At 61.8% G+C, this 57,198-nt stretch carries 48 protein-coding genes, 2 tRNA genes and 2 pseudogenes (1 of these 52 cut by a window edge); 31 read left to right on the forward strand and 21 right to left on the reverse strand.

Features of this window, described 5'->3' with window-relative positions:
* The 5 genes from clpX to ACUN0E_RS30245 form a co-directional block, all read left to right on the forward strand.
* Positions 1-690 carry the 3' portion of an ATP-dependent Clp protease ATP-binding subunit ClpX gene (gene clpX, locus ACUN0E_RS30225; RefSeq protein WP_408223043.1) on the forward strand. 582 nt of this gene lie to the left of the window's left edge, so only the last 690 of its 1,272 coding nucleotides appear in the window; its start codon lies off the left edge, out of view; it ends in the stop codon at positions 688-690.
* Positions 691-892: 202 nt separating this feature from the next.
* Positions 893-3,316 (forward strand): endopeptidase La, encoded by a 2,424-nt coding sequence (lon, locus tag ACUN0E_RS30230; protein ID WP_408223045.1) that lies wholly within the window; start codon positions 893-895, stop codon positions 3,314-3,316.
* Between the two features lie 337 nt (positions 3,317-3,653).
* Entirely contained in the window at positions 3,654-3,926 is a 273-nt protein-coding gene (locus ACUN0E_RS30235; protein WP_245254352.1) for an HU family DNA-binding protein, read from the forward strand.
* A gap of 132 nt (positions 3,927-4,058) precedes the next feature.
* Positions 4,059-4,134 (forward strand) — tRNA-Val (locus ACUN0E_RS30240).
* 193 nt (positions 4,135-4,327) lie between these two features.
* Positions 4,328-4,552, forward strand: a complete 225-nt coding sequence (locus ACUN0E_RS30245; RefSeq protein WP_445568886.1) for an Arm DNA-binding domain-containing protein — start codon at positions 4,328-4,330, stop codon at positions 4,550-4,552.
* 58 nt (positions 4,553-4,610) lie between these two features.
* Here ACUN0E_RS30245 and ACUN0E_RS30250 read toward each other — a convergent pair whose 3' ends face one another.
* From ACUN0E_RS30250 to ACUN0E_RS30265, 4 genes are all read right to left on the reverse strand, one after another.
* Positions 4,611-5,816: a hypothetical protein gene (locus tag ACUN0E_RS30250; protein WP_445568887.1), complete on the reverse strand. Its 1,206-nt coding sequence runs from the start codon at positions 5,814-5,816 to the stop codon at positions 4,611-4,613.
* Positions 5,817-5,839: 23 nt separating this feature from the next.
* Positions 5,840-7,969 carry an alpha-galactosidase gene (locus ACUN0E_RS30255; RefSeq protein WP_445568888.1) on the reverse strand — a complete coding sequence of 710 codons (2,130 nt, stop codon included), beginning with the start codon at positions 7,967-7,969 and terminating at the stop codon, positions 5,840-5,842.
* Positions 7,966-8,412 carry a glycoside hydrolase N-terminal domain-containing protein gene (locus ACUN0E_RS30260; RefSeq protein WP_445568889.1) on the reverse strand — a complete coding sequence of 149 codons (447 nt, stop codon included), beginning with the start codon at positions 8,410-8,412 and terminating at the stop codon, positions 7,966-7,968. The genes ACUN0E_RS30255 and ACUN0E_RS30260 overlap by 4 nt, the downstream gene beginning before the upstream one ends.
* A 537-nt stretch (positions 8,413-8,949) precedes the next feature.
* Positions 8,950-10,494, reverse strand: a complete 1,545-nt coding sequence (locus tag ACUN0E_RS30265; RefSeq protein ID WP_445568890.1) for an MFS transporter — start codon at positions 10,492-10,494, stop codon at positions 8,950-8,952.
* A gap of 39 nt (positions 10,495-10,533) precedes the next feature.
* On the opposite strand from ACUN0E_RS30265, the gene ACUN0E_RS30270 reads away from it, so the two are divergent.
* The 4 genes from ACUN0E_RS30270 (at position 10,534) to ACUN0E_RS30285 (ending at position 14,855) form a co-directional block, all read left to right on the forward strand.
* Positions 10,534-11,199, forward strand: coding sequence for a glutathione S-transferase family protein (locus ACUN0E_RS30270; protein WP_408509920.1), 666 nt, complete (start codon positions 10,534-10,536; stop codon positions 11,197-11,199).
* Between the two features lie 263 nt (positions 11,200-11,462).
* Positions 11,463-11,783, forward strand: coding sequence for a DUF1330 domain-containing protein (locus ACUN0E_RS30275; RefSeq protein WP_445568891.1), 321 nt, complete (start codon positions 11,463-11,465; stop codon positions 11,781-11,783).
* Between the two features lie 970 nt (positions 11,784-12,753).
* Positions 12,754-12,830 (forward strand) — tRNA-Asp (locus tag ACUN0E_RS30280).
* Between the two features lie 87 nt (positions 12,831-12,917).
* Positions 12,918-14,855, forward strand: coding sequence for a SurA N-terminal domain-containing protein (locus ACUN0E_RS30285; RefSeq protein ID WP_408509067.1), 1,938 nt, complete (start codon positions 12,918-12,920; stop codon positions 14,853-14,855).
* Between the two features lie 135 nt (positions 14,856-14,990).
* Here ACUN0E_RS30285 and ACUN0E_RS30290 read toward each other — a convergent pair whose 3' ends face one another.
* A complete protein-coding gene (locus ACUN0E_RS30290; protein WP_408223050.1) occupies positions 14,991-15,332 on the reverse strand; it encodes a hypothetical protein in 342 nt (113 codons plus the stop codon).
* A gap of 118 nt (positions 15,333-15,450) precedes the next feature.
* Positions 15,451-16,155: an arylesterase gene (locus ACUN0E_RS30295; RefSeq protein ID WP_445568892.1), complete on the reverse strand. Its 705-nt coding sequence runs from the start codon at positions 16,153-16,155 to the stop codon at positions 15,451-15,453.
* Between ACUN0E_RS30295 and ACUN0E_RS30300 the strand changes: the two are divergent.
* Positions 16,154-16,839: pseudogene (locus ACUN0E_RS30300) on the forward strand (ABC transporter ATP-binding protein). The gene ACUN0E_RS30295 and the pseudogene ACUN0E_RS30300 overlap by 2 nt on opposite strands.
* A gap of 167 nt (positions 16,840-17,006) precedes the next feature.
* Here the strand turns inward: ACUN0E_RS30300 and pgi are convergent.
* Together pgi and ACUN0E_RS30310 are read right to left on the reverse strand one after the other, a co-directional pair.
* Complete coding sequence (pgi, locus tag ACUN0E_RS30305) at positions 17,007-18,629, reverse strand: glucose-6-phosphate isomerase (protein ID WP_445568893.1); 1,623 nt, start codon at positions 18,627-18,629, stop codon at positions 17,007-17,009.
* 359 nt (positions 18,630-18,988) lie between these two features.
* On the reverse strand, positions 18,989-20,614 hold the full coding sequence (locus ACUN0E_RS30310) for an NAD(P)H-hydrate dehydratase (RefSeq protein WP_445568894.1): 1,626 nt from the start codon (positions 20,612-20,614) through the stop codon (positions 18,989-18,991).
* 39 nt (positions 20,615-20,653) lie between these two features.
* Here ACUN0E_RS30310 and ACUN0E_RS30315 point away from each other — a divergent pair, with 39 nt between their 5' ends.
* Complete coding sequence (locus ACUN0E_RS30315; RefSeq protein ID WP_445568895.1) at positions 20,654-20,815, forward strand: hypothetical protein; 162 nt, start codon at positions 20,654-20,656, stop codon at positions 20,813-20,815.
* A gap of 80 nt (positions 20,816-20,895) precedes the next feature.
* On the opposite strand, the gene ACUN0E_RS30320 is transcribed toward ACUN0E_RS30315, so the two are convergent.
* Entirely contained in the window at positions 20,896-22,194 is a 1,299-nt protein-coding gene (locus ACUN0E_RS30320; protein ID WP_445568896.1) for an FAD-dependent oxidoreductase, read from the reverse strand.
* A 340-nt stretch (positions 22,195-22,534) separates the two neighbouring features.
* Between ACUN0E_RS30320 and purL the strand changes: the two genes are divergently transcribed.
* The 3 genes from purL (at position 22,535) to ACUN0E_RS30335 (ending at position 28,518) form a co-directional block, all read left to right on the forward strand.
* On the forward strand, positions 22,535-26,629 hold the full coding sequence (gene purL, locus ACUN0E_RS30325; protein WP_445568897.1) for a phosphoribosylformylglycinamidine synthase: 4,095 nt from the start codon (positions 22,535-22,537) through the stop codon (positions 26,627-26,629).
* 319 nt (positions 26,630-26,948) lie between these two features.
* On the forward strand, positions 26,949-27,236 hold the full coding sequence (locus ACUN0E_RS30330) for a helix-turn-helix domain-containing protein (RefSeq protein ID WP_408223062.1): 288 nt from the start codon (positions 26,949-26,951) through the stop codon (positions 27,234-27,236).
* Positions 27,226-28,518, forward strand: coding sequence for a HipA domain-containing protein (locus ACUN0E_RS30335; protein WP_445568898.1), 1,293 nt, complete (start codon positions 27,226-27,228; stop codon positions 28,516-28,518). Before ACUN0E_RS30330 ends, ACUN0E_RS30335 begins: the two co-directional genes overlap by 11 nt.
* A gap of 101 nt (positions 28,519-28,619) precedes the next feature.
* Here the strand turns inward: ACUN0E_RS30335 and ACUN0E_RS30340 are convergent, their stop codons facing one another.
* The 5 genes from ACUN0E_RS30340 to ACUN0E_RS30360 all read right to left on the reverse strand — a co-directional run bounded on the left by ACUN0E_RS30340 (position 28,620) and on the right by ACUN0E_RS30360 (position 32,574).
* The gene (locus ACUN0E_RS30340; protein ID WP_408223064.1) at positions 28,620-29,399 is read right to left on the reverse strand and encodes a peptidylprolyl isomerase; all 780 of its coding nucleotides are present in this window, start codon (positions 29,397-29,399) and stop codon (positions 28,620-28,622) included.
* A gap of 11 nt (positions 29,400-29,410) precedes the next feature.
* Positions 29,411-29,725: a BolA family protein gene (locus ACUN0E_RS30345; RefSeq protein ID WP_064270191.1), complete on the reverse strand. Its 315-nt coding sequence runs from the start codon at positions 29,723-29,725 to the stop codon at positions 29,411-29,413.
* Between the two features lies 1 nt (position 29,726).
* Entirely contained in the window at positions 29,727-30,257 is a 531-nt protein-coding gene (locus tag ACUN0E_RS30350) for a septation protein A (protein WP_408335504.1), read from the reverse strand.
* A gap of 246 nt (positions 30,258-30,503) precedes the next feature.
* Positions 30,504-30,926, reverse strand: coding sequence for a peptide-methionine (R)-S-oxide reductase MsrB (msrB, locus tag ACUN0E_RS30355; protein ID WP_445568899.1), 423 nt, complete (start codon positions 30,924-30,926; stop codon positions 30,504-30,506).
* A 91-nt stretch (positions 30,927-31,017) separates the two neighbouring features.
* Complete coding sequence (locus ACUN0E_RS30360; protein WP_445568900.1) at positions 31,018-32,574, reverse strand: protein adenylyltransferase SelO; 1,557 nt, start codon at positions 32,572-32,574, stop codon at positions 31,018-31,020.
* 232 nt (positions 32,575-32,806) lie between these two features.
* Here ACUN0E_RS30360 and ACUN0E_RS30365 point away from each other — a divergent pair, with 232 nt between their 5' ends.
* The 3 genes from ACUN0E_RS30365 to ACUN0E_RS30375 all read left to right on the forward strand — a co-directional run bounded on the left by ACUN0E_RS30365 (position 32,807) and on the right by ACUN0E_RS30375 (position 38,085).
* A complete protein-coding gene (locus ACUN0E_RS30365; protein ID WP_445568901.1) occupies positions 32,807-34,483 on the forward strand; it encodes a 3-(methylthio)propionyl-CoA ligase in 1,677 nt (558 codons plus the stop codon).
* A 154-nt stretch (positions 34,484-34,637) separates the two neighbouring features.
* A complete protein-coding gene (locus ACUN0E_RS30370) occupies positions 34,638-36,752 on the forward strand; it encodes a 3-hydroxyacyl-CoA dehydrogenase NAD-binding domain-containing protein (protein ID WP_445568902.1) in 2,115 nt (704 codons plus the stop codon).
* Between the two features lie 154 nt (positions 36,753-36,906).
* Positions 36,907-38,085 (forward strand): acetyl-CoA C-acyltransferase, encoded by a 1,179-nt coding sequence (locus ACUN0E_RS30375; RefSeq protein ID WP_408223075.1) that lies wholly within the window; start codon positions 36,907-36,909, stop codon positions 38,083-38,085.
* A 31-nt stretch (positions 38,086-38,116) separates the two neighbouring features.
* On the opposite strand, the gene ACUN0E_RS30380 is transcribed toward ACUN0E_RS30375, so the two are convergent.
* Together ACUN0E_RS30380 and ACUN0E_RS30385 are read right to left on the reverse strand one after the other, a co-directional pair.
* On the reverse strand, positions 38,117-38,620 hold the full coding sequence (locus tag ACUN0E_RS30380; RefSeq protein WP_445568903.1) for an LEA type 2 family protein: 504 nt from the start codon (positions 38,618-38,620) through the stop codon (positions 38,117-38,119).
* A gap of 70 nt (positions 38,621-38,690) precedes the next feature.
* A complete protein-coding gene (locus tag ACUN0E_RS30385) occupies positions 38,691-39,068 on the reverse strand; it encodes a hypothetical protein (protein ID WP_445568904.1) in 378 nt (125 codons plus the stop codon).
* Between the two features lie 178 nt (positions 39,069-39,246).
* On the opposite strand from ACUN0E_RS30385, the gene ACUN0E_RS30390 reads away from it, so the two are divergent.
* From ACUN0E_RS30390 to ACUN0E_RS30410, 5 genes are all read left to right on the forward strand, one after another.
* Positions 39,247-40,779 (forward strand): aminotransferase-like domain-containing protein, encoded by a 1,533-nt coding sequence (locus ACUN0E_RS30390; protein WP_445568905.1) that lies wholly within the window; start codon positions 39,247-39,249, stop codon positions 40,777-40,779.
* A 131-nt stretch (positions 40,780-40,910) separates the two neighbouring features.
* On the forward strand, positions 40,911-41,396 hold the full coding sequence (locus ACUN0E_RS30395) for a PaaI family thioesterase (RefSeq protein WP_408223082.1): 486 nt from the start codon (positions 40,911-40,913) through the stop codon (positions 41,394-41,396).
* A gap of 126 nt (positions 41,397-41,522) precedes the next feature.
* Positions 41,523-42,521 carry an NADP-dependent oxidoreductase gene (locus ACUN0E_RS30400; RefSeq protein WP_445568906.1) on the forward strand — a complete coding sequence of 333 codons (999 nt, stop codon included), beginning with the start codon at positions 41,523-41,525 and terminating at the stop codon, positions 42,519-42,521.
* 116 nt (positions 42,522-42,637) lie between these two features.
* Positions 42,638-43,528: an SDR family oxidoreductase gene (locus ACUN0E_RS30405; protein ID WP_445568907.1), complete on the forward strand. Its 891-nt coding sequence runs from the start codon at positions 42,638-42,640 to the stop codon at positions 43,526-43,528.
* 187 nt (positions 43,529-43,715) lie between these two features.
* Entirely contained in the window at positions 43,716-44,675 is a 960-nt protein-coding gene (locus tag ACUN0E_RS30410; protein ID WP_445568908.1) for an alpha/beta hydrolase, read from the forward strand.
* 32 nt (positions 44,676-44,707) lie between these two features.
* Here ACUN0E_RS30410 and ACUN0E_RS30415 read toward each other — a convergent pair whose 3' ends face one another.
* The 4 genes from ACUN0E_RS30415 to ygfZ all read right to left on the reverse strand — a co-directional run bounded on the left by ACUN0E_RS30415 (position 44,708) and on the right by ygfZ (position 47,395).
* Positions 44,708-45,541 (reverse strand): NRDE family protein, encoded by an 834-nt coding sequence (locus ACUN0E_RS30415; protein WP_408484392.1) that lies wholly within the window; start codon positions 45,539-45,541, stop codon positions 44,708-44,710.
* A 24-nt stretch (positions 45,542-45,565) separates the two neighbouring features.
* A complete protein-coding gene (locus ACUN0E_RS30420) occupies positions 45,566-45,991 on the reverse strand; it encodes a PIN domain-containing protein (RefSeq protein ID WP_445568909.1) in 426 nt (141 codons plus the stop codon).
* Entirely contained in the window at positions 45,984-46,211 is a 228-nt protein-coding gene (locus tag ACUN0E_RS30425; RefSeq protein WP_408335480.1) for an AbrB/MazE/SpoVT family DNA-binding domain-containing protein, read from the reverse strand. The genes ACUN0E_RS30420 and ACUN0E_RS30425 overlap by 8 nt, the downstream gene beginning before the upstream one ends.
* An 86-nt stretch (positions 46,212-46,297) precedes the next feature.
* Positions 46,298-47,395 (reverse strand): CAF17-like 4Fe-4S cluster assembly/insertion protein YgfZ, encoded by a 1,098-nt coding sequence (gene ygfZ, locus ACUN0E_RS30430; protein WP_445568910.1) that lies wholly within the window; start codon positions 47,393-47,395, stop codon positions 46,298-46,300.
* Positions 47,396-47,473: 78 nt separating this feature from the next.
* Between ygfZ and mltG the strand changes: the two genes are divergently transcribed.
* The 8 genes from mltG to ACUN0E_RS30470 all read left to right on the forward strand — a co-directional run bounded on the left by mltG (position 47,474) and on the right by ACUN0E_RS30470 (position 54,796).
* A complete protein-coding gene (mltG, locus tag ACUN0E_RS30435) occupies positions 47,474-48,484 on the forward strand; it encodes an endolytic transglycosylase MltG (protein WP_408484395.1) in 1,011 nt (336 codons plus the stop codon).
* Positions 48,484-49,104, forward strand: coding sequence for a dTMP kinase (gene tmk, locus ACUN0E_RS30440; RefSeq protein WP_325046713.1), 621 nt, complete (start codon positions 48,484-48,486; stop codon positions 49,102-49,104). Before mltG ends, tmk begins: the two co-directional genes overlap by 1 nt.
* A 94-nt stretch (positions 49,105-49,198) precedes the next feature.
* Positions 49,199-50,233, forward strand: a complete 1,035-nt coding sequence (locus ACUN0E_RS30445) for a DNA polymerase III subunit delta' (RefSeq protein ID WP_445568911.1) — start codon at positions 49,199-49,201, stop codon at positions 50,231-50,233.
* Positions 50,234-50,329: 96 nt separating this feature from the next.
* Positions 50,330-50,848 (forward strand): GNAT family N-acetyltransferase, encoded by a 519-nt coding sequence (locus ACUN0E_RS30450; protein ID WP_445568912.1) that lies wholly within the window; start codon positions 50,330-50,332, stop codon positions 50,846-50,848.
* Positions 50,849-50,966: 118 nt separating this feature from the next.
* Positions 50,967-51,758: a TatD family hydrolase gene (locus ACUN0E_RS30455; protein ID WP_445568913.1), complete on the forward strand. Its 792-nt coding sequence runs from the start codon at positions 50,967-50,969 to the stop codon at positions 51,756-51,758.
* Positions 51,759-51,810: 52 nt separating this feature from the next.
* On the forward strand, positions 51,811-52,551 hold the full coding sequence (locus tag ACUN0E_RS30460) for an ankyrin repeat domain-containing protein (protein ID WP_445568914.1): 741 nt from the start codon (positions 51,811-51,813) through the stop codon (positions 52,549-52,551).
* A 217-nt stretch (positions 52,552-52,768) separates the two neighbouring features.
* A complete protein-coding gene (locus ACUN0E_RS30465) occupies positions 52,769-53,125 on the forward strand; it encodes a Rap1a/Tai family immunity protein (RefSeq protein ID WP_408217047.1) in 357 nt (118 codons plus the stop codon).
* Between the two features lie 447 nt (positions 53,126-53,572).
* Positions 53,573-54,796: a mechanosensitive ion channel family protein gene (locus ACUN0E_RS30470; RefSeq protein WP_445568915.1), complete on the forward strand. Its 1,224-nt coding sequence runs from the start codon at positions 53,573-53,575 to the stop codon at positions 54,794-54,796.
* 6 nt (positions 54,797-54,802) lie between these two features.
* Here the strand turns inward: ACUN0E_RS30470 and ACUN0E_RS30475 are convergent.
* Positions 54,803-55,608 (reverse strand): annotated as a pseudogene (locus tag ACUN0E_RS30475) (IS5 family transposase).
* A 138-nt stretch (positions 55,609-55,746) separates the two neighbouring features.
* On the opposite strand from ACUN0E_RS30475, the gene otsA reads away from it, so the two are divergent.
* On the forward strand, positions 55,747-57,159 hold the full coding sequence (otsA, locus tag ACUN0E_RS30480) for an alpha,alpha-trehalose-phosphate synthase (UDP-forming) (protein WP_408223106.1): 1,413 nt from the start codon (positions 55,747-55,749) through the stop codon (positions 57,157-57,159).
* Positions 57,160-57,198: the final 39 nt, after the last annotated feature.

Here is a 57,198-nt window from a genome sequence, read left to right on the forward strand (position 1 = left end):
TCCGACAACCCGTCAATCACCCGCGATGTGTCGGGCGAAGGCGTGCAACAGGCCTTGCTGAAGCTGGTTGAAGGCACGATGGCGTCGGTGCCGCCGCAGGGTGGCCGGAAGCATCCGAATCAGGACTTCATCCAAGTCGACACCACCAACATCCTGTTCATTTGCGGCGGCGCGTTCGACGGCCTCGAGAAGGTCATCGTCGACCGTACCGAGAAGACCGGTATTGGTTTCGGCGCAAGCGTGAAGAGCAAGCAGGACCGCGACGCCGGCGAAGTGCTGCGCGAAGTGGAGCCGGAAGATCTGATCAAGTTCGGCCTGATTCCCGAGTTGATCGGCCGTCTGCCGGTGGTAGCTACGCTCGGCAAGCTCGACGAAACTGCGCTGATGACGATCCTCGTCGAGCCGAAGAATGCACTGGTGAAGCAGTACCACAAGCTGTTCAATATGGAACGCGTCGAGCTCGAAATTCGCCCGGCTGCGTTGCAGGCTGTTGCACGTAAGGCGATCCGTCGCAAGACGGGCGCTCGCGGTCTGCGCTCCATCCTGGAACAGGCGTTGCTTGATGTGATGTACGACCTGCCGCAAATGAAAGGCGTTAGCAAGGTCATCATTGACGACAATGTAATTGACGGTGACGGTAAACCGCTACTGATCTACGAAGACACGCCTAAAGTGGCGGGTTCGAACTGATCGGCTTTCGGGTTCTGTAAAAAAAGCCGTTCATGGCAACGTGAACGGCTTTTTTCGTTTATCGTGTGGTCAGAACGGTTGTTTTCACTATGGAGTCACTGAACCTTCGGAGTCACTGAACTTTTCCCACACGCGGAGGCTTGCAATCTTTTCTGCTGGCCTCACCTATCGAACGAACTGATTCCACTCATGGGGAAATGAAATGTCAGGAACCCAACTCCTTCCGCCGGAACGCATTACGCTCCCGCTGCTCCCGCTGCGTGACGTAGTCGTCTTCCCGCACATGGTGATTCCGCTCTTCGTAGGCCGCCCGAAGTCGATCAAGGCTCTCGAAGCAGCGATGGAAGGCGGCAAGCACATCATGCTCGTCGCCCAGAAAACGGCTGCGAAAGATGAGCCGACCGAAAAGGACATGTACGAAGTAGGGTGTATCGCCAACATCCTGCAAATGCTGAAGCTGCCCGATGGCACCGTTAAGGTGCTCGTCGAGGGCTTGCAGCGCGCGAAAACGCTTTCCATCGAAGAACAGGAAACGCAGTTCTCGTGCGAAGTCATGCCGCTCGAACCCGACCACGCCGACAGCGCTGAAACTGAAGCGTTGCGCCGCGCGATCGTGTCGCAGTTCGACCAGTATGTGAAGCTGAACAAGAAGATCCCGCCGGAGATCCTGACGTCGCTGTCGGGTATCGACGAGGCTGGCCGTCTGGCCGATACGATCGCGGCGCACCTGCCGCTCAAGCTCGACCAGAAGCAGCACATCCTCGAAATGTTCCCGGTCATCGAGCGCCTTGAGCATCTGCTCGCGCAGCTCGAAGCGGAGATCGACATCCTGCAGGTCGAAAAGCGCATCCGTGGGCGCGTGAAGCGCCAGATGGAGAAGAGCCAGCGCGAGTACTACCTGAACGAACAGGTCAAGGCGATCCAGAAGGAACTGGGCGAAGGCGAAGAAGGTGCGGATCTCGAGGAACTCGAGAAGCGCATCACGGCCGCCCGTATGCCCAAGGAAGCGAAGAAGAAGGCCGACGGCGAGCTGAAGAAGCTCAAGCTGATGTCGCCGATGTCGGCTGAAGCGACGGTCGTGCGCAACTACATCGATACGCTGATCGGCTTGCCGTGGCGCAAGAAGAGCAAGGTCAACAACGACCTCTCGAATGCTGAGCGCGTGCTTGACGAGGACCACTTCGGTCTCGAGAAAGTGAAGGAACGCATTCTCGAGTATCTCGCGGTCCAGCAACGTGTCGACAAGGTGAAAGCGCCGATTCTGTGCCTCGTTGGGCCTCCGGGTGTCGGTAAGACGTCGCTGGGTCAGTCGATCGCTCGCGCAACGAACCGCAAGTTCGTGCGTATGGCGCTCGGCGGCGTGCGCGACGAAGCCGAGATTCGCGGTCACCGTCGTACGTACATCGGTTCGATGCCCGGCAAGATTCTGCAAAGCCTGACCAAGGTCGGCGTGCGCAATCCGCTCTTCCTGCTCGACGAAGTCGACAAGATGGGTCAGGATTTCCGCGGCGATCCGTCGTCGGCTCTGCTGGAAGTGCTCGATCCGGAGCAGAACCATACGTTCGCCGATCACTACGTGGAAGTCGACTTCGATCTGTCGGATGTGATGTTCGTGGCGACGTCGAACTCGTTGAACATTCCGCCGCCGTTGCTCGACCGGATGGAAGTGATTCGTCTGTCGGGTTACACGGAAGATGAGAAGGTCAGCATCGCGCAACGTTATCTTTTGCCCAAGCAGAAGAAGAACAACGGCCTCAAGGAAGGCGAGGTCGATGTGACGGAATCCGCGATCCGCGACATCATTCGTTACTACTCGCGTGAGTCGGGTGTGCGTTCGCTCGAACGTGAGATTTCGAAGATCTGCCGCAAGGTCGTGAAGATGCTTCTGCTGAAGAAGGCGGAAGGCGCGGTGAAGGTCGACGCTAGCAATATCGACACGTTCCTTGGCGTGCGCAAGTACGACTTCGGTCTGGCTGCGAAGGAAAATCAGGTTGGCCAGGTCACGGGTCTTGCGTGGACGGAAGTCGGCGGCGATCTGCTGACGATCGAAGCCGCGGTGATGCCCGGTAAGGGCAATGTGATCCGCACGGGTTCGCTCGGCGACGTGATGAAGGAATCCGTCGAAGCAGCGCGCTCGGTGGTCCGCTCGCGTTCGCGCCGTCTGGGTATCAAGGACGAAGCGTTCGAGAAGCAGGACATTCACATCCACGTACCGGAAGGCGCGACGCCGAAGGACGGTCCTTCGGCTGGCATTGCGATGACGACCGCGCTGGTGTCGGTGTTGACCAGCATTCCGGTGCGCGCCAATGTCGCGATGACGGGCGAAATCACCTTGCGTGGCGAAGTTCTGCCGATCGGTGGCTTGAAGGAGAAATTGCTGGCGGCGCACCGCGGTGGCATCAAGCTGGTGCTGATTCCGGAAGATAACGTCAAGGATTTGACGGAGATTCCGGACAATGTGAAGAACGCGATCGAGATCGTGCCGGTCCGTTGGATCGACAAGGTGCTCGAACTGGCGCTCGAACGCGTGCCTGCGGCATTGCCGGAAGAAGAGCCGAAGCCTGCTACGCCTGTCGCAGCAGAGCCGGCGAAAGACTCCGGTGCGACGGAAGTGGTGAAGCACTAAGTCGGGGCGAAGGCTGTTCGCTGTACAGAAACCCGCGGTCTCGGCCGCGGGTTTTTTATTGCCTGCGAGATACCGGAAGGCACATGCGGAGCGCACGCAATCCCATTTTTTGAACAAACGGCGTTCTCTGCTGCCAATTGGTTGTGCGCGCATTGATTTACAGCAAGATTTCGTTATAAGACGTGTCCTCCGGAATCGCTCTCATAGGCTCAACCCCGCTTGACACAAGGGTTTCGGCCAATTCTAATGAGTCGGCTCGGCGTTGCCCGCCAAGCCGCGTGATGCCAGATGCTATAGAGCACCGTCACGATTGCCATAAACATTCTCGGGGGTTGGAATGAATAAAACGGAATTGATCGATCATATTGCGCAGCAAGCCGATATTTCGAAGGCCGCGGCAGGCCGTGCACTGGAGGCGGTGATCGGTGGGGTCAAAGGGACGTTGAAGAAGGGCGGTTCAGTTACTTTGGTGGGTTTCGGTACGTTTGCCGTCGGCAAGCGTACGGCACGTACTGGCCGCAATCCACGCACCGGCGCGGCCATCAAAATCAAGGCTGCGAAGGTCCCCAAATTTAGGCCTGGCAAAGCTCTGAAGGATGCGCTAAACTAATGGGCTTGCTGCTTGAGGAATGGCGGATTCGTTAGAAAGAAGTGCGGCGAATTTTGCGTGAGTTGATAAGTGAGTTGATCCACAAGTTGATAAATCAGGCAGCAAAAGCAGAAGCACACTGAATCGCGAAACGGGTGCTTAGCTCAGTTGGTAGAGCGGCGCCCTTACAAGGCGTAGGTCGGGAGTTCGAGCCTCTCAGCACCCACCATTTCCGTTTCGTGAGGACGTCCAGAATCGCCCATAGATGTCCGGAGCAATCCGCTGAAACCCGCATGGCTACTGGCTCTGCGGGTTTTTTATTGCTTGTCCCAATCCAAAGACATCCAACGAAGTCCAGCGAAAGCTGGACTTTTATCGTTGTATTTTGACTCCTGTGCTCTCCACTGCTCAGGTATACAACGATGGCGCGCTCTCCACTCCACCAACTCACACGGCTCGGGATCGTCAACGCAAAAGCAGCTGTCAAGCCTTACACGTTGTCGGACGGCGGCCGCCTTTACATTCTGATCAAACCGGACGGGGCGAAGCTTTGGCGATGGAATTACGATTTCGCCGGCAAGACCAAAACGATGGCTCTTGGCGGCCTTTTCGAATTCGGAAATACGCTTACTATCCCCAACCGCTAGTCAGTCTGTCACCCTAGCTCGGCGCCGCAGCGCCGAGTGATGCAGAGTGATCCGTTCGTTAATTCGGCAGGCGCCTCGGAAGATCCATGATGCGCGGCCCACAGAATCGGGATTGCCCGAGGCACGATGCAAGCGCCTGCTCGCCGAACCATTTCTGCGTGTCCAGGTTGTAGTGCACGCTGCCGTCTCCACCGCCTAACGTGCCGCCCTGGAAAATACCGAAGCCGGGTGGCTGTCCATTCCAGTCCGGCGACTGGGACGCATCGGTGAAACTGAAGATACGAGGATTCGCGTCGACTAAGCCGCCGAACACTTTCTGCATCGACGCAAGCGCGGCGGGATTATAAGGCGCGACCGCGTTGGTGACGTTGTCGTAAGCAGTCGACAACGGCTTCACGATCAGCACCGGGAAGGTCGAACCCACCGCCGCAAAGAAACTGCTGAAGAGGTAAGCGTAATTCTGCGGCGCGCGATGAATCGTCGTTGCGTTGCCGGCCGAATTCAGCGGTGCAGCTTCTGCCTCCCACTGGTTCCACTCCAGGCCGAGGATACGCGGCTTCTTGCCGGTCGCCAGAATCTGCTGCAGTCCCAGATACATCATGCGGCGCGCGAACGGCGCAAGCGCATACGTCGGCGTCTTGCTTGCATCGAGCATGGGTTGCCAGAGATTAACGCCATGCACCGTCCAGCCGCAGCAGCCGCTGAACGCATCGTCTGCGACGTCCACGCCCTGGCTGCCCCAGCCGATATGAATGATGTACAGATCAGGCAGCGGCTCGCCTGCATTGATCGCCGACTGCCACGCATACGCGGCGAAATCGGCGGCATTTCCACTGCCGCCGTAGTAGCCGAGATTCATGTCGGACGACGTGCTGTCCGACCAGTTTACCCACGACACGTGATCGATCGCGGATATCGGTTGGGTAAATGGCACACCCGGCCCATCGGCGTTACCAGCGATGTTGCCCCAGCCGTCGTTGCGGATGCCCCATACATTGGGTGCCGGCATCCCGCCGGTGCCAGCGCCGGCACCCGAGGCTCCCGACAACGTCAGATCCGCGGGCAGGCCGTTAAGACCAGCACTGTTGCTCTGCCCCATCACGAACAGGACCGCCACTTCGTCGTGCCGGAAGCGCGCTCCTTTGTTCCACGACTCCGCCGCTACGGCATTCGGTTGGGCCGTCGTGTCGGCGGCAACGCACACCTGCACCGCACTCGCAGCCAAGACGAACGGCAGCGCAATCCGCATCAGGAAGTTCTTCATGCCTGTCTCCAAGGATCGCCGGTTCACTGTTTGACCGGCTGGCTGACTGGCTGGCCCAGGCCGTCGATGTCGGGACCGTAGTTGCCGGAAATCACAGAGAACTTGACGGTGTTGGCCGCACCGGCTTTCAGCGGGACCGTAACCTGAGCACTCGACAGGATCGGAAAATCCCAGGTGCCTTCACCAGGAAACTGCACGGGAACCGGCGGGCCATTGTTGACGCTCACACTCATTGCACGAGGCGAACCGCCACCGTCGTCTGCGCTGATATACACCACGGGGACCGCATACTCGCCATCGGCAGGCGCCACGATTCCGTTGAACTGGAGGCTCGAATCCGAGTTCACAAAATTGCCGACCTTTGAGTGGCCGCTGCATATGTTGCATGCCTGGACTGCCGCATCCTGAATGATGTTGGTGGAACTTTCCGCTTCATAGGCGACGGGCGGCAATGCAGGTTGCGGAGCGGCGATCAGCGTCACCCTGTCGATCGACGGAGCGCGGTGCCCCTTGTCCGGAAGAGCGAAACTCAGCGTGTTGCTTCCCGGCACGAACGGCATGTACAGCGTGACGGTGCCCCGGGCCTGTCCGGTCGTAACGGGCAACTGGATCGTCGTGAGTACGCTGCCGTTGAGAGTCAACGGCACCTTCAGCGAAGACGTTCCTTCGTTCCGGTACGTCACGTCAATGTACCCGCCCGTGTTTGCATTCACCGTATAGCGTGCTACGCCGTCTCCATGTCCGACCGGTTTGGCCGGGTGGATTTTCGATGCATCGTCCACGCCGGCGATGGTCAGCATGACGGAGCCGCCAGCCGGAACAGCGGACACCGTGTACCCGGACGAGTGCGAACCAAGATCCTTGTGCGCCCAGATATCCCGCACGCTGGCCGAAGCAGCGGGGTCCAGCCCGAGATCCTTCCAGTTCACCGTGATCGACGCGGCAGACCCGGTCGTGTTGAGCAGCACTACCGCACGACGACCTTGACCGGCGAGCAGCTTGGCCCACACGCCCAGACCGCTCTGCGGCACCGCTACCCGGATCGCCTGAAGGCCACGCGGGTCCTGATCGACGGCGAGCACCTCCGGATTGGTCAGCGTCGCCATCGTTGCCGGACTGACCGGCGTGGTGAGATCGAGACCCAGGATAAGCGGAGCACCGGAAATGGCCCACAGGCTCATGTGCGTCTGATCCTGCGCGGCGGTCAGACCGAACCCGGCAAGCATCATGTCCGCATCGTTATAGACACCCGTATGTTGGGCTTCCGGAAACAGATTGCCGTAGAAATTCTGGTTCACGATTCTGGAAAAATCAGGTGTGCTTTGATGACCTGGCGTGCCGGTGTCATAGGTGATGTCCTCGGTCGTTCTCCACAGGTCCGCGACTTGCCCCCAGTCATACGATCTGCCTGTCTTGTCGGTGTGAAAACTGTTCGGATTGATGCTGTAGACGATCTGCCGATTCACGCCGGCACCCGCACTATTCAGCGCATCGCGCATCTTCTGGAACCCGGCCACCTGATCGTCGACGGTGCCATCCGGCGAGCACCAGTCGTACTTCACGTAGTCGACGCCCCATGCCGCGAATGTATTGGCATCCTGAACTTCGTGCCCAAGACTGCCCATTGGGTTGGTGTGTCCAGGGTACAGATTGTTACGCTGAGCACAGGTTTCGGCTGCGGGCACTTCATACATGCCGAACTTCAGACCTCTGGCGTGAACGTAGTCGGCCAGCGCTTTGATGCCGCTGGGAAACTTCACGGAGTCGGCGACCAGGTTGCCTTGCGCATCGCGAGATGGTGCGAACCAGCAGTCATCGACGTTGATATAGCTGTAGCCCGCTTTCATTAACGGACCATCTTTCTTCAGGCCGTCGGAGATAACGTCCGCGGCCGTTTTCACCAGATCCTCGGTGATGTTGCAGCCGTACGCATTCCACGAGGCCCAACCCATAGGCGGTAGCGCAATCGACCCTCGGGCCTGAGTTTGCGATGACGCGCCTTGTGCGGAAACGTTTGCTGAGTTGGCCGCGACCTGCGCGACGCTCGCGGCGTTGGAGGACCCTTGCTGGTCGCCTCCGCAGCCGGACAAAACGAAAACCATCATGATGCTCGCGAAAAATAGATACACCTGTGTGCGACCCAGGATCTTCATGATTTTCCTTTGCTGAGAAATGAAACTGGGACTTCCGGGTAGATGCCCATCCCTGCCGTCGTGCAGGCCAGATCGACACCGTTCTTGCTGCCCGACCACAACGTGATTTCGTTCAGATAGAGCGCCTTACGTTTGACCGCGCCGCCGGCCATCGCGCCGAGTCGCCCGTTCCCGACCGGCAGGCCTTGAAACTGGATGCTGGACTCGACGGCAAGCGAGTCGTATCGAAACAGCAGTGTCTGATCGGCGGAAACGCGCGCGGAATTCGCCTGCGTCGAGGCGTTGGCTGAATCGCAAGCATCAGAGGGAACTGAAAAGGGATTGCCGGTGGTGCCGGGCGAGGAAAGAGCTGCAGCGCCGGCACGTACTGCAACCGGGAGGATGGCAGTAGCACTGCCTGACTTCAGCAGCTTGCGACGCTTTTGACTGATGGAGATTTTCATCGTGTCTCCTGCTGGAAATTTATGCTTAATCCACTAATGAATATTTAGTTCAAATATGCACGCGCAGGGATTGGTCAGACATTAGGTTTTTCCCCTGGTACCGTGTTTCAAATGGTGGGATGAAGATGCGGGCGAATTGATGTTGCTGGGGGTGTATACGGATCGGCATTTGCAATATTTAGGAACCCGTATTTTTTATGAAATACGAGACCGCGTGCGGGGAAAGCGGTCGTTTCAGTGGGTGACGATACGTTCCTACGCAGCCCAGTCCCTGCCAGTTCCAACACACATCCCTGGTTCCCTTAAGCGAACGAACTACTGCTGCGCCGGCCTACGTTTGGACGGCTGTTAGCCCCGATCCGTCAGAAATGAGACTGCGTTATCGGTATAGCCGGTTGCCGCGCGCGTAGCCCGCGCATTGATATGCGCGTACAAGCCCCTCCTGGACTGCCGTTCGGCCAGAGCGGCCGTTCAATCTATGAGTATTGTGATTGGCTGATACGCGCGACGTCCCTCGACTTCCTGTTGCGTTGCGATCTACGTAATTTGTCCCGATTCGGGCGCTGTGGGTGCCTTGAATGCATCGGGATATTCGTGACGAAACCAGTCTTTCACCTGATCGTGATTGAGTGCAAAGAATTCGCGCGATCGCGGTATCAGGACGAAACCGAAAGCGAGCAGACAGGTGGCGAGACCGAAGCATGTATAGACTTTGCCCACCGCCCAATGCGTGAGCGCCACGCCTGCGATCATCGGTCCAAGCATGCCCGCAATCTGCGTGGTCATCATGCTGGCAGCGAGAATGCGCACGCGGAAATTCTGCGGGATAGCCAATGAACGATGAGTCGCACCAACCAGTCCCATCGATGCATTGGCGAAACCCACACATGCAAGCGCCAATACGAGAACGATGGGTGAATAAGCCCAGCCCGAAGCAGCAAGTGCTAACCCTTCACACATAGCGGCCCCTACGCGGACATTGAACCGGCCGAACCGGCTGACTAGTGCGTCAGAACCACGAAAGCTGCCGAGTAGCAAACCGATTGATAAGGCCGCTTCGCAACCACCTAGCCAGAGGCCCGACAGTCCGAGTGATTGAACTTTGAGCGGGATCAGCATGCCGACGGCAGGGCCCTGGAATATCCAGACGAGGAAGTTGACAAGTGTCCAGCCGCGTTCCAACGGGACGATCCATTTAGCATGCAGTCCGGCGCGCAGGTCCTCCCACCAGCGGGCTAAACCGCGATGGCGTTCGCGATGCTGAGACTGGGATGGAAGCTGCCACGTCACGTAGGCAGCGACGCCAAGCAGAATGCCGTTCATCCAGAATGTTGCAGCGATACCGCCCAGGGCCAGTGTCGCGCCAGCTAATGCTGGACCTAAGGCACGGCCAGCCGCTTGCGTCGATTTACGAAGACGAAGCGCTTCGGCCAAACGATTCGCCGGAACAAGTTCAGCCGAAATGGTGGCGCTGGCCGGATCGATGAAAGCTTTCGCTATAACGGTGACCACGCCTAGGCAGATGATGAGCGTAAGTCGGTAGTCGGACAGCGAGGCGAGCGTAGCGAGGGTAAAAGCGACGGTCATCAAGGCGCAGACACCCCATGCAATCTGCGGTCTCTTTGCGTATCGATCCCCAAGTGGCGAAAGCAGCGGCATTGCAAAAATCGTGGTGATGGCAATGCTTACGCTGTAGATCGCAAGGTCATGCGCGCCGCCCTGATGAACGATCCACCAAGGGAGCGTGATATAGCCAACCATGCCTGCCAGGACCGTCAGAAGATCGCTGAAAAGCAGACTGGCAAGAGCGGGGGCGATTGCGTTCAGGCGCGATTTGATTCCCCGAGACACCGCTTTCTCCCCTGTTGAGTTCGATGATGCTACCTCAACATTTTTCCCGTAGCTTAGGTGAACATGGCCAGACGCCGGTGTTTCACTAGTGGGATGATGAACGGTCGATCTTTTTGCCTGGATGATTTCATTCGGGACACAGATTTGCCCAATCTTTGAAAAAAAGTAGTTCAGGGATGTCGATTTAGCGCTATCTCCAACGTCTAGTAGGTGAGCGACGGGATTGCGCATCCTGCACTCAACGAGACATCCAGCAAAGGAGAAATCACCATGGCCCTTCCACTGACTCCCGTTATCACCGTCTTTGAACGGTCGCCCGATCGCGGCAAAGGACTGGCGCGTGACATGCGTGTTCGCTGGGCGCTTGAAGAAGTGGGCCAACCTTACGAGGTTCGTCTTGTTTCGTTCGGTGCAATGAAGGAGCCCGCGCATCGAGCGCTTCATCCTTTTGGGCAGATTCCGACCTATGAAGAAGGCGCTCTTGCCCTGTTCGAGTCGGGGGCGATCGTGTTCCACATCGCAGAGCACCATGCAGTCCTGCTACCTGAGGATGCGAATGCCCGGGCACGCGCGATCACATGGATGTTTGCCGCACTCAACACGGTTGAGCCGCCGATCCTCGATCTCCAAACCACCAGGTTCCTGGAGGGCGACAAGAGCTGGTACGAGCAGCGCCTGCCTATCGTCGAGGATCGCATTCGTGACCGGCTGGGCGAGCTTTCCTATCGCCTCGGCAACGCCGACTGGCTCGACGGTGCGTTCAGCGCGGGCGACCTGATGATGGTGGCGGTGCTACTCAGGTTGAAAGCATCGGGTCTGCTGGACGAATATCCGAACCTCGCCGCCTATGTCGCCCGCGGCGAAGCGCGGCCCGCCTACAAGCGTGCTTTCGAGGCGCAATTGGCGGTTTTCACTGGCAAGCCACCCACCGGCTGATGAAGGTCCGCTCTGGGCTCAACGCCGTCATTGAGCTTCGCCATGGCCTGCGCGGATACTTCGCGTTTATTGCGCCGTGGACACGCATTTCCACCGCACTTCGATCCCTGCGAAGTTGAACGTCGGCTAGTGACGAAGGTGCTTCGAGTGCAGTGCTGCAGGTTCTTTTACCTCACAGGTAATCGACGTGCGTTGCGCCCGCGGCGAACATAGGTAGCATCGAAGCTGTCGATCCGAACACACCTATGCTACGGAGCGCTACCATGACTGCATACGCTATTGCCCACCTGAATAATGTCGATCTGTGCGCCGATGTCGTCGAATACCTCGAGCGCATCGACGACACACTTGAGCCATTTGGCGGCCGTTTCGTTGTGCACGGCGCTCGGCCCGAGGTGCGCGAAGGCGAGTGGCACGGCGATCTGATTATGGTTGCGTTTCCCGATCTCGCCGCCGCGCGTGCCTGGTACGGATCGGACGCGTATCAACGAATCCTGCCGTTACGCCTGCAGCATGCAAGCGGGTCGGTGATCCTGATTGACGGCGTGGACGAGCACCACAAAGCGACTGACATCCTGGCCTGAACACGCGGTGCTTGCAGCCGTGGTCACCTATCGACGCCGGGTTAATGCAAAAGCGGCCACACGTTGCGGGTGACAATTGCCTCACAGCGAACGTCCGCTTCGGCCGACCACCCGCCGGCCGACTCAGTTAGGCGAGTGGCGGGCGTACCTTCAAAGTCGTCGTTGCGGGCAGGGAAGCTCGAACGGTGGTTCAGGGTTGATGGTGTTGAAAAAGGGCGTCGCTTGACGGTATCGATGACGGCGTCAACCTCCCAGTCTTCTTGAGACGCGTGGCTTTCATGATCGGTTAAGGCGGGCGGTGTTCATCTTCCAACGCGGTCCACCTAAGGCCGTCGACTGGCGGGAAAGAATGCCGGTATCGCTGACGGTATAGGCGGGCGCAAGTGGTTCCGAGCGAGGCTCAGCGTTGGTTTGCGGCAGGTGATTGTCAATCGAGTGGGTATCGTTGGTCAGGATATCCCTGAACTCGATGGTCGGCGGCGTATGGAGGCCAATACGCGCTATTGGCTCATCGCGACCGACCTGTTGCGGCGATTGGGCTGCCACGGGTAGCTAGCTGACTGATTGTCTCGGGTGACTTTGGACGCAAGTCACGTGGCCCGGTCTCAATGCACCGCTTCCCAGGGCTGGCAGTCGGACATCGGCAAAAGCCGGTACTCTACATAAGTTGTGACTAGAGGGCATGTCGACATCCGTTGCAGAGGGCGCGGATCCGGACCTATCGCTTCGATGGGGTGCGGGTAACATAAGAGGTGCGATGCCGTCGAGTTAGCTGGCGCAGCCAAATTTCCGTTGCCAAGCCGCGACATTTGCGGCAGACTCTCGGATCGTTGTATTTTTCGTTGTATCCGCTGGATCGAATTGCGTAGGCGCCTTACCCCATAAGGCTTTGCTGGGTGTTTTCGAACCCCTCAGCACCACCAGCTTCAGATTCGGTCAAGTGTTTCAGTGCAGCTCAGTTGAAGTATAAGGAGTGGTAGTTCAGTCGGTTAGAATACCGGCCTGTCACGCCGGGGGTCGCGGGTTCGAGTCCCGTCCACTCCGCCAGTATCCTCGAAAGGCGAACTCCGGTTCGCCTTTTTTATTGCCCGCTGTTGTAAGATCGGGCGTTCTGTTTTTGGCACTCGTTCACGCATGCTCGATTTTTTCCGCAATCACAAACGCCTGATGATGTTCATGCTCATCCTCGTCATTGTGCCGGGGTTGGGTTTTGTGGGTATTCAAGGCTTCCGCGGCTTCTTTGACGAAAGCGCAAACGTCGCCAGCGTCAACGGTCACAAGATTACTCGCGCAGAGTATGACGACGCGATGCGTCAGCAGCTCGACCGCGCCCGTCAAATGCTCGGCGCGCAGTTCGATATGAAGTCGTTCGATACGCCGGCGCGCCGTACTGAAATGCTCGACGGTCTGATCGAGCAGCGCGTGCTGGCCGACGAAACGCAGCGCCTGCATCTGACCGCATCTGACGACGCCGTGCGTCGCGTGCTGCTGAACGATCCGGTGATTTCGTCGCTGAAGAATCCTGACGGCTCGATCGACGTCGACCGTTACAAGCAGTTGCTCGCCATGCAGGGCATGACGCCCGATCAATACGACGAACGCGTGCGCTACAGCCTCGCCACGCAGCAGTTGCCTGCCAGCATTCAAGGCAGCGCCTTCACGTCGAAGACCCTCGCACAGCATCTCACCGAGCTCGCCGAGCAGCAGCGCGAAGTGCAGGGCATGGCGTTCCACCCGCGTGACTATGCGGCGAAGGTACAACCGACGGATGCGCAACTGCAGGCGTATTACGATGCGCACCGCAGCGACTTCGCCACGCCGGCCACGGCAACGATCCAGTACCTTGTGATGTCGCCGGCAACGCTGTCCGCTGCTGTGCAGCCGAGCGACGCCGACCTGAAGAAGTACTACGACGACAACATCGCGCATTACCGCACGGATGGCCAGGTACGCGCGAGCCACATCCTGATCGCCGCGCCGAAAGATGCCAGCGCGGCTGACAAGGCCAAGGCGAAGCAGAAGGCCGACGAGGTGCTTGCACAAGTCAAGGCGCATCCGGATCAGTTCGCGCAGATCGCACAGCAGAATTCGCAGGATCCGGGTTCGGCGTCGAAGGGCGGCGACCTGGGTTACTTTGGTCGCGGCATGATCGCGGGTGGTCAGGCGTTTGACGACGCTGTGTTCGCTCTCAAGAAAGACGAAGTCAGCGGCATCGTGCAGACCGACTTCGGCTATCACATCGTCAAGGTCACGGACGTGAAGCCGGCAGTCACCAAGCCGTTCGACGAAGTGAAAGATCAGATCGCCAAAGACCTGAAGACGCAGTTGGCGAGCAAGGCATTCAGCGACGACTCGGAAGGCTTCACGTCGATCGTCTATGAGAAGGCGAAGAGCCTGCAGCCCGCAGCCGACAAGTACAAGCTGCAACTGCAAACGGCCACGATAACGCCGCAGCCGGATCCGAAGCTGCCGCCTGACAGCCCGCTGAACAACGCGAAGTTCCTGGCTGCTGTGTTCGCAAACGATGCGGTCACCGCGCGCAATAACACGCAAGCGATCGACGTCGGCAGCAACACGCTGATTGCAGCGCGCGTGACCGATTACAAGGCCGCGGCCGTGCCGGCGCTCGACGCCGTCAAGGACGCAGTGCGTCAGAAAGTGATCGCGGTTCAGTCGGACGAGGCCGCTCATAAGGACGGCATCGCGAAGCTGGCTGAGTTCGACAAGTCGAAGACCACGGCAGGCTTCTCATCGCCGCTGAAGGTTTCCCGCAATGACGCGCAAGGCATGCCGCCGGCTGCATTGAGTGCAATCTACAAAGCGGACGCGCAAAAATTACCTGCCTACGTCGGTGTGGATCTCGGCGACGACGGCTACGCGATCTATCGCGTGAACTCGGTCGTTGCGGGTGCACCGATCGATCCGCAGCGTTTGGCTGCTGCGCAGCAGCAGATTGCGCAAGTCGATGCTCAGTCCGAAGCAGAGGCTTACGTCGAAGCGCTGCGTGCCCGCTCAAAGGTGAAGTTCTACGGTTCGCTCGACAGCAGCAATGCGCAGGGAAGCGGCGAATAAGCTCCGGCTGCAGCGCGCAAGCAGGTAAAGCGCGTTGGCACAAAAAAGCCCCGCAATTTGCGGGGCTTTTTCATTTGACGAGTGCAAGCTCGTCAAACGGTTTGCCTGAGAGCGCGGCTTGCTATGCCGTCGGCCTTAGAGGCAAGCGCTGATCGAACTGGTGGCATCGCTGCCCGCAGCGCCATTGGCGCGGAAGCCGACCCACGAACCCGGGCCGCTGTAGGACGGCCGTACAACGGCGGCGGCGCCGTTAGGCGGCTGCTGACCCGGCACATAGACATCCATTGCCTGATCGTTCGCCATGGTGTCCTGCGACACGACTTGCTGTTGCGAGCTATCGGCCCACTTTTGCGCGATGCACGTAGCGACGGCCTTTGGCGGCTGCTGGCTTTGGCCCACTGATTGGACGCCAGCAGGCGGTTGAGCGGCACATGCAGAAATTGCCACGGTCAAAGCGATTAACGGTAAATATTTCACGTTATCTCCTCAGAAGTCGCTCAGAATCGAGCCGGGTTATGCGGGATTACGAAAGTGTCAGATAGACCTTACCGATCCGCGTTCCCCAATTACCGGAAACAAGTTGTTAGCGAGCTTTTCAGTGCGGCGAACTTGTGCGAAGGAGTGGCTTGACAGCCGGCCACACGTTGTTGAGTAGCACTGGTTGTGCCTGCTGCGTGGGATGGATCTGATCCGCCTGAAACATGTCCGGTTTGTCGGCGATGCCAGCTAGCAGGAAGGGCACCAACGGCACACGCAGTTGTTTCGAGAGTTCGCCGTAGAGGCCGTGGAACTTTTGCGTGTAGTCGGGGCCGTAATTGGGCGGCACATACATGCCAATCAGCAGGACCTTCGCGTGGCTTTGTTGAGCCTGCTCAATGATCGTACGCAGATTGTCTTCGGTAGTGGAGAGCGGCACGCCGCGCAGTGCGTCGTTGGCGCCGAGCTCGACGATCACGATACTCGGCTTGAGCCGTTGCAGGAGCGCCGGCAAGCGTGCCCGGCCGCCGCTCGTGGTGTCGCCGCTGATACTCGCATTGGCGACGCTATAATCGATTCGCTCGTCGGTTAGGCGCTGGCGCATCAGGGCAACCCAGCCGGTGTCACGGGGCAAGCCGTACTCGGCCGAGATGCTGTCGCCGAGCACAATGATCACCGGCTTGGCCTGTTCGGGCGTATTGGCCGCATGGGCCGGGAAGGGCAGCGAAAACAGGGTTACGGCCAGCACGGCCGAGCCGAATGCGGTAGTCAGCGCCTGTGCGTGAGGCGCTATGGCGCGCACTTTCAACCTACGCTTCACCATGCTAAACAAAACTGATCCGGTCATTGAAGTGCGGGGTTTGTGCAAGAAGGTTAAGGATGCAACGGGCGAACTGACGATTCTCGAGGGCATCGATCTTGCTATCGATGCCGGCAGCAGTGTGGCGATCGTCGGTGCATCCGGGTCGGGCAAGTCTACGCTGCTCGGCTTGCTCGCAGGATTGGACAGCGCGAGCTGGGGTCGGTTCGGCTGCTCGGCCGCGAACTCACCGAACTGAACGAAGACGAGCGCGCCGCGCTGCGCAGCGGCTCGGTCGGTTTCGTGTTCCAGTCGTTTCAACTCATGCCGCACCTGACTGCGCTCGAAAATGTCACCTTGCCACTTGAATTGCAAGGCGGCATCGGTACGCGTGACGCTGCGGCGCGCGCGCGCGGATTGCTGGAGCAGGTGGGACTCGGTCAGCGCATGAGGCACTATCCGAAGCTGCTGTCGGGCGGCGAACAGCAGCGGGTGGCGCTCGCGCGCGCGTTTGTCACGCATCCGGCGATCCTGTTCGCCGACGAGCCGACTGGCAGTCTCGATGCGGCAACGGGTCACGCGGTGATCGATTTGATGTTCGAGATGAACCGCGCGAACGGCGCCACGTTGATCCTCGTTACGCACGACGTCGAGCTGGCGCGTCGCTGCGATACGACGGTAACGATCGAAGCGGGGCGGTTGGCCTAAGCGAGCCGCTCGCACGCAATCATGCGTACAAAGGTACAAAAGCAAAGCGGGCCGCAAGGGCCCGCTTTTCATTTCAACTAACGCGACTCAACGCAGCTAACCCGGCAGGGCTAAGCGCGCGATTGAACGATGAGCCTATGCGGCGCGAGCGAGCGCCGCTCATAACTTCATCGCTTCAACGCAGCCCGCGCCCGCGCGATCAACGCCGACGTCGACGAGTCATGCTTCTTCTCGTCGGCGCTTGCTGCCGTCAGATCCGCCTCGACCACCTTGCCGAGGGCCTTGCCCAACTCGACGCCCCATTGATCGAACGGGTTGATGTTCCATACCGATGCCTGCACCAGCACCTTATGCTCGTACAGCGCGATCAACGCGCCGAGCGAACGTGCGGTGAGCGCTTCGACGAGCAGCGTGCTGGTCGGACGATTGCCCGGAAACACCAGATGCGGCGCCAGTTCCGGCTTGTCCGCGCCGGCGACCTTCTTCGCTTCTTCGAGCGTGCGGCCCAGCATCAGCGCTTCGCTTTGCGCGAAACAGTTCGCCAGCAGCTTCGGATGATGACTGACGAGCGGATGTTCCGGCGTCAGCACGGCGATGAAATCGATTGGCACAATGGTCGGACCCTGATGCAGCATCTGGAAGAATGCATGCTGACCATTCGTGCCCGGTTCACCCCACGTCACGGCGGCGGTCGGATAGTCGACCATTACGCCATCCAGGCGCGCCGACTTGCCGTTGCTCTCCATCTCGAGTTGTTGCAGATACGACGGCAGAAAATGCAGCGCTTCCGAATACGGCGCAACCAGATAGCTTTGCGAGCCGAAGAAGTTGCGATACCAGATGCCGATCATGCCGAGCAGGACAGGCAGATTTTTTTCGAGCGGTGCGTCGCGGAAATGCTGATCCATTTCATTGGCGCCGGCCAGCAGTTCGTCGAACTGCTTCGGCCCGATCGAAATCATGATCGACAGACCCACTGCCGACCACAGCGAATAACGGCCGCCAACCCAGTCCCACATCTCGAACACGTTTTCTTTCGCGATGCCGAACCTGACTACCTCGGCAGGATTGGCCGACACGCCGACGAAGTGCTTCGCCAGCGCGCTTTCCGGGCAACCTTTCTCGACGAACCAGTCGCGCAGCGAGCGCGCATTGGTCATCGTTTCGAGCGTGGTGAAAGTCTTGGAGACGATGATGGCGAGCGTCTCTTCGGGATCGATCATCTGCATCACGTTGTACAGATCCGCGCCGTCGACATTCGACACGAAGTGCGTCGTGATCTCGGGCGTGGCCAGGTGATGCAGCGCGTGCACGACCATCTTCGGCCCGAGGTCCGAGCCGCCGATGCCGATGTTCACGACATAGCGAATCCGCTTGCCGGTGTAGCCGGTCCATTCACCGCTGCGCACCTGGTCGGCAAACGCGGCCATCTTCGCGCGCTCGGCCTGGATTTCGGCGTGGAACGGTGCTTTCGGATCGGTGGCACGCAGCGCGGTGTGCAATGCGGCGCGGCCTTCGGTCGGGTTGACGACTTCACCCGCGAACATCGCGTCGCGGCGTTTCTCGACGCCGGCTTCGCGCGCGAGTTGCACCAGCAGTTTCAGGGTTTCGTCGGTGATGCGGTTCTTCGAAAAATCGGCCGCGAGACCGCCGCCCGCGAACGCAAAGCGCTCAGCACGGGTAGGGGCGGGATCGTTCTCGGGGGCGAACCAGTCGCGCATGTGCGCATCGCGAATTTTCTCGTAATGCGTTTGCAGCGAGGACCAGGAGGGGAGCGAGTTCTGCGTCATAGCGTCCGTCTAGCGAAGGGGCACGAAGAAAGGCGTGCGCGTGAAGCGCTGCCGAGGATGATGCGACGATGCTGTTAGAGCGATGCCGCGCGACCGGGTTCGCGGTGGATTGCTGTGAAGTTTCGCGAGCCTGGCTGGGGATCGAACCCGCTCGCTGAAATTTCGCTGCAACTCGCGATGATCTGACGTGCGGCGCAGTCAGTCAGTATAACGGCGTTGCGTGACGGGGGGCAGCGGTTTGGACGTCGTATGCAAATTGTGGGATCGGCTGGCCCATTTGGGTTGACCCACCAGGTAGGGCTGCTCCATTTGGGTTGGTTGATTTGGCACACTCTGTTTGTGAGGTCCCATAGGCTGCTTCACTCAGCCGCAGCCGGATAGAACATACGGTTGAGCAAAGTCCGCACCATCGGCGCGAGTTCGCCCGCCGTCAGGCCGGCCGGGCCGTGGCCTTGCGCGCTCAGCCTGTCGGCGGCGAGGCCGTGCAGGTAGACGCCCGCCAGCGCGGCTTCGTAGCGCGGCAGGTGCTGGGCGAGAAGCGCGCCGATGATGCCACCGAGTACGTCGCCCGTACCGCCTGTCGCGAGTGCGGCATTGCCGGTCGGATTGATCGCGACGCGGCCATCCGGCGCCGCGATGACGGTGCCGGTGCCTTTCAGCACAACCACGCTGGCAAAGCGCGCAGCCAGCGCCCGCGCGGCGGCGAGGCGGTCGCGTTGCACGCCCGGCGCGTCGGTGCCAAGCAGACGCGCGGCTTCCAACGGATGCGGCGTCAGCACGCACGGATCGCCTTGCACGCCGCGCGCGGTGACTTTGGCCGCGAGCGATGGGTCTTTCGAAATCAGATTGAGCGCGTCGGCGTCGAACAGTTTGGGCACGTCGAGCGGCAGCACGTCGTGCATGACACGTGTGGCGCGGTCGCGATGACCCATGCCGCAGCCGACGGCGAGCGCGTCCATCTTGTCGAGTGGCAGATCGTTGATCGCATGCAGCATCAGTTCCGGATGCGGCGGATCGTAGGGCGGGGCGCCCTCGCCGAGCAAAGCGACGTGCACTTTACCCGCGCCGGTGTAGAGCGCCGCGCGCGCGGCGAGAATCGGCGCGCCGCACATGCCGGTGTCGCCGCCGACCACGGCAAGGCTGCCGAAGGTGCCTTTGTTGGTGGCGAAGTCGCGCGGCGGCAGGAAGGCTGCAAAAAGCTCGGGCGCGTTGAGTTGCACGGCCGAGCGGGTGGTGCTGTCGATACCGATCGGCGCCACGATCACCGTGCCGGCGAGATCGCGGCCCTGCGCCGTGAAGAGGCCGGGTTTCGCGCCGATGAAGGTGATCGTGTGAGTGGCATGGACCACGGCGCCGTCGCTCTGGTTGTCGCTTCGGCCCTCGCTTGGGCCCCGCCTCGCGCTGACTACCGTCCCGGTGTCGCTATTGAGCCCGCTTGGCGTGTCGAGCGCCAGAACACCGCCTCTTCTGGACTTTGCTTTCGTGCGCTGCGAGAGTTGGCGGGCGATGGTGGCAAAGACGCCTTCCAGCGGGCGGGTCAAGCCGATGCCGAACATACCGTCCACCAGCCATGTGTAGTTTTCCAGCGAGGCCGGCGCTGTCGTGGTAATGGCTACGCCTGCTGCGCGAGCGGTATCGAGCGCCCAGCGGGCGTCGTCCGGTTTGACTTCAAGCGGCATGCAAAGGTCGACAGCGATGCCTGCCCGATGCAGCTCCGCCGCCATGATCAATGCGTCGCCGCCATTGTTGCCCGGGCCTGCTGCGACCCATACCTTGTGCTTCGATTTTTCGATCGATGTGTCGCGCGTGATCCGTTCTTGCAGATAGCTCGCGGCTGCTTTGCCGGCGCGGCCCATCAGGGTGTGCTGAGGCAGTGCCGCCGCGGCCTGGGTTTCCAGAATCCGCAGGTCGGTGAGCGTGAGCAGCGGCAACGCCCGGTTGTGCGGGCTGATTAAGGTCGGGAGCGTGGATTCGGACACTGTCATGGCGAGGCTTGGAGTCCGCCTTTAGCAAGGCGAGGAAGCTTGGGGAGCCACCATGGTAGTGCCGATATGGTCCGGGTGCGCGCCGTGTTGGCTTGGGCTTGCCTCGTTATTGGCCTGATTGGCCTGATTGGCCTGATTGGCCTGATTGAGCTGATTGAGCTGATTGAGCTGATTGAGCTGATTGGGCGTGTTGATGCCTGATATTGGCGTGGCCCGGCGCGAAGCGTCGCCGGCTTTCCTGTTCGCGCCTCGTTCGGCCCGCGCCAGAGCGGGCCCGTCATTTACTGGAACCGGTCCGCGCGCAGTGCAGCCAGGGTGTCCGCGGGGACATCAGGGGTCTTGTCCGAGATCAGGTCGGCGATCAGTTTGCCCGCCCCGCATGCCAGGCCCCAGCCGGCAGGCCCGTGGCCGGCGTTCACGAACAGGCGCGGATGAAGCGCATTGCCGATCACCGGCAAACCGTCCGGCGACAGCAGTTTTACGCCTTCCCACGGCAAGGCTGCGGAGATCCGGGCCGCGCCCGGGATCCAGTCGTGAGTCGCCTGGCCTAGCAGCGCCAACGCTTCCTTCGTCAACGGCTCGCCCAGCGGCTTGTCGATCTGCCCGGCGCTTTGCAGGACCGCACCGCCCGCAACCCGCAGGCGATGATTCATACGGGTGATCGTGATCCGCTTGACCGCGTCCACGATCGCGACGTGCGGTGCGCATTCCTCATGCGCAATCGGCGCGACCAGGTTATGCAGACGTAACGGATGCAACGGCAGGCGCAGCCCCAGGCGTTCGAGCAGCGGCAGGCTGCCGTAACCCGCGGCGACCACGATCGCGTCGGCATTGATCACGTCGACTTCGCGTGAACGCGATGCCGCGCCCGGCCGTGGCGCCAGTTCCACCGCGGCGCGCTGACCTTCGAGGCGGATCGCCGCGACTTCGCAACCCAGCATGAATTGCACGCCGCCCTGCGTATCGAGGGTTTGCTTGAGCAGTTTCGCGAAAAGCGGGCAGTTGGCCGTGCGCTCGTGGTCGAACAGCACGCCGCCGGCGAATTCCGGCTCGGTCCGCACGGAATGCTCGTACGCGGCGCATTCGGCCGGCGTCAGCACGTGGTGCGGGACTTCGTATTGGCGCAACAGATCGAGCGCGGTCTGTGTCTGCTGCCATTCCTGCTCGGCACGCACCAGATAGAGCAGGCCGCTCGCCTGTTCGAATTCCAGCCCGAAGCGCGCTTCGAGATCGGCCATCGCGTCACGCGATGCCTCGATCAACGGGCGCAGCCGCGCGTACTGGCGGCTGAACGCCTCAGGCTCCTGCAAAGCGGCGAGTTGCTTGACGAACTGGCGTGCCGGCCCGTTAAAGCCGACCTTGCTGATCACGCCGTTTTTGGCGCCCTGGCGGCTCGCCATGAAGGTTGGGCCGAACCAGACGTCGAGCGGCGTTGGCAGCACGGTGCCGCCGTGCCCATAGGTCGCGCCTTGCGCGACCGTTGCGTGGCGCTCGACGACGCATACCCGGTGGCCGGCCGCGCGCAGTTGATAAGCGGTGGCGACGCCCGCAATCCCGCCGCCAATGACGATGACATCCATGATCTGATTCGATTTGCCGGCGGGCCGCCGAAATGCCGCGTTCCCGTTAAGCGTGGCATGCGGCGCGCTGCCCGGTATTGCTCAGGCCGCTCGCGCCGATCTGATGAAAGGGCGAATGATAGCAGTCAAACGGATGGCTCTGCCACGCGAGCGCGAGGCCGGAACGCCGCGACGGCGCGCCCAGGCCGCCATCCGGACCCCACCAAAACCCTGGTGCGAAGCCCGTTGGAAGCCCGTTCCCGGGGTATAATCTCGGACTTCCTTTCCGCCTCACGTCGCCTTCACGCGGGACTCATCGGCATCACTCATCGGTATCAATTAGCGACGCAACGTCAAGTCCATGGCCCACTTCTCGTGTTTCCCCGGCGCTTCGGCCCTTTCCGATTTCCGTCAAACCCGCCTGCTCGAAACGCTGACGCGCATCGACGCCAACATCACCGGCGTGCGCGGACAGTATCTGCACTTCGTCAACGCGCAAACCCCGCTTTCCGCGGAAGACAACGCGAAGATCGAAGCGCTGATGCACTACGGCGATCCGCTCGAAGAAACCAATGAGCGTGGCACGGCCGAAACCTTCCTCGTAGTGCCGCGCTTCGGCACGGTGTCGCCGTGGGCCAGCAAGGCAACCGATATTGCGCATCTCTGCGGTCTCACGCAGGTGCGCCGCATCGAGCGCGGCGTCGAATACACGGTCACGCTGAAAAGCGGTCTGCTGGGCGGCAAGAAAGCGCTTTCCGACGAAGCCCGCGCGGCCGTTGCCACGGCGCTGCACGATCGCATGACCGAGAGCGTATCGCCCTCGCGTGACCACGCGCTGCATCTGTTCGACGAACTGCCGGCCAAGCCGCTGCAAACCGTCGACGTATTGAGCAACGGCCGTGGCGCGCTGGAAGCGGCGAACACTGAACTGGGCCTCGCGCTCGCCGACGACGAAATCGACTACCTCGTCGACGCCTTCACGAAACTCGGCCGCAACCCGACCGACGTCGAGCTGATGATGTTCGCGCAGGCCAATAGCGAGCACTGCCGTCACAAGATTTTCAATGCGGATTGGACGATCGACGGCGAGAAGCAGGACATCTCGCTGTTCAACATGATCCGCAACACGGAGAAGCTGAACCCGCAGGGCACGATCGTCGCGTATTCGGATAACTCGGCGATCATGGCGGGCGGCATCGCCGAGCGCTGGTTCCCGCGCACGCCGGCTGAACTCGGGGCAAACGAGTTGCCCGAGCACTACCGCCGCAATGTCGAACTGACGCACACCTTGATGAAGGTGGAGACGCATAATCACCCGACCGCGATCTCGCCGTTCCCGGGCGCCTCGACTGGCTCCGGTGGTGAAATCCGCGACGAAGGCGCAACGGGTCGCGGTGCGCGTCCGAAGGCCGGTCTGGCGGGTTTCACAGTGTCGAATCTGGAATTGCCGGATGGCGTCGAAGCATGGGAAAACGCACGCGACGCCGCGCAGCCGCTGGTGCATCGCAATCCGGACGAAAAGCACGAAGCGTACGGTCGTCCTGACCGCATTGCGTCGCCGCTGCAAATCATGATCGACGGCCCGCTCGGTGGTGCCGCGTTCAACAACGAATTCGGCCGTCCGAATCTGGGTGGCTATTTCCGCGCTTATGAGCAGAACGTTGCGGGTCTGGTGCGCGGTTATCACAAGCCGATCATGATCGCCGGCGGCATCGGCAATATCTCCGATCAGCACACGCACAAGCACGATCTGCCGGAAGGCTCGCTGCTGATCCAGATCGGCGGCCCGGGTATGCGCATCGGCATGGGCGGCGGCGCCGCCAGCTCGATGGCGACGGGTACCAACACGGCTGAACTCGACTTCGACTCGGTCCAGCGCGGCAATCCGGAAATCGAGCGTCGTGCGCAGGAAGTGATCAATGCGTGCTGGCAACTCGGCGAGAAGAACCCGATTCTGAGCATTCACGATGTGGGTGCGGGCGGCCTGTCGAACGCGTTCCCGGAAGTGGTGGACGGCGCCAGCAAGGGCGCGATCTTCGATCTACGCAAGATCCAGCTGGAAGAGAGCGGTTTGTCGCCGCGCGAAATCTGGTCGAATGAAGCGCAGGAGCGTTACGTGCTGGCGATTGCGCCGGCCGATCTGCCGGCTTTCGAAGCCATGTGCAAGCGCGAGCGTTGCCCGTTCGCGGTGGTCGGCACGGCCACGGCGGAACGTCAGCTGAAGGTGATCGATTCCGAAGCGAACGGCGATGCCGCACACGAGCCGGTCGACATGCCGATGGAAGTGCTGCTCGGCAAGGCGCCGCGCATGCATCGCGACGTCAAACGCGTCGAGACCAAACTTGAGCCGGTGGATGTCACCGGCATCGCGTTGTCGGACGTCGCGGTTAGCGTGCTGCGTCACCCCACGGTGGCCAGCAAGTCGTTCCTGATTACGATCGGCGACCGCTCGGTCGGCGGCACGACCGCGCGCGACCAGATGGTCGGCCCGTGGCAAGTGCCGGTGGCCGACGTCGCCATCACGACGATGGACTACGCGGGCTTCCGCGGCGAAGCGATGACCATGGCCGAGCGCACGCCGCTCGCCGTGATCAACGCGCCGGCGTCGGGCCGCATGGCGGTCGGCGAGGCGGTTACGAACATCGCGGCGGCGCCGATCGCGTCGCTCGATAAGCTCAAGCTGTCGGCAAACTGGATGGCCGCGTGCGGCGCAGCGGGCGAAGACGCCGCGCTGTACGACACGGTCAAGGCTATCGGCATGGAGTTGTGCCCAGCGCTTGGCATCAGCATTCCGGTCGGCAAGGATTCGCTGTCCATGCGTACCAAGTGGGAAGACCGTGGCGTTGCGAAGGAAGTGGTCGCGCCGGTCTCGCTCATCATCACGGCATTCGCACCGGTCGAAGACGTGCGTAAGCACCTCACGCCGCAACTGCGCCGCACGAGCGGAACGGATGGCGCGGGCGATTCCGTGCTGATCGCAATCGACCTCGGTCGCGCCAAACATCGTCTGGGCGGCAGTATTCTCGCGCAGGTCACGCAACAGGTCGGCGATACGGTGCCGGACGTCGACGATCCGGAAGATCTGAAGCGTTTCTTCGCCGCGATCCAGTCGCTCAATAGCGACGGCAAGCTGCTCGCGTACCACGACCGTTCGGATGGCGGCCTGTGGGCGACGGTGTGTGAAATGGCCTTTGCGGGTCACGTCGGCGTGTCGCTGAACGTCGACATGCTGGTCCTCGACCCGAACCACGAATCCGATTTCGGCGACGCGAAAGACTGGGCGAAGCAGACCAGCGGCCGTCGTGAAGACCGCACGATCCGCGCGCTCTTCACCGAAGAACTCGGTGCAGTGATTCAGGTGCGGGCGGCTGACCGCGACGCGGTGCTGGTCGCCTTGCGTGAACACGGCCTGTCGGCATGCTCGCATGTGATCGGCAAGACCAACGAGCGCGATACGATCGAAATCTATCGCGACGCGAAGAAGATCTACGACGCACCGCGTACCGAATTGCATCGCGCGTGGAGTGAAGTGAGCTGGCGGATTTCGCGTCTGCGCGACAACCCGGCTTGTGCCGATGCTGAATACGACGCGCTTTCAGACGCCGCCGATCCGGGCATCTCGCCGGTCCTCACGTTCGATCCTTCTGAAGATGTCGCGGCGCCGTTTATTGGCAAGAGCGCCCGTCCGCGCGTCGCGATCCTGCGCGAGCAGGGCGTGAACTCGCACCTCGAAACGGCTTATGCATTTGACCGCGCCGGCTTCGACGCGCACGACGTGCACATGAGCGACCTGCTGGCCGGCCGTGCCAACCTGGCCGATTTCGCCGGTGCGGTGGCATGCGGTGGCTTCTCGTACGGCGATACGCTGGGCGCAGGCGAAGGTTGGGCCAAGGCGATCCGCTTCAACTCGCAACTGGCCGATATGTTCGCCGCATTCTTCGGCCGCGAAGACACGTTTGCGCTGGGTATCTGCAACGGCTGCCAGATGATGAGCAGCCTCGCATCGATGATTCCGGGCGCCGAAGCCTGGCCGAAGTTCACGCGCAACAAGTCGGAGAAATTCGAAGCGCGCTTCTCGCTGGTCGAAGTGCAGGCTTCGCCGTCGATCTTCTTTGCCGGCATGGAAGGCTCGCGCATTCCGGTGGCGATTGCGCACGGCGAGGGTTACGCGGACTTCTCGCAGCAGGGCGATGCGTCGAAGGTGGCCGTGGCGATGCGTTACGTTGATCACCGTGGTCAGGCAACGGAGCAGTATCCGTTCAATCCGAACGGTTCGCCGGACGGCATCACGTCGGTCACAACGCCTGATGGCCGCTTCAGCGTGCTGATGCCGCACACCGAGCGCGTGCATCGTGCGGTGCAGATGAGCTGGCATCCGGCAGGCTGGGGTGAGGGCAGCACGGACGCGAGCCCGTGGCTGCGCGTGTTCCAGAACGCCCGCCGCTGGCTGGGTTGATGGTGTTGTGCAGACCGGCCGCGTTATCCGTGCGTGGAGGTCTGCCGGTGCTACGGCAGTCGCAAACCGAAGTGGGTGGCTATGTGCAGCTCCGCCTCGTTGCTGCCGTTAGATTGGTGACATTCACTTCGTATCCGTTCAGGTACGAAAAGCTATGATGCTCGCATGATGGGTGTTGTTCGTATCCGCTCAGGCACGAAATGACTATGCAGCCTTTCGAGTTCAAGGATTCGTACCTGTTCGGGTACGAATCAGGGCCCCTATCTCTATCCCATGGCATAATGTTCCCGAGCGGGTACGAACGGGCCGGAGGTAGAGAATGCATCAGTCTGAGGTTTACATCAGCGGCATGACGCAGTTGGGCGATCTTGTACGGGCATCAAGGCTCGCACAAGGGCTGACGCGAGACGACGTCGCCATCGCCACTGGCCTGTCCCCAAAATTCATTACACACATTGAGGCGGGTAAGCCGACCGCTCAGATCGGCAAGGTGCTCCACCTTCTTGGTGAACTGGGTATAACGCTGCGCGCGCAGGTTTCCGTGGACATTCCTCCGGCCTTGGCCACCAAGGTTCTCCAGCGCCGACGGGCCGCTCATGGCAGCTAGAACACTCGTCGCCTACGCGAATGGCCAGCGCGTTGGCGTTGTGAGCGACGAAAACGGCATCTGGTCGTTTACCTATGACGAGAGCTGGCTAGGCCGCGAAGACGCATTCGCGCTTTCACCCGCTTTTCCTCTACATGCCGGACCTGTCGTCGACGGGTCGAGCCAGAGGCCAGTGCAATGGTTCTTCGACAATCTTTTGCCTGAAGAGGACATGCGCACGGCGCTCGCTCGTGAAGCCAAAGTCAATGCGAGCGATGCGTGGGGTCTGCTTGCATACTACGGCCGGGAGTCGGCAGGCGCCCTGACGCTACTCGCCGAGGGCGAGCGCGAGGCATCCGCCGGTTTGCAGCCGTTGTCGTACGCGGAACTGGAGGCTCGCATTCAGGCTATGCCGCAGCGCGCGCTCAGTACCACCGCACCCAAACGCATGTCCGCGGCGGGTGCCCAACAAAAACTGCTGCTGTCCTTGCGAGGTCACGCGCCGGATTACGAGCTTGTTGAACCCGTGGGTAATGAGCCGTCGATGCATCTGCTCAAGCCGGACATGCGAAGCACCGGCTATCCTCATTCGGCAATAAACGAATTTTTCTGCATGCGCCTGGCGCAAGCGATGGGCGTGCGCGTGCCGCCTACGCATTTCCTGCGCGTGCCCTCAGCCTGCTATGTTATCGATCGCTTCGATCGCGATATGGCCGCAGAGCCGGTTCGGCGCTTGCATACGGTCGATGCAATGCAACTGTTGAACTACGACCGGAATTTCAAATATCAGAACGCGACGGCGCAGATACTCAGGGATGCTATCGAAATAACCGGCACGCGGGCAAAGGCACGTCTTGATGTGTTCCGATGGGCAGTCTTCAACGTGTTAATCGGCAATGCGGATTCCCACCTCAAAAATCTGTCGTTCTTCGTCAGTGCCCGCGGCTACATGCTGGCGCCGTTTTACGATCTGGTCAGTACAGTCGTCTACCACACACCGACCTATCAGCCGAATCAGCAAGACCGTTGGCCCCATTGCGACCTGACAATGCCCATTGGAGAGGCCATTCAGTTTGCGGACATTTCCAGAAAAAACATGCTGGCATTCGGCGAAGCGCTTGGCCTCCAGCCCAAAGGTTCGGAAAAAATGCTCGATGAGATGCTTGCCACTGTCGACGCCAGGGTAGCGGAGACCCGCCACGCCGTCGACGAAATCGCGCAGCCGAATGCCGGCGAAGTCCGGCTGCTCGACTCGATCGTTGCGATGCCGCTCGCGGAGATGAGCAGGGCGCTGCGCCAGTGATATCGGTGCCCTCGCAGGGCAAGCAATCCCACATGAAATCCGCAGAACAAAAAAACCGCCCTCGGGCGGTTTTTTTGTTCTGAAGCAGCGGGCAAAAACGCTTATTGAATCTTCGCGTTCTTACGCAGGCCTTCTTCGAACGCCTGCAGCTTTTCCTGCTGGATCTGCTGCACGATCTGCGGACGCACTTGCTCCAGCGGCGGCGGCGTGATGTTGCGCACGTCGTCGACACGGATGATGTGCCAGCCGAATTGCGTGTGCACCGGCGTGTCGGTCATCTGGCCTTTCTGCAGATGCGTGGCCGCCTCTGCGAATTCAGGCACATAGGCCTTCGGGTCCGACCAGTCCAGGTCGCCACCGTTCTTGCCCGATCCCGGGTCCTTCGAGTATTGCTTGGCGAGGTCTTCGAAGCTCGCGCCGGCCTTGATCTTGGCGATCAGATCCTTCGCTTGCTGTTCGTTGTCGACCAGGATGTGGTGCAGGTGATATTCCTTGCCGCCTGCGTCCTTGACCAGCGAGTTGTAGCGCGCGGTGACTTCGGCGTCGGTCGGCGTGTTGGTCTTCACGAAGTCTTCGATCAGCGCGCGCAGCACGACGGTTTGCTGTGCAACGGCGATTTGTGCCTTGATGTCCGGACGATTCGGCAGGCCACGGCGCAGTGCTTCCTGCATCAGGATTTCGCGGTTCACCAACTCTTCGCGCACAGCCATTTGCAATTGCGGCGTGTTTTGCTGGCCTTGATGAACCAGTTGATCGATCAGTGCGTCGGCGCGTGCTTTCGGAATCGGCGTGCCGTTCACGACAGCGATGTTCTGTGCAAATGCAGGTGCGGCCGCAAACGCAGCCAGCAATACCCAAAGGTGGGTTTTCTTCAAGGTCATCGGAAGTTTTCCTAGCGGGGCAACAAAGCGAATTCTTCGGGCGTATACGCCGTGATTGCAAGGGCATGAATGCCGCGCTGCATGGCATCGGCCAGCGCATCATACACCATGCGATGCCGCGCCACGCGGGCCTTACCGGCGAATGCGGCGGCCACGATCGTGACACTGAAATGACCGCCGGCGGAGGCGCCGGCGTGGCCTGCGTGCTGCGCGCTGTCGTCCGTGATCTGGATCGAGGCGACCGGCGCGAGCGCTGCGGTGAGACGCGCCTCGATCAGCGCGGCGCGCTCAGCGGTGGTGGCGTGCATGAAAGCATCGCTCGTCATGTCATTCTTCCTTCATATACTTCGACAGCCACAAACTCTGTCCGACGATGAATACCACGAGGCATCCGGTCGCGCCGAACAGCTTGAAATTGACCCACTGGTCGGTCGTGTAGTGATACGCGACGAACAGATTAACCAGTCCGAGCAGCACGAAGAAAATCGCCCAGACGACGTTCAGCTTGCCCCAGATTGCGTGCGGCAGCGTGATCTGCTTGCCCATCATCGCTTCGATCAGGTTCTTGTTGAAGGCCAGTTGAGAGACGATCAGCGCGACCGAAAACGCCCAGTACAACACGGTCGGCTTCCATTTGATAAAGGTGTCGTTGTGCAGCACGAGCGTTGCGCCGCCGAATACGGTGACAACGCCGAGGCTCACCCACAGCATCGGATCGACCTTGCGGTGGCGGAATGCCACCCACGCGATCTGCACCAGCGTGGCAACGATCGCCACTGCCGTCGCCGTGAAAATGCCCCATATCTTGAAGGCGACGAAGAACAGGATGATCGGGAACAGATCGAACAGGAATTTCATTATCTGGTCGGGATTTCGGAGAGTGGGTCGGAGAAAAAGGGACGCGGCACGGGGCGCCCGGTGGCAGGGATGCGGCAGAAACCCGCCGCGGCCGCCACCGCGAACGGCGCATTGCGCCGTTCGTAGCATGATTGCCGTGCCGGGTTGACCGGTTCGCAAGCCCGATGAAGGGTGTCGCGACCGGCGGGCGCCCTATAACGGACGCCGGCCGCGCATCATTCAACGGGCGCCGGACTCCGCGCTGCGTTACTTGGGCTCGAATTGTAACGCAGCCGAATTGATGCAGTAACGCAGACCGGTCGGCGCCGGTCCGTCTTCGAACACGTGGCCCAGATGCGCGCCGCAGTTCTTGCATTGCACCTCGATGCGCAGCATGCCGTGCGCGCGGTCGGTTTTCTCGGCAATCACTTCGCCGTTGATCGGCTTGAAGTAGCTTGGCCAGCCGCAACCGGCGTCGAATTTAGTGTCCGATTCGAACAGCGGCGTGCCGCAGCAGACGCAGTCATAGATGCCGCGGTCCCAGTGGTCGTGATAGCGGCCGGTGAAGGGGCGCTCGGTAGCCGCGTGACGCGTCACCTGGTATTCGATGTCGGAGAGCTGGTTGCGCCACTCGGCGTCGTCTTTCTGCACGGCGGGGCCGCCGGTGTTGAGATCGTCGGGCTTGTTCATGATCGGGGTTCCTGTCTCGTGCTTGTTTTTGGGGCAACTAAAAGCGCCAGCGGCTCAAGCGGATTTCAGCAGAATCAAAGGCTTCGGCTCGTCACGAAGAGCAACTCACTTCCAGCGAGCTGGCCCAATCCGGCGGCAATCCCGCATACGCTTCGTTTTCGGGCTGCTCGTCGAACGGATGGCGCAGGACGGCGGCCAAACGTTCGACTTCGGAGAAATCCTTCTCTTTCGCCCGGCGGATCGCCGTTTCCGCCAGATGATTGCGAAGTACGAATTTGGGGTTCACACGGTTCATTGCAATGGCGCGGGCTGCGTCGTCGCGTGTTTCTTCGGACAGGCGCGCGCGATAGTCGTTCACCCACGCGTCGAAGGCGGCGCGGTCGAGGAACAGGTCACGCACCGGCGCGTCGCCGCTCGCCTCGTGCTTCGAAATGCGCGCCAGATTGCGGAACGTGAGCGTGAAATCCGCACGGTTGGCGTGCATCACGTCGAATAGACGGTTGACCAACGTGTCATCGCCGTCGCGCTCGGCTTCGAGGCCTAGCTTCTCCCGCATGCGCCGCTCCAACGCCGGTGCAAAATGGTCCTTGAAGCCGCCGAGCACCCGCTGTGCGTCTTCGATCGCCTTGTCGCCGCGCACGCTTTCTTCATGCTGACCGCCGAGCAGCGGCAGCAGGCCTTGCGCGAGGCAAAAGAGGTTCCAGTACGCGATCTGCGGCTGCATCTTGTACGCGTAGCGGCCTTGCGAATCCGAGTGATTGCAGATGTAGCCGGCGTCGAAGCCGTCCATAAAGCCGAACGGGCCGTAGTCGATCGTGAGGCCGAGAATCGACATGTTGTCGGTATTCATTACGCCGTGGCAGAAGCCGACAGCTTGCCATTCGACCATCAGACCGGCGCTCGACATGACCGCCTCGTTCAGCAGCGCGAGATACGGATCGCCGGCTTCGCGGCAATGCGGATAGAAGCGTTCGATCACGTGATCGGCGAGCGCGCGCAGCGCATCGACGCGATCGTTCGAATAGAAATGCTCGAAGTGCCCGAAACGCACGAAACTCGGCGCCACGCGCGTGACGACCGCGGCGGTTTCGACTTCCTCGCGGCGCACCGGCTGGTCGGAGCCGATCACGCACAGCGCGCGCGTGGTCGGAATGCCGAGGTGATGCATCGCTTCCGAACACAGATATTCGCGGATCGACGATCGCAGCACGGCGCGGCCATCGCCCATGCGCGAATAGGGCGTGCGGCCCGCGCCTTTGAGCTGAAGCTCGAAGCGTTGTCCGTCGTGTTCGACTTCGCCGAGACCGAGCGCGCGGCCGTCGCCGAGCTGGCCGGCCCACACGCCGAACTGATGCCCTGAATACACCGATGCGTACGGCAGCGCCTCGGCGGCCCATTCACGCGTGGCGTTGCCGGAGAACAGTTCGGCAAACCCCGGATCATTCTGGAGCGCCGGCTCTAAACCGAGCAACGCGGCGGCTTCTTCGGAGAACCCGACCACGTACGGCGCACTAAGCGGGGCCGCGGGCAGGCGCGTCAGAAATGCGCTGCCGAGCTGCGCAAAGGCGCTTTCGGGCGAGGTGGTAAGTGCGTCGGAAAGAGCCGATAAAGGCCCGGATAACCCTGCAATGCTTGGGGAAAACGACATATTGAGCGCCTCTGGATTAACCGATATTGTAAGTCCGCGCCCGCGGCGCTGCTGGTCGGCCGTTTAGCCCGGCGCCGCCTGTGTGCTGGGCGTATCCTGCCGAAGCGATCCCGCGCCGCTTCAGGGCGCGCCACGCGATCCATCGGAGCGTCCCGCGCCACTCGGCGGAGTGCGCCGCGCAGCCCCGAGCTGTAACCCCAATGACACAAACAAGGCGAGGAGATCTCTCTTTATGACGACGCCGCTGCTTGGCCAGATGATGGACGTGCCGCTCACTGTGTCCTCGTTGCTCGCGCATGCCGCGCGGCATTTCGGCGACACCGAGATCGTGTCCCGGCGCATCGAAGGCGACGTGCATCGCTACACCTACCGCGATTGCGAAAAACGCGCGAAGCAGCTGGCGCAGGCGCTGATCGCGCTTGGCGTCGAGCCCGGCGAGCGGGTGGGCACGCTGGCCTGGAACGGCTACCGGCATCTGGAAGCGTATTACGGCGCAACGGGCTTCGGCGCCGTGTGCCACACGATCAATCCGCGTCTCTTTCCCGATCAGATCGCCTACATCGTCAACCACGCCGACGACGCTTACGTACTCTTCGACACCACGTTCGCACCGCTCGTCGACGCGCTCGCGCCGCAGTGCCCCAAGGTGCGCGGCTGGATCGCACTGGCCGACGAAGCACATCTGCCGAAGATGCAAACGCCGGTACTCAGCTACGAAACGCTGGTCAACGCGCAGGACGGCAACTACGAATGGCCGCAACTCGACGAACGTCAGGCGTCTTACCTTTGCTATACGTCGGGCACCACGGGTAACCCGAAAGGCGCGTTGTATTCGCATCGCTCGACGGTGTTGCATGCGTTCGGCGCATCGCTGCCCGATGCGATGAGCCTGTCCGCGCGCGACTCGGTGCTGCCGGTCGTACCGATGTTCCATGTGAACGCCTGGGGCATTCCGCACGCCGCGCCGCTGACCGGCGCGAAACTTGTCTTTCCCGGCAAGGATCTCGACGGCAAATCGCTCTATGAATTGATGGAGAGCGAACGCGTCACGTATTCGGCCGGCGTGCCGACCGTGTGGCTCGGCTTGCTCAACTATCTGCGCGAGGCCGGCGTACGGTTTTCGTCGCTGAATCGCACGGTGATCGGCGGCTCAGCGTGTCCGCCGGCGATGCTGCGCACGTTCGAGGACGAATACGGCGTGCAGGTGATCCATGCATGGGGCATGACGGAAATGTCACCGCTCGGGACCTTGTCGAAACTGACGTGGGAACAGAGTCAGCGTCCGTTGGCAGAGCAGCGCAAACTGCTCGAAAAGCAGGGCCACGTGCTGTACGGCGTCGATATGAAGATCGTCGGCGAAGACGGGCGCGATCTGCCGTGGGACGGGGTGGCGTTCGGCGATCTGCATGTGCGCGGGCCCTGGGTGATCGACCGGTATTTCCGCAAGGACGATTCCCCGCTCGTGGACGGCTGGTTTCCGACCGGCGACGTCGCCACCATCGACCGCGACAGCTTCCTGCACATCACGGATCGCTCGAAAGACGTCATCAAATCCGGCGGCGAGTGGATCAGTTCGATCGATATCGAGAACGTCGCAATCGCGCATCCGGCCGTGGCCGAAGCCGCGTGCATCGCCTGCGCGCATCCGAAATGGACCGAGCGGCCGCTGCTGGTAATCGTCAAGCGGGCGGGTTTCGACGTGACGCGCGAAGAACTGCTTGCGTTCTATGACGGCAAGGTTGCCAAATGGTGGATTCCCGACGACGTCGCTTTCGTCGACGAACTCCCGCACACGGCTACCGGCAAGCTGCAGAAACTCAAGCTGCGCGATACGTTCCGCGACCATATCCTGCCGTCCGTACTCGAAGACGAAAAGGATTGCCCGCTTGCCAGGGGAAACCCCGTCTAACGATAAATTGAACGAGCGTGCTTTTTTGTGTATTCTGCCTGCTGACCCCGGGAAAGTCGGACACTAAGTCAGACAATGCGTCGGACAATGAGCCGACTCGATAAACCGGACGGGCGGCGCGTCATGCGCCGCCTCATCGCATGGAGGCAGGCAGATGGCAGTGGACTACACAACTCATGACGGCGTGGCCGTCATTACGCTGAACAATCCCCCCGTAAACGGCCTCGGCCTCTCGACGCGAGCGGGTATCGTCGAAGGGATCGAGCGCGCCCAGAACGATCCGGCCATCAAGGCGATCGTGCTGACGGGCGCGGGTAAAGCCTTCTCGGGCGGTGCCGACATCACCGAATTCAACACGCCCAAGGCGACCCAGGAGCCGACGCTCGCCACGGTCATCAAGACCGTCGAGGGCAGCGCCAAGCCGGTGATTGCCGCCATTCACAGCGTCGCCATGGGCGGCGGCCTCGAGCTGGCGCTCGGCGCGCATTATCGGATCGCCGCAGCCGGCGCGCAGATCGCGCTGCCGGAAGTGAAGCTCGGCATCCTGCCGGGCGCGGGCGGCACGCAGCGTTTGCCGCGTGCCATCGGCCTCGAAGCCGCGCTCAACATGATCGTCTCCGGTGCACCGGTGATGTCGGAGAAGCTGGCCCATCCGGGGCTGGCCCATCCCGGGCTGGCCGACTCGGGCCTGTTCGACGAAGTCGTGGCAGGCGATCTGGCCGAAGCAGCCCTCGCGTTTGCCCGCAAGGTCGGTGCGAAAGCGGGCCCGCATCCGAAGGTGCGCGACCGCAAGATCGAGCATCCGAATGCCGCTGGTTTCATCCAGTTCACGCGCAATACCGTCGCGGCGATGGCGAAGAATTTCCCGGCGCCGCTGAAGTGCATCGACGCGGTGGAAGCGGGCGTGCAGAACGGTTTCGACAAGGGCCTCGCGTTCGAACGCGAATGCTTCATCGCGCTTGTGCAGACGCCGGAAAGCCACGCGCTGCGTCATGCGTTCTTCGGCGAACGTGCGGCGAGCAAGATTCCCGATGTGCCTGCCGATACGCCGGTGCGGGATATCAAGCAGGTGGCCGTGATCGGCGCCGGCACGATGGGCGGCGGCATCGCGATGAACTTCATCAATGCGGGCATTCCGGTCACGCTGCTGGAAACGAAGCAGGAAGCGCTCGACCGCGGCATGGCCACGATCCGCAAGAATTACGAAGCCACCGTCAAGAAAGGCAAGCTCAAGCCCGAAGCGCTCGAACAGCGCATGGCGTTGATCACGCCGACGCTCTCCTATGACGACCTGAAAAGCGCTGACATGATCGTCGAGGCGGTGTTCGAAGAACTCGGCGTCAAGGAGCAGGTATTCAAGCGTCTCGACGAAGTGGCGAAGCCCGGCGCGATCCTCGCGTCGAACACGTCCACGCTGGATGTCGACAAGATCGCCGCTTTCACGAAGCGTCCGCAGGACGTGGTCGGCATGCACTTCTTCAGCCCGGCCAACGTGATGAAGCTGCTCGAAGTCGTGCGCGGCAAGGAGACGACGAAAGACGTGCTCGCCACCGTCATGAAGCTCGCCAAGAAGATCAAAAAGACCGCTGTGGTTTCGGGCGTGTGCGACGGCTTCATCGGCAACCGGATGATCGAGCAGTACATCCGTCAGGCGCTCTTCATGCTCGAAGAAGGCGCATTGCCCGCTCAAGTGGACAAGGCCATCGAGAAGTTTGGTTTCGCGATGGGCCCGTTCCGCATGAGCGACCTGGCCGGTAACGACATCGGCTGGGCGATCCGCAAACGCCGCTATCAGGAACATCCTGACATGCACTACTCGAAGATCGCCGATCGTCTCTGCGAGACGGGGCGTTTCGGGCAGAAGACCGGCGGCGGCTGGTACGACTACAAGGCGGGCGACCGCACCGCGTATCCGTCGAAAGCGGTCGACGAGATGATCGCGGCGTTCTCGAAGGAATCCAACGCCGAACGTCGCAAGATCAGCGACGAGGAAATCGTCGAGCGTCTCGTGTTCGCGCTCGTCAACGAAGGCGCGAAGATTCTCGAGGAAGGCATTGCGTCGAAGGCGTCGGACATCGACATGGTTTATCTGACCGGCTACGGCTTCCCGCTCTATCGTGGCGGTCCGATGCTGTACGCGGATACGGTCGGCCTCTACAACGTCGAGCGTGCGATTCGCCGCTATGCGTCGCGCCCGAATGGCGACGCCTGGCAACTGGCGCCGAGCATCGCGGAACTTGCGGCGAAAGGCCGTGGGTTCAACGGCTGAAGCGCGGCCGCTCAGGCGAAATGAGTGAAATGAATGAAGTGGGGCGACTGAGCGATCCGCCAGCGCGCCCACCATCACCATCTGGAAGGCAATAAATCGCATGGGACCCGAGTAAGCGCTAAAGCGCCAACTCGGGTCGACATAGGAGAGATGCATGACTGACGCCGTAATCGTATCGACCGCCCGTACGGGCCTCGCCAAATCATGGCGCGGCGGTTTCAACATGACGCACGGCGCGACGCTTGGCGGCCACGCGACACAGGCCGCTGTCGAGCGCGCGAAGCTGGACCCGGCGCGTATCGAAGACGTGATCATGGGCTGCGCGAATCCGGAAGGCGCGACGGGCGCTAACATCGCGCGGCAAATCGCACTGCGCGCCGGTTTGCCGGTCAGCGTGCCGGGCATGACGGTGAACCGTTTCTGCTCGTCGGGTTTGCAAACCATCGCATTGGCTGCGCAACGCGTGATCGCCGGCGAGGGCGATGTGTTCGTCGCGGGTGGCGTGGAATCGATCTCGTGTGTGCAGAACGAGATGAATCGCCACATGGTGGCTGAAGGCTGGCTCAGCAAGAACAAGCCGGAAATCTACTGGTCCATGCTGCAAACCGCGGAGAACGTTGCGAAGCGCTACGCGATCTCGAAGGAACGTCAGGACGAATACGGCGTGCGCTCGCAGCAGCGAGCCGCGGCAGCGCTCGAAGCCGGCAAGTTCAAGGACGAGATCGTGCCGTTGACGGTGCTCGCCGGCGTCGCCGACAAAGCGACCGGCCGTCTCTACACGAAGGAAGTCACGGTCAGCGCCGACGAAGGCATTCGTGCCGACACGACGCTTGAAGGCGTGTCGAAGATTCGTACCGCGATGCCGGGTGGCGTGATCACCGCAGGCAACGCTAGCCAGTTCTCGGACGGCGCGTCGGCTTGTGTGGTGATGAACGCGAAGGTCGCGGAGCGCGAAGGCCTGCAACCGCTCGGCATTTTCCGCGGCTTTGCGGTGGCCGGTTGCGAGCCGGACGAGATGGGCATCGGCCCGGTGTTCGCGGTGCCTAAGCTGCTCAAGCAGGCTGGCCTGAAGGTCGAAGACATCGACCTGTGGGAGCTGAACGAAGCGTTCGCGGTGCAGGTGCTGTATTGCGCCGACAAGCTCGGTATTCCGCACGACCGCCTGAACGTGAACGGTGGTGCGATTGCGGTGGGCCATCCGTATGGCGTCTCGGGCGCGCGTTTGACCGGCCATGCGCTGATCGAAGGCAAGCGGCGCGGTGCGAAACTCGTCGTCGTGACGATGTGTATCGGTGGCGGCCAGGGCGCGGCAGGCTTGTTCGAAGTGGTTTGATCGGACGTGGGAGCGGGACAGGCGAGCCGCATCAGGGCAAGGCCATGCCGAGCGCCGGCAGGCTCAACGTACCTCGATCGACGAAGCGTGTCGTGCCGGTGAGGCCGCCGGCGAGTTTGCCGCGCAGAACGTACGGAACCTGTCCCGACTGCGCGGCGCCCGCCAGGGCGAACGCCTGGCGAACCGCGGCGAAGGCGGGCACGGTCAGCGGCACATTGACGACTGTTTCGCCAAAGCGCGGCACGGTGCCGCTCTGATCACTCACGCCGCTCGCGAACGACTTGCCGTTCAGTTCGAGATCGAGCGACACGCCGTCGAAGTTGACGGCGGACTCATTGGGATTCTGGACGCGCAGTTTGACGTTGAAGCGCATCTCGAGACCCTGACCGTCGGCTGGTTCGATGCCGGCCACGTTCACGCGCAGAGGGTCGCCGCCGAACAGACCCGCGCAACCGTTGAGCGTCAGCGTGACGACGGCGATGAGCGCGGCCAGGCAGGCGTAACGGCGGCACAGCAGTACGCGAAAGAAGGACATGACCGGCACCTTGAAGGAAGCGGGTTGGGTCATGCATTGTAGCGGGCCGGTTTGTGCCGGTCGGGACGTGTCAGATGGCGCGCCGCAGCCGGGTTTTGACGAGGCTTGTCAGATTGCGCACGGCTTGAACGATGCGACCGGGCCACTCGTTTTCGGTCTGGCGTGGCTGTACGACGAAGACGGCCGCTCGCGCATGCGTGGCGCTGATCGACACGACGCCGCGCTGTAGCGTGACGTAGCGTTCGCCTTCATGAAGCGTGAGCAACGTGAGCGGGACGGTGTCTCCGAGCCACGACAGCGAGTGATCGCGGAAGGCGAGTTGCAGATCGCCCTCGACGGCCACGATCGAGGTACGTGCGCGTAGATCGTGCACAGCCATCTGTCCGGCTGCAACGCGGGCGGTGGCGGCATCGCGGGACAAACCGCTGCGAGCTGGTGCGATGGGCATGATCGATTCCTTTAAACCGTTTCCATGTCACACAGCTTATTGAGTTCGTCCACGTGAAAACAGGCGCAACAATGGACTATGTGAACCGGTACAAGACTGAGTTTCAGCGTGCTGTATCGGTTGGAATCAGGCAGATGTGTATCTGTCGCCGCGCGCGAACTGTCCGCACCATCGGTTCATGAACTCTTCTATCTCTACGCAGGACGTACTCGCGGTGGTCTCACCGCTGCAGGAACGACCCGCGCACGGCAGCGTCCCGGATAGCGGTCCCCTGTACCGCCAGCTGGCCGACCAATACCGTCGCGCAATCGACAACGGCGTGCTGCGTCCCGGCGACCGCATGCCGTCGATGCGCGCATTCATGCAACGGCACGGCGTAAGCCTTGCGACGGCAACCGAGAGCTATCGCACCCTGGAACGCGACGCATTGATCGACGCCCGGCCACGCGCGGGTTACTTCGTGCGCGCCCGGCAGACGGCTACGTTGCCCGGCGCAACCGAGCCCGACCTCGCGGCTGCCCCTGGCGCCGCGCAGTTCGTCGGGATCCATACGGCGATTTCGGCGATCGTGTCGAAATTTCAGCGCTATCCCGACGCGTTGAATCTCGGCGGCTCGACTGCCTCGCCCGATCTTTACCCCACTGACGCCTTGCAAAAGGCCGCGCTGCGCGCACTGCGTCGCCGTCCGACACTGCTGACCACGGCCGGCCACGATCAGGGCGATCCCGAGCTGCGCGCGATCATTGCGCGCCGTGCGCTCGACGTCGGCATCCAGATCGGCGCGGACGAGGTGATCATGACCCACGGCGGTATCGAGGCTGTGAACCTGGCGTTGCGTGCCGTTACGCAACCGGGCGACACAGTCGCGGTGGAATCGCCGTGCTTCTTCGGCTTGTTGCAGGTGCTCGAAAGCCTCGGCCTGCGCGCGCTCGAAATCCCCGCCAGCCCAACCTCCGGCCTGGCCGTCGAAGCGCTGGCGTTCGCGCTGCAAACGCACCCCGACATCAAGGCAGTCGTGGTCGTGCCGAATCTGCAGAATCCGCTCGGCAGCGTCATGCCCGATACGCACAAGGCGCGGCTCGTCGAACTGTGCGCGCGAGCCGGCATTCCGCTGATCGAGGACGATCCCTACCGCGAACTCGTCGACACGGTGCAGCCGCCCAGATCGTTGAAGACCTGGGACACCGACGGCACCGTGATTCATTGCACGTCGTTCAACAAGACGCTCGCGCCAGGCATGCGAGTCGGCTGGATCAACGGCGGACGCTGGCATCCGCGCATCGGCATGCTGAAGTTCGCGCAGTCGCGCCATAACGAGCAGTTGTCGCAAGTCGTGCTCGCCGAATTTCTGGAAACGAGTGCCTATGAGCGGCATCTGCGGCGTTTGCGCGACCGTCTGCGGATTCAGCGTGAGCGCATGGCCGCGGCGATCGCCGAATCGTTTCCCGACGGGACGCGCTTCACGCCACCGGCCGGCGGCATGTTTTTCTGGATTGAATTGCCGCGCGAGGTGTCGTCGTCGGCTTTTTTCGACGTTGCTCTGGATGAGGGCATCCGCGTGATGCCGGGCACGGTGTTTTCGAACGCCGGGCGCTTCGATCATTTCATCCGCCTCAGTTGTCCGAGTACGGATATCGATCAGGCCGACGAGGCGGTGCGCAGCTTAGGGCGTCTGGCGACACGGATGGCGGCGCATGCGCAAACGCCATAGCGGTTATCATTTCCTGCTGCACGCGTGCGCCCTTGAGCGCACGTCCGGGCAGCCCGAAACCTGCGGGCATTCACGTCATGCGCGTTGCGCGCGTCGCGTGAATGTGCCGACTACGGAATCTGAACTCAGCAATGACCGAATCACCCTCATCTAAAACGGGCAGTGCGTCGTTGCCCGAAAGCCCCTTCGTCGACCGGCTCGGCGCGCAATTGTTGTCGGCGGCAGACGGCGTCAGCGAAGTCGTGCTGCCGCTGCAGCACGATCACATGAACACGTGGAATGTCGCGCATGGCGGCGTGACTATGACGCTCGCCGACGTCGCGCTCGCCATGGCCGCGCGCAGCCTGGCCGGCGACGGCGTCGGCGTGGTGACCGTCGAGATGAAAGTCAACTTCATGCAACCGGGCCGGGGCGAATTGCGCGCGACCGGCCGCGTGCTGCACCGCTCGACCACCATGGCCTATTGCGAAGGCGAGATTCGCGACAGCGAAGGCCACTTCGTCGCCAAAGCGCTCGGCACCTTCAAATATATGCGGCGTCTCGCCGTGGGCCGCGACGTGACGCAACAGCGTCTGCGCAGCGACCCTTCGGCGAAACCCGGTCCAAGCGACGGTTAAGCGCAGGATGGACAGCGCGCGCGTTGAGAGCCGCGCGCGGGTTCCTGTTTTTGCAGACGCCGTTCGTTCGCGCCGTTCGTTCGAATTATTCGCCGATCACATCGGTAACCCATGGAGACGATCGTCATGCCCCAGATCAACCGTCAACTCGTGCTGGCTTCGCGTCCGCAAGGCGCTGTTACGCCCGATAACTTCAAGCTCGTCGACACCCCGCTGGCGCCGCTCGCCGATGGCGAATTCCGCGTGCGCAATCACTTCCTGTCGCTCGATCCGTACATGCGCGGTCGCATGAACGACAGCAAGTCGTATGCAGCGCCGCAGCCGCTGAACGAAGTGATGATCGGCGGCACGGTGGGCGAAGTGGTGGAGTCGAAGAATCCGAAGTTCGCGCCCGGCGATAAAGTCGTCGCGATGTTCGGCTGGCAGGAATACGGCGTCTCGAACGGTGCGGGCGTGCAGAAAGTCGACGATACGCACGTGCCGCTGTCGGCGTATCTCGGCCCGGTCGGCATGCCCGGCGTAACGGCCTGGTATGGTCTGAACCGGATCATCGTGCCGAAGGCAGGCGAAACCGTGGTGGTCAGCGCGGCGAGCGGCGCGGTGGGCAGCGTGGTCGGGCAACTGGCGAAGCTGGCCGGCGCGCGTGCGGTCGGCATTGCGGGCGGCGCGGAAAAGTGCCGCTATGTGGTCGAGACACTCGGCTTCGATGCCTGCGTCGACTACAAGGCCGGCAATCTGTATCAGGAACTCAAAGCCGTGACGCCGGACGGTGTCGATGGCTACTTCGAAAACGTCGGCGGCGAAGTGCTCGACGTGACGCTGGCGCGCATGAACGCGTTCGGACGCATTGCGTTGTGCGGATTTATCGCAGGCTACGACGGTCAGCCGCTGCCGCTCAAGCATCCGTCGCTGATGCTCACGCAGCGGCTGCTGGTGCAGGGCTTCATCGTCAGCGAGCATATGGACGTGTGGCCCGAAGCGCTCAAGCAACTCGGCACGCTGGTCGCGCAGAAGAAGTTGCAATACCGCGAGACCATCGCGCAGGGGCTCGATGCGGCGCCCGAGGCGTTCATCGGCCTCCTGAAGGGCAAGAACTTCGGCAAGCAGCTCGTCAAGCTGATCTGAGCGCGGCGGCTGTCGAACCGCGCATGCGATGGATGTCGATGAGGCCCAGCCGATAAACGTATCGGCTGACGGTTCTCGGCCGATAATCCTGAGCCGCTAAACCCAGGAGAGAAACGATGTTCGAATTCGAAGGCAAGGTGGCGGTGATCACCGGCGCGGCAAGCGGCTTCGGCCGTGCGTTCGCGGAGAAGGGCGCGTCGCTCGGCATGAAGCTCCTGCTGGCCGACGTGAACCCCGAGGCGCTGGCGCAAACCGTCGACGCATTGCGCGCCGGCGGCGCCGAGGCAATCGGCGTGCCGACGGACGTGTCCGACGCCGCCCAGGTCGAAGCGCTCGCGCAAGCGGCGCTCGACGCCTTCGGCAAAGTGCATCTTCTGTTCAACAACGCAGGCGTGGGCTCCGGCGGCTTCCTCTGGGAAAGTTCGGCGAACGACTGGACGTGGGTGTTCAACGTCAACGTGATGGGCGTCGCGCATGGCGTGCGCGCCTTCACACCGATCATGCTGCGGCAGAACGAACCCGCGCATATCGTCAACACGGCGTCAGTGGCGGGCTTGCTGTCGCCGCCCGCGATGGGCATCTACAACGCCTCGAAGCACGCCGTCGTGTCGCTCACGGAGACGCTCTATCACGACCTGCAACTCGCACAGGCGGCAAAACTGGCGGGTGGCGGGGCGGTCGGCTGTTCACTGTTGTGCCCCGCCTTCGTGCCGACCGGCATCGCCGACGCGGAACGCGCGCGGCCCGCGGAACTGCGCAACGATAGCGGACCGACCCGCTCGCAGATCGCCGCCGGCAAGCAACTGCAACGCGCGGTGCAATCGGGCAAGCTGAGCGCGACCGACGTCGCCGACATCACGTTCGAAGCAATCGCCGCGCGGCGTTTTTACATCGTCACGCATCCGGGCATTCTGGCGACGGTGAAGCTGCGTCACGAGGATATCGAGCAGTTGCGCAACCCGACTGATCCGATGTCGCTTAAGCCGGAAGTGAAGAACGCGAGCTAGGCGCTCACGGTATCGGACTGCGGTTTTTTCGTTGGCTTGCGCTGGGTTTTTTTCGTGACGATTGCACGGGGTAGCTGAGGCCGGCTACCGGTTTCCGGGCTTTTACAATTTGCTCGACTGCCCGTCCTGTCATTCACCCGCCTTTTTACCTACTAACGCTCGGCGCCCCCGCGCCACCAGACGCCCAATGCCGCTGAATCCGAAGATCGAGCAGGTACTCGACATGATCGCGCGTGCGAAACGCCCGCAACTTCACGAGTTGCCCCCACAACAGGCGCGCGCATCCTACGAGAAAAGCGCGCCGATTCTGGAGATCGCGAGCGTGCCCATGTTCGCGGTCGAAGACCTGCAAGTGCCGACGCGCGACGGTGCGACGATTCGCGCGCGTCTTTATCAGCCTGTCGAGCCGAGTTGGGCCGAGCCTGCGCCGGCGCTGGTGTATTACCACGGTGGCGGCTTCACGGTCGGCAGCGTCGATACGCACGATGCGTTATGCCGGATGTTCGCGCGCGATGGCAAGTGCACGGTGCTGTCGGTCGATTACCGGCTCGCGCCCGAGTACAAATTTCCCACGGCGGTTGAAGACGCGTTCGATGCGTTGGTCTGGCTGCACGCACACGCCGCGGAATACGGTATCGATGCAGCGCGGCTGGCCGTGGGCGGCGATAGCGCGGGTGGCACGCTGGCTACGGTATGCGCGGTGCTGGCACGCGACGCGGGCATCAGGCTCGTCCTGCAATTGTTGATCTATCCGGGTACCACGGGCTATCAGCAAACCGATTCGCACTCGCGCCTCGCGTCCGGGTTCCTGCTGTCGGGCGACACGATTCAATGGTTCTTTGATCAATACGTGCGCGATAAGCGTGATCGCGACGACTGGCGTTTTGCGCCGCTCGACGGCACACGCGGCACGCCCGATTTCAGCGGCCTCGCGCCGGCATGGATCGCAACCGCCGAATACGATCCGTTAAGCGACGAAGGCGATGCGTATGCGGAGAAACTGCGCGCGGCGGGCAATCAGGTCGTGCTGCAACGCTACGCGGGCATGATTCACGAGTTCTTCAAGATGGGCGGCTTCGTGACCGACGTCGCGCAGGCGCATGCGGATGCCGCCGCGGCGTTGCGGGCGGCGTTCGGCCTTGAGTAGTCTGCATCGGCCCGGCAGCCGTCAAGCGCGTCTCAGGCGATCTCGCGTTCGACGTTAAACGCGAAGCTTCGCTCGAAGTCACCGGGTCGCACGATCCGATGCGAGCCGTTGTCGTCGCTGCGTTCGGCGGCCGCTACGCTGATCACCTCGCCATGCGCGACCACGCGCACCGCGGTCGTGCCCCGCGTGCCGTATTCCGGCGTTTCGATAAACGCCGCCGACAACGCCCGCTCCCGTTCAAGCGGAATGCCGGTGGACGGCAATTCATCGTCACGGGCAAGGCGCGGATCGCGCATCAGATCGATCAGCCGTTCGAGCGGCGGCATTGCATCGCGCGCGAGCATGGTGCCCAGCTCGGCGCGCTTCGTGACCAGCTTCGGCCACGCGGTATCGAGCACCGCGTTCGAGATGCCATGCGTGCCGGGCGCGAGCAGCGTGGGCGCGACGTTCGACCGGTTGCAGTACCAGCCGAGTTCGCGGCGCGTCCAGTCACCGACGAGCAGGTTGAAGCCGTTATAGATGTCGCCGGTTTGTGCGACGTGTTGCAGATAGTCGAGCGGCGTTTCCTGCTGGCCGCTGCCTGAGCCGCTGAGCCAGTCGCTGACCAGGGTGCCTCGCGTCGGCGCATCGGCGCGCATTTCGTGCGGCGCGCGATAATTGGTCAGCGCGGCGAATCGACCATCGCGTGCCATGCCGAGCCACGTGCCGCCACCCACCAGATCGCGGCCAGCCAGCACGGTCGGCGCGTCATGCCACCAGCTGATCGGCTCGGCGGTGCGGCGGAAAAATTCGTCGCGATTCGCGGCGAGCGTGAAGAGCGGTCCGTCGACCGCATCGGGTCGCCAGTCGAAGACAATCAGACACATCGGGGGGCGTCTCCCGGGAAGTAGTTAGAGTGCCGGCACCGACTGGGCCGCGAATGGATTGCGGATCCTCACCTGCCGCTCGATCACCAAGCCGTCCTGCATATCTTCGGAATAGAGCGTCGCGCATCCGGCAACCAGCGCCGCGGCCACGATCATCGCGTCGTATACGCTCAGACCGTAACGTTCGGCAACCAGCCTGCCTCGCTCGTGGATTTCAATCGTCAACGGGTCGGCAGGGCACAGCGAGCGGATGAGCGTGAGCACCTCGTTGATATCAGGCCACGACATACCGAGCTTGCGCCGCGCTACGTTCGCTATCTCGTTGAGCACCTGTACGCTGATACGCCCTCCAGCGCGAATTGTCGCTTCGGCTCGCTCGGCCTTTGCAGCATCCGCCGAAAGCAGGTAAAGCAATACGTTGCTGTCGATAAATGCCTTCACCTCATTCATTCGCATCGTTCCGATCGAATGTGAAGTCGGCAGGGAGCTTGCCGCGGAAATCACGCAGACGCGCGAGGAAATCTTCGCGGCCGGGTTTCTTCTTCAACTCGAAAATGCGGGCGCTAGCGACTACCACTTCAATATCGTCACCTTCGTGCAATTCGAGGGCGTCGACTACCGCGGCAGGTAGCCGGATCGCAAGACTATTACCCCACTTGGAGACCACCATGATGCCCTCTCAGCAATTGATATACGTAGTTGAAAGTATATCAATTGCTGAGCACAAGATGATGCCTTTGTAGAGCCGCGGTGGGTTTAAATCTCGGTCGGCAACCCATACGGCAACTGCAGGAATGTCAGCGCCGGACCATCCGCCGCGTCCAGATGCACCGAGCCGCCTTCGAGCGCCGCCAGCTTGATCTCCACCAGCACATCGACGCCACCCTCCGGCGCCGACGCCGCATTCACCACCATCCCGCACGGCTGGCCCGGATCGTCAGAGTGGAACAGTTCCGCACCTGCCTTGACCGTCGCCAGTTCGCCCGCCACGTTCGCGAGCGAGGTGCGCCGCTTGATCGTGCCGCGATACTGGCTGCGCGCCACCACTTCCTGACCCGGATAACAGCCCTTGCGGAAGTTGACCGCGCCGAGCACGTCGAAATTGACCATTTGCGGCACGAATTGCTCGACCACCGGCTGCGTGATGCGCGGTTCGCCCGCGCGAATGTCGAGCCAGTCCCATACCGCCGGCGATACGCGCTTGAGCTTTTCGTCGAGCAACGGCAGGTGCGCCTCGATCGTGGCCTTGGGGCCGACCCACAGATAACGCAGCCGGCCTAGCGCGTCCGGAACACGAATCAGGGAACCCGCCGTGCCGTCTACTTGCACATGTACGCCGTCGGGCAACGCATCGAACACGCCCGACAGCGCTTTACGCACGTCGCCCGCGAGACCCACCACCGCCAGTTCGCCGCTCGCATCCACGAGTTTGGCCTTGGCGCGCAGGACGAACATGGACAGCCGCTTCTGCACGGCGGCCTGCACGTCTTTCGACACCAGCAGGCGAATCGTCTCGCCCGTGCGCCACGTCAGGAACGATGCCAGCAGGCGGCCCTTGGCCGAACAGTAGCCGGCGAGGCGTGCATTGGCGGCATCCAGATGCTGCGTGTCGTTGGTCAACTGGCCGTGCAGGAAGCTCGCCGCGTCGTCGCCGGTCACGTCGATGACACCGAACTGCGTCAGCGGCATGTAGGCGCCTTGACTGACGACAGCGTCGAATTCGTCAGCGGCGGGGCGCGGCAAAGCAGGAAGTCCGACGGGCGCGGAAGCGTGTGCCGTGGCAGCGGTGCCCGTCTGAGCAACTGCGGGCGCAACTGAAGGCGTGCCTGAAGCGTTAGCGAGCGGTGTGTTCATGGATTCCGGGAACAGTCAATTCTGACTTTAGCTAAGGCAAACAAGTATTATATGAGGTCCAACCCAGCCCCGTTACGCATGTCCCTTCTGAAGAAATGTTTCGTCGCCGGCTCAATCGTCATTGTGCTGGCCGCAGCCGCAATCGCAGGCGGATATCACTGGGCCAACAGCCCACTCGATTTGACCCCCGCGCAACTCGATGTCACCGTCAAGCCGCACAGCAGCTTGCGTAGTGTTACGCTGCAACTCAATCGCGGCGGCGTGCCGGTGGAGCCTGAACTGTTCGTCATCATGACGCGGCTGCTCGGGCTGCAAAGCGATCTGAAATCCGGCAACTACGAGTTCAAAACGGGTATCACGCCGTACGAAGTGCTGCAAAAAATCGCGCGCGGCGACGTCAATGAATACGTGGCGACCATCATCGAAGGGTGGACCTTCAAGCGCATGCGCGCCGAGCTGGACACCAATCCGGCGCTCAAGCACGACACGGCGGGCATGAGCGACACCGATCTGATGAACGCGATCGGCGCACCGGAAGCGTCGATCGGCAATGGCGAGGGCCTGTTTTTCCCGGACACCTATCTGTTCGACAAGAACACCAGCGATCTGGACGTCTACCGCCGTGCGTACCGGCTGATGCGTGTGCGTCTGGACGAAGCGTGGACTGCCCGTGCGCCGAACCTGCCGTACAAGACCCCGTACGACGCGTTGACGATGGCGTCAATCATTGAAAAGGAAACCGGCAAAAAATCCGATCGGCCGATGGTGGCTGCGGTGTTCGCGAACCGTTTGCGCGTGGGCATGCCGCTGCAAACCGACCCGACTGTGATCTACGGCATGGGCGAGAGCTACACCGGCCGCATCAGGAAGAAAGACCTGCAGACCGACACTCCCTACAATACCTACACCCGGATGGGGCTTCCGCCAACACCCATCTCGCTGCCCGGTGTCGCATCGCTGCAAGCGGCGATGAACCCGGCGCAATCCACCGCGCTGTACTTCGTTTCGCGCGGCGACGGCAGCAGTATCTTTTCTGACACCCTCGGCGATCACAACAAGGCCGTGGACAAATACATTCGAGGGCAATGATGGCGCGGGGCAAATTCATTACGTTTGAGGGCATCGACGGAGCCGGTAAGACCACCCATCTGGGCTGGTTTCGCGAACGCCTCGAAGAGAAAGTCGCGAGCACCGGCCGCTCGGTCGTGATGACGCGCGAGCCGGGCGGCACGCCGCTCGGCGAACAGATCCGGGAGATCGTGCTGCATCAGAAGATGGACCTTGAAACCGAGGCATTGCTGATGTTCGCGCTGCGCCGCCAGCATCTGGCCGAAGTGATCGAGCCGGCGCTGGCGCGCGGCGACTGGGTGCTGTCCGACCGTTTCTCCGACGCGACCTTCGCCTACCAGGGCGGTGGCCGCGGCTTGCCGCGTGACAAGCTGGAAACGCTGGAGCGCTGGGTGCAGGGTGGTTTTCAGCCGGATCTGACGGTGCTGTTCGACCTGGCGCCGGAAATCGCCAACGAACGGCGCCGCGCCGCGCGTGATCCGGATCGTTTCGAAAGCGAGTCGGAGGCATTTTTCAATCGCACCCGTACTGAATATCTGCGCCGCGCGGAAGAAGCGCCGTACCGGTTCGCTATCATTGACTCTTCGGACAGCATTGCACGGATTCAGAAAAAACTTGAAGAGTTGATCACAGTTCTTTGATTTTAAAAGAATATAATTCTTATTTATAACTGTACATAAAGTTCGCTCGATGTCTTAGCATGCGGCATCAACCGACTGATTTAAAAGAGAAATAATGATTTATCCGTGGCAAGCCGATGACTGGAATCGCCTGCAGCAGTTGCGCGGGCATTGGCCTCACGCCTTGCTGCTGCACGGGCAGGCGGGAATCGGCAAGCTGCGCTTCGCGCAGCACCTGGCGCAGGGCTTTCTGTGCGAGGCCCAGCAGGCCAACGGCGAGCCCTGCGGCGCGTGTGTGGCGTGCAACTGGTTCACGCAGGGCAATCATCCGGACTATCGGATCGTCGTGCCTGAAGCGCTGGCTGCCGAAGCCGGTCTCGGTAATGCCGCGGACGAAAAAGCCGAGAAGGCCGACGGCGAGGAAGGCAAGAAGACCCGGGCGCCCAGCAAGGAAATCAAGATCGAGCAGATTCGCGGCTTGCTCGATTTCGTCGGCGTCGGTTCGCACCGTGGCGGCGCGCGCGTGGTCGTGCTGTATCCCGCCGAGGGGCTGAACATCGCCGCGGCCAACGCGCTCCTGAAAACGCTCGAAGAACCGCCGGCGGGCGTGATGTTTTTGATGGTGTCGGCGCGCATCGACCGTCTGCTGCCCACCATCATCAGCCGTTGCCGCCAGTGGCCGATGACGATGCCCGCGCCGGAGCTCGCCACGAAGTGGCTCGCCGCGCAAGGCGTCGCCGAAGCGCCCGCGCTGCTCGCCGAGGCCGGCGGCGCACCGCTCACGGCCCTTGCACTGGCGAGCGACGCGAACCGCGCGCTGCGTGACTGGACGCTTAAGCAACTGGCCGCCGGTGCCGATTGCGACGCCTTTGCCTGCGGCGAGGCGCTGCAGAAGCTGCCGGTGCCGCTCGTGCTCGGCTGGCTGCAACGCTGGATGTACGATCTGCTGGCGCAGCGCACAGCCGGCGCGCCGCGCTATTTTCCACAGGCTTCGACGGCGTTGACGCGCTGTGCATCGCAAGCCGACGCCAGCGCGTTCGCGCGCTTCATGCGCAACGTGACGCGCCAGCGCGCCGTCGAGAACCATCCGCTGAACGCGCGGCTGGTGTTTGAAGAACTGTTTATCGGTTATCGCGAATTGTTCGCGTAAATATTTTGATGCCGGATGGTTTGTCCAGGGCGGGCGCGCCTTGCCCGGCCAGGTGCCCGTCCGCTGATTCGTCTTCCATCTCACGTTCACCGCACCATGAATCTTCCCTACCGCGATGCCACGCTCGACGATCTGCCCGCGATCGTTGCCATCTACAACTCGACCGTGCCGTCGCGGCAGGTCACCGCCGATCTCGAACCGGTGAGCGTCGAAAGCCGTCTGGCGTGGTTTCACGCACACGGCCCGCAAAAGCGCCCCCTGTGGGTGGTGGAAGATCCGCAGCAGGCCGGCCGCGTGATCGCATGGCTGAGCTTCTCTGACTTCTACGGCCGCCCGGCCTATCAGCGTACCGCCGAAGTCAGCATCTATCTGGACGAAAGCGCGCGTGGCAAGGGTCTCGGCAAGCAACTGCTGGCGGCTTCACTCGCGGCGGCGCCGGCGCTCGGCATCGACACGGTGCTGGGTTTCATCTTCGGTCACAATGAAGCGAGCCTGCGCCTGTTCCGCGGCTTCGGCTTCGACACGTGGGGCTCGCTCCCGCGCGTCGCGATGCTCGACGCCGTGGAGCGCGATCTGGTGATTCTCGGCAAGCGGCTCGATCCAGCCGCCGCCTGATTGACGGCCAGGGTCACAGCCAGGGTCACAGCCAGGATTCACAGCCAGGATTCACACCGGGTTCGAGTTAAAACCGGGTTAAAGCTGAGTTAAAGCTATCTATCAGCAGGACTTCACCATGTTTGTCGATTCGCACTGCCATATCAACTTTGAAGGACTCGCTGACCGCCTGCCGCAGGTGCTCGAGAACATGCGCAGCCATTCGGTCACGCATGCGCTGTGCGTGTCAGTCGATCTTGAAACGCTGCCTTCCGTGCTGGAGATTGCCAGCCGGCACGACAATGTCTACGCGTCGGTCGGCGTGCATCCGGATCACGAGGACATGCGCGAGCCGACGCTCGCCGAACTCGTCGAGCTGGCCGGGCATCCAAAAGTGGTCGCGATCGGCGAGACCGGCCTCGACTACTACCGTCTGGAAGGCCGCACGATCGCCGATATGGAATGGCAGCGCGAGCGCTTTCGCACCCATATCCGTGCCGCACACGCCACGAAAAAGCCGCTGATTATTCACACGCGTTCGTCCGCGGAAGACACGCTGCGGATCATGGCCGAGGAGCGCGCAAGCGAACCGGGTGGCGTAATGCATTGCTTCACCGAACCATGGGCAGTCGCTGAGCAGGCGCTGGCGCAGAATTTTTACATTTCACTGTCGGGCATCGTCACATTCAAAAGCGCGACCGACGTGCAGGACGTCGCGCGCCGCGTGCCGCTCGACCGCCTGCTGATCGAAACCGACTCGCCGTACCTCGCGCCCGTGCCGTATCGCGGCAAGCCTAATGAACCTGCGTACGTAAGTTATGTCGGACGCTTCATCGCGCAACAACGCGAGATGCCGGATACGGCGCTTGCCGCCGCGACGACACAGAACTTCTTCCGGCTCTTCAAGATTCTCGCGCCGGCTGGTGTCTGATCATTAAAGCCGATAAATATCAAAAGGATAGGGAATTTTCCTAAAGTAAAACATGACAAATTACCCGACTTCGTCCGTCGCGTTTCAAGAGGCTTCAGCCGTGCAATCCGCCTTGGGCTCGGCTCGCCGCAGCGCGTCGCGCGCCGCGTTGGCCGCCACGCTCGCCTGCGCCGCATTGAGTTCGCTGGTCGCCTCGCCGGTTCAGGCCGCACCGATCGACTCGCTCATCAAGTCGGTTAAATTCGACGACATCGACGGCGTCAACAAGCTGCTCGCCAAGGGTATGGACCCGAACAGCGTCGACAACCAGGGCTTCCCATTGCTGGTGATCGCCGCGCGTGAGAAGTCGGACAAGGTGGGTGCCGCGCTGATCGCCAATCCGAAAACCAACATCGAGATTCAGGACAAGGCCGGCGAGAACGCGATGATGATGGCCGCGCTGAACGGCGACCTCGATTTCGTCAATCTGCTGATCGCGAAGGACGCCGAAGTCAACAAGAAGGGCTGGGCGCCGTTGCACTACGCGGCTGCGAATGGCCATGACGACATCGTTAAAGTACTGCTCGACCATTCGGCCTACGTCGACGCCGGCTCGCCGAACGGCACCACGCCGCTGATGATGGCCGCGCGTGGCGGTCATGTGTCGACGGTGAAGCTCCTGCTCGACAACGGTGCGGACCTCACGGTGAAGAACCAGATCGGCCTGACTGCGCTCGATTTCGCGAAGACCTATAAGGAGCCGGACGTGGTCGAAGGACTCACCGCGCGCCTGAAGCAGATGCAACAGAAGTGAACTGCTTGAAAAGCCGAAGCGCCGGGGGCCGGGATGCCAGCCACCGGCGCAACGAGTTGCCGTCGCGCCGGACCGCACAATTTGCCTGAAGATAGCGGCTGTTGGCATGCCTGGCACTCCACAAAACAGTGCAGAATGACGACTTGGCGCGCTGTCGTGGCGCGCCGGTTCGATGCGGCGTAAGACCGCCTGATAAACCACCCTGGAAAGGAACACCATGCTGCGGGCTTTGATTTTCGCCAGCGCGTTTGCCGTACCGCTATCGGCAGCTGCGTTTACGGGAGGCGACCTCAACAAGCTGTGCACGAAGACCGATGTGGCATCGCGTAGTGCGTGTGCCGCGTACATTGAAGGTGCTGCCGACGGCATCTTCAACACGATCGACGCGATTGGCGGTACCACAGGGCCGCGCGTTGGCCAGTACTTCTGCTTGCCGCCGGACGCGCGCTCGGCGCAACTCACCGACGCGGTACGCAAATACATTGCGGAAAATCCGATCGTCGCGGGCTATAACGCCAGCACGGCGATCTCACTGGGGCTCGGCAAGGCATTTCCTTGCAAGAGCGGCAGTTGATCCCGTCGTTGAGTTTGATGTGAATCACGGCTGACGCCTGCGCCGCGCGCCCGGATCGGGTGCGTTAGGCGTTTCAGCCCGCTTGAGTCTCAAGCGGGTTCTGGGCCGAACCGGCGAGGTAGTGAAACTCGCTTGTGGCTTGTTCGAAGCCGCTCGAGGCCGCTCGAGGCCGCTCGAGGCCATTTGAGGCCCAGCAGGAAATCGCCTGTAGGCGTGCTTGAATCATGCTTGAATCGTGTTCAAGCCGCATTGAAATCCGCTTCGATGGCGGCCCGCTGCTGGCCGCCTGTTTCCCGGAAGCTGCCGCCTCGGGCACCTTTCCCCAGTCCGAGCGGACGAACGCCTAAGATGTCTACAGGCGTCCCGCCGCGGATGCATCGAACCATGAACGCGGCGCCTCGGCCTGGCGATCCCGTTCACATCCGAACCAAGAGGAACCCGCCCTCCATGCCAACTCTCGACGACCTCAGCCGAATCTCCGAAGCCCCTCTGCATACGTGGCTCGGCGCGTTGATCGTCTCGGTCGTCGCGGCGGTGCTGGCTGTGGGCATCCATCGAGTCGGCGCACGCATCGTCACGCGAATCGCGCGGCCGTATCCGCTCACCAGCGTCGTGCTGCGCTATATCGACAAGCCGTCGCTGTTCGTCCTCGTGATCCTGGCGCTGGAGGCGGTGTGGTGGGAAGCGCCCGATGCGCTCACCTTCATCACGCCGCTACGCGATGCCGCCGCGATCGCGCTGATCGGTGCGATCACGTGGCTGTCGGTGCGCTCGGCAGCGGCGATCGGCGAGGCGATCATCCGGGCCCATCCGCTCGATACCGCCGACAACCTGCAGGCGCGCCGCATCCATACGCAGGCACGCGTGCTGGCGCGCTCGGTGATGCTGGTGATCGTGATCGTCGGCGTGGGCGGGGCGCTGATGACGTTCCCGAACGTACGGCAGATTGGCGCGAGCTTGCTGGCCTCGGCGGGCGTAGCCGGTCTGGTCGCCGGTATCGCCGCACGGCCGGTGCTTGGAAATCTGATCGCCGGTTTGCAGATCGCGCTGTCGCAGCCCATCCGGCTCGACGATGTCGTTGTGATCCAGGGCGAGTGGGGACGTATCGAGGAAATCACCGGCACCTATGTCTCAGTGCGTTTGTGGGACCAGCGGCGGCTGATCGTGCCGCTGCAATGGTTCATCGAAAACCCGTTCTCCAACTGGACGCGCAGCAGTTCACAGATCATCGGCACGGTGTTCCTGTACGTCGACTACCGGATGCCGCTCGCGCCGTTGCGCGAAGAGCTCGCGCGCATTGTCGAGGGTGCGCCCGAATGGGATCGCCGCGTGCAGGTGCTGCAGGTCACCGACGGCACCGAACGGTCGATGCAGTTGCGCGCGCTTGTCAGTTCGCTCGATTCCGGTCTGAACTGGGATCTGCGCTGCCGGGTCCGCGAGGGCTTGCTCGACTTCATCCAGAAGCACTATCCGCAGTATTTGCCGCGAGCGCGCGCCGAAGTGTCGGCGGAGCTCGAAAACGACAAGGGCGAACCGCTCGACTGGGTGCCGCGCAGCACGCAGACGCCCGCCGGCAGTACCGCCGCGCACACCGAGGCCGATCCGGTGGCAAGCCGCGCCGGTCGTCCGCAGGCGAGCGATCCGTCGCTGAAGGTCAAGGAAAAAGCCTAGAGCGTGTTAGGAACTTTGAATAATCGGTGCGACATGTACGAGCATGAGCATGGCAAAGACAACGAAGTGTAGGCCTGCCAGGGTTTCAGGCAGGCGCTCATAGTCGCGCGCCAGCCTCCGGAACCGGTTGAGCCAACCGAAGCTGCGCTCGACCACCCAGCGACGCGGCAGCAGCACGAAACCCTTCTTCGCTTCGGGCAGTTTGATGATCTGCAGTTCGATGCCTTCGTCATGCGCCGCCTGTCGAGCCGTTTCACCGGTATAGCCCTGGTCAGCGAATGCAAGTTTCACCGTCTGGCCGGTTGCCTGCTGAACCTGGCGCGCAAGCTCGGCCACCTGCGCCCGCTCCTGCTCGTTGGCCGGCGTGATATGTACCGCGAGCAGAAGGCCCAATGTGTCGACAGCCATGTGGACTTTGCTGCCTCGTTTGCGTTTATGGCCGTCGTAACCCGCACGCGGTCCGCTCTCGCAGGTGGACTGCAACGTGCGCCCGTCCAGAATCACGGCACTCGGCTGGCCTTGACGCGCCTGCGCGACCCGAATGACCGAACGCAAATCGCTGACCATTGCTTCGAAGCAGCCCGCATTCAACCAGCGTTGCGTTTGCTGGTAGACCATCTCCCACGGCGGGAAATTTGTCGGCAGCATGCGCCACGATGCACCCCGCGCGCCATCCAGCGCAGCGCGTTGAACATCTCGCGCAGTTCGTACCGGCGTTGCGGTGCGTCTTCATTCATCAAGGTCAGATACGGAGCAGCAAAGCTCCATTCTTCGTCCGATACATCCGTCGGGTATGGCTTGCGTACTGTCATTCCGCCAGGGTACCAGGTCTGGCCACAAGTTCCTAACACCCTCTAGCTGGGGAAGGCGGCATACTGGCCGAAGATGAGTGCAACTGATCGTGCACCAACGTGGTCGAACCGTCCATCTGACCAAGGAGGACTACCAACATGGGCCGACTGATCGTCGTGTCGAATCGTGTCGCAACACCGACGGAAACCAAAGGATCGGCGGGCGGCCTCGCGGTCGGCGTGTTCGGCGCGCTGAAAGATGCAGGAGGCGTGTGGTTCGGCTGGAGCGGCGATGTGGTGAGCGAGACCGTCGCCAACGCCGGTCCGACGCTGGAGCAGGACGGCGCGGTGACCTTCGCGACCGTCGGTCTCACGCGCAAGGACTACGACCAATACTACCGCGGCTTTTCGAACGCGACATTGTGGCCGGTGTTCCACTACCGCAACGACCTTGCGCGCTACGAGCGCGAAGAGTATGCGGGCTACCGGCGCGTCAACGCATGGCTTGCGCACAAGCTGATCAAGCTGCTCGAGCCCGACGACGTGATCTGGATTCACGACTACCATCTGATCCCGTTCGCCGAAGCGCTGCGCTCCGAAGGCATCACGAACCGTATCGGTTTCTTCCTGCACATTCCGTTTCCGGCGCCGCAGATTCTGCTCAACATTCCACCGCACGAAGAGCTGGTGAAATCGCTGTCGTGCTATGACCTGCTGGGCTTTCAGACCGCGACCGATGAACTGGCTTTCCACGACTACGTAACGCGCCATGCGCGCGGCACCGTCAGCGGAGGCAATCACGTCGAAGCCTTCGGCCGCAAGCTGCGCACGGGCGTCTACCGGATTGGCGTGTTCCCCGACGAGATCGCCGAGCAGGCGCAGCGCTACGAAAGCCGCCAGCACGTGCTCGACCTGAAGCAGAGTCTGGAAGGCCGCAAGCTGATCATGAGCGTTGACCGGCTCGATTATTCGAAAGGGCTCGTCGAACGTTTTCGCGCCTTTGAGCAACTACTGGAACGCTCGCCCGAATGGCGCGGCAACGTCACGCTGGTGCAGATCGCACCGCCGACCCGTTCGGACGTCGCCACTTATCAGAAGATCCGCCAGGATCTCGAATACGAAGCCGGGCGCATCAACGGCCGTTATTCGGGCCTCGATTACACGCCGATCCGCTATCTGAATCAACAGTACGACCGCTGGAAGCTGATGTCGCTGTTTCGCGAGTCGCAGATCGGCTTCGTCACGCCCTTGCATGACGGTATGAACCTCGTCGCGAAGGAGTATGTCGCCGCGCAAAATCCCGACGATCCAGGCGTGCTAGTGTTGTCGATTTTCGCGGGCGCAGCGGCGGAGTTGAGCGGCGCGCTGCTGGTCAATCCGCACGATGCAATTGGCATGTGCGAAGCCTTGCAGCGCGCGCTGCAAATGCCGCTCGATGCGCGCCAGCGGCGTCACGAGATCAATATGGCGGCGCTGCGCAAGAACGATCTCGGTGTGTGGCGCGATACCTTTCTGGATGATTTGCGCAACGTGCCGGTACAGAAGCCGGGTAAGGGCGGTGGACATAAGTGATGATGTGTTTGAAGAACGGCCTTGTTTTGCTGAGTGCAC

The organism is Paraburkholderia sp. D1E (assembly GCF_052682275.1).

What these genes read in the sequence shown, in the direction of transcription:
- lon (WP_408223045.1), top strand. Translation starts at nt 893, where the DNA reads ATGTCAGGAACCCAACTCCTTCCGCCGGAACGCATTACGCTCCCGCTG.
- ACUN0E_RS30235 (WP_245254352.1), top strand. Translation starts at nt 3,654, where the DNA reads ATGAATAAAACGGAATTGATCGATCATATTGCGCAGCAAGCCGATATT.
- ACUN0E_RS30245 (WP_445568886.1), top strand. Translation starts at nt 4,328, where the DNA reads ATGGCGCGCTCTCCACTCCACCAACTCACACGGCTCGGGATCGTCAAC.
- ACUN0E_RS30250 (WP_445568887.1), bottom strand. Translation starts at nt 5,816, where the DNA reads ATGAAGAACTTCCTGATGCGGATTGCGCTGCCGTTCGTCTTGGCTGCG.
- ACUN0E_RS30255 (WP_445568888.1), bottom strand. Translation starts at nt 7,969, where the DNA reads ATGAAGATCCTGGGTCGCACACAGGTGTATCTATTTTTCGCGAGCATC.
- ACUN0E_RS30260 (WP_445568889.1), bottom strand. Translation starts at nt 8,412, where the DNA reads ATGAAAATCTCCATCAGTCAAAAGCGTCGCAAGCTGCTGAAGTCAGGC.
- ACUN0E_RS30265 (WP_445568890.1), bottom strand. Translation starts at nt 10,494, where the DNA reads ATGCGCAATCCCGTCGCTCACCTACTAGACGTTGGAGATAGCGCTAAA.
- ACUN0E_RS30270 (WP_408509920.1), top strand. Translation starts at nt 10,534, where the DNA reads ATGGCCCTTCCACTGACTCCCGTTATCACCGTCTTTGAACGGTCGCCC.
- ACUN0E_RS30275 (WP_445568891.1), top strand. Translation starts at nt 11,463, where the DNA reads ATGACTGCATACGCTATTGCCCACCTGAATAATGTCGATCTGTGCGCC.
- ACUN0E_RS30285 (WP_408509067.1), top strand. Translation starts at nt 12,918, where the DNA reads ATGCTCGATTTTTTCCGCAATCACAAACGCCTGATGATGTTCATGCTC.
- ACUN0E_RS30295 (WP_445568892.1), bottom strand. Translation starts at nt 16,155, where the DNA reads ATGGTGAAGCGTAGGTTGAAAGTGCGCGCCATAGCGCCTCACGCACAG.
- pgi (WP_445568893.1), bottom strand. Translation starts at nt 18,629, where the DNA reads ATGACGCAGAACTCGCTCCCCTCCTGGTCCTCGCTGCAAACGCATTAC.
- ACUN0E_RS30310 (WP_445568894.1), bottom strand. Translation starts at nt 20,614, where the DNA reads ATGACAGTGTCCGAATCCACGCTCCCGACCTTAATCAGCCCGCACAAC.
- ACUN0E_RS30320 (WP_445568896.1), bottom strand. Translation starts at nt 22,194, where the DNA reads ATGGATGTCATCGTCATTGGCGGCGGGATTGCGGGCGTCGCCACCGCT.
- purL (WP_445568897.1), top strand. Translation starts at nt 22,535, where the DNA reads ATGGCCCACTTCTCGTGTTTCCCCGGCGCTTCGGCCCTTTCCGATTTC.
- ACUN0E_RS30330 (WP_408223062.1), top strand. Translation starts at nt 26,949, where the DNA reads ATGCATCAGTCTGAGGTTTACATCAGCGGCATGACGCAGTTGGGCGAT.
- ACUN0E_RS30335 (WP_445568898.1), top strand. Translation starts at nt 27,226, where the DNA reads ATGGCAGCTAGAACACTCGTCGCCTACGCGAATGGCCAGCGCGTTGGC.
- ACUN0E_RS30340 (WP_408223064.1), bottom strand. Translation starts at nt 29,399, where the DNA reads ATGACCTTGAAGAAAACCCACCTTTGGGTATTGCTGGCTGCGTTTGCG.
- ACUN0E_RS30345 (WP_064270191.1), bottom strand. Translation starts at nt 29,725, where the DNA reads ATGACGAGCGATGCTTTCATGCACGCCACCACCGCTGAGCGCGCCGCG.
- ACUN0E_RS30350 (WP_408335504.1), bottom strand. Translation starts at nt 30,257, where the DNA reads ATGAAATTCCTGTTCGATCTGTTCCCGATCATCCTGTTCTTCGTCGCC.
- msrB (WP_445568899.1), bottom strand. Translation starts at nt 30,926, where the DNA reads ATGAACAAGCCCGACGATCTCAACACCGGCGGCCCCGCCGTGCAGAAA.
- ACUN0E_RS30360 (WP_445568900.1), bottom strand. Translation starts at nt 32,574, where the DNA reads ATGTCGTTTTCCCCAAGCATTGCAGGGTTATCCGGGCCTTTATCGGCT.
- ACUN0E_RS30365 (WP_445568901.1), top strand. Translation starts at nt 32,807, where the DNA reads ATGACGACGCCGCTGCTTGGCCAGATGATGGACGTGCCGCTCACTGTG.
- ACUN0E_RS30370 (WP_445568902.1), top strand. Translation starts at nt 34,638, where the DNA reads ATGGCAGTGGACTACACAACTCATGACGGCGTGGCCGTCATTACGCTG.
- ACUN0E_RS30375 (WP_408223075.1), top strand. Translation starts at nt 36,907, where the DNA reads ATGACTGACGCCGTAATCGTATCGACCGCCCGTACGGGCCTCGCCAAA.
- ACUN0E_RS30380 (WP_445568903.1), bottom strand. Translation starts at nt 38,620, where the DNA reads ATGTCCTTCTTTCGCGTACTGCTGTGCCGCCGTTACGCCTGCCTGGCC.
- ACUN0E_RS30385 (WP_445568904.1), bottom strand. Translation starts at nt 39,068, where the DNA reads ATGCCCATCGCACCAGCTCGCAGCGGTTTGTCCCGCGATGCCGCCACC.
- ACUN0E_RS30390 (WP_445568905.1), top strand. Translation starts at nt 39,247, where the DNA reads ATGAACTCTTCTATCTCTACGCAGGACGTACTCGCGGTGGTCTCACCG.
- ACUN0E_RS30395 (WP_408223082.1), top strand. Translation starts at nt 40,911, where the DNA reads ATGACCGAATCACCCTCATCTAAAACGGGCAGTGCGTCGTTGCCCGAA.
- ACUN0E_RS30400 (WP_445568906.1), top strand. Translation starts at nt 41,523, where the DNA reads ATGCCCCAGATCAACCGTCAACTCGTGCTGGCTTCGCGTCCGCAAGGC.
- ACUN0E_RS30405 (WP_445568907.1), top strand. Translation starts at nt 42,638, where the DNA reads ATGTTCGAATTCGAAGGCAAGGTGGCGGTGATCACCGGCGCGGCAAGC.
- ACUN0E_RS30410 (WP_445568908.1), top strand. Translation starts at nt 43,716, where the DNA reads ATGCCGCTGAATCCGAAGATCGAGCAGGTACTCGACATGATCGCGCGT.
- ACUN0E_RS30415 (WP_408484392.1), bottom strand. Translation starts at nt 45,541, where the DNA reads ATGTGTCTGATTGTCTTCGACTGGCGACCCGATGCGGTCGACGGACCG.
- ACUN0E_RS30420 (WP_445568909.1), bottom strand. Translation starts at nt 45,991, where the DNA reads ATGAATGAGGTGAAGGCATTTATCGACAGCAACGTATTGCTTTACCTG.
- ACUN0E_RS30425 (WP_408335480.1), bottom strand. Translation starts at nt 46,211, where the DNA reads ATGGTGGTCTCCAAGTGGGGTAATAGTCTTGCGATCCGGCTACCTGCC.
- ygfZ (WP_445568910.1), bottom strand. Translation starts at nt 47,395, where the DNA reads ATGAACACACCGCTCGCTAACGCTTCAGGCACGCCTTCAGTTGCGCCC.
- mltG (WP_408484395.1), top strand. Translation starts at nt 47,474, where the DNA reads ATGTCCCTTCTGAAGAAATGTTTCGTCGCCGGCTCAATCGTCATTGTG.
- tmk (WP_325046713.1), top strand. Translation starts at nt 48,484, where the DNA reads ATGGCGCGGGGCAAATTCATTACGTTTGAGGGCATCGACGGAGCCGGT.
- ACUN0E_RS30445 (WP_445568911.1), top strand. Translation starts at nt 49,199, where the DNA reads ATGATTTATCCGTGGCAAGCCGATGACTGGAATCGCCTGCAGCAGTTG.
- ACUN0E_RS30450 (WP_445568912.1), top strand. Translation starts at nt 50,330, where the DNA reads ATGAATCTTCCCTACCGCGATGCCACGCTCGACGATCTGCCCGCGATC.
- ACUN0E_RS30455 (WP_445568913.1), top strand. Translation starts at nt 50,967, where the DNA reads ATGTTTGTCGATTCGCACTGCCATATCAACTTTGAAGGACTCGCTGAC.
- ACUN0E_RS30460 (WP_445568914.1), top strand. Translation starts at nt 51,811, where the DNA reads ATGACAAATTACCCGACTTCGTCCGTCGCGTTTCAAGAGGCTTCAGCC.
- ACUN0E_RS30465 (WP_408217047.1), top strand. Translation starts at nt 52,769, where the DNA reads ATGCTGCGGGCTTTGATTTTCGCCAGCGCGTTTGCCGTACCGCTATCG.
- ACUN0E_RS30470 (WP_445568915.1), top strand. Translation starts at nt 53,573, where the DNA reads ATGCCAACTCTCGACGACCTCAGCCGAATCTCCGAAGCCCCTCTGCAT.
- otsA (WP_408223106.1), top strand. Translation starts at nt 55,747, where the DNA reads ATGGGCCGACTGATCGTCGTGTCGAATCGTGTCGCAACACCGACGGAA.